The organism is Kluyvera sichuanensis (assembly GCF_014218705.1).
GTDB classification, from domain to species: Bacteria; Pseudomonadota; Gammaproteobacteria; order Enterobacterales; family Enterobacteriaceae; genus Kluyvera; species Kluyvera sichuanensis.
The window spans coordinates 1-56,384 of the sequence record NZ_JABBJF010000008.1 but is presented as its reverse complement, the minus strand read 5'-3'; the positions used below and the strand labels follow the sequence as shown (position 1 = coordinate 56,384).

Annotated in this window: 49 protein-coding genes, 3 tRNA genes, 1 pseudogene and 1 riboswitch (1 of these 54 running past the window's edge); of the genes and pseudogenes, 16 read left to right on the top strand and 37 right to left on the bottom strand. The window is 58.5% G+C overall.

Translation table 11 applies throughout. The annotated features are described in order from the left end of the window. On the bottom strand, positions 1–677 hold the 5' portion of the coding sequence (gcvA, locus tag HII27_RS11245) for a glycine cleavage system transcriptional regulator GcvA (RefSeq protein WP_185667985.1). It extends 241 nt beyond the left edge of the window; 677 of the gene's 918 nt are visible here — the first part of the coding sequence; it begins with the start codon at positions 675–677; its stop codon lies beyond the left edge, outside the window. 419 nt (positions 678–1,096) lie between these two features. On the opposite strand from gcvA, the gene csdA reads away from it, so the two are divergent. After that, positions 1,097–2,302 (top strand): cysteine desulfurase CsdA, encoded by a 1,206-nt coding sequence (gene csdA, locus HII27_RS11240; RefSeq protein WP_185667984.1) that lies wholly within the window; start codon positions 1,097–1,099, stop codon positions 2,300–2,302. Next, on the top strand, positions 2,302–2,751 hold the full coding sequence (csdE, locus tag HII27_RS11235) for a cysteine desulfurase sulfur acceptor subunit CsdE (RefSeq protein ID WP_185667983.1): 450 nt from the start codon (positions 2,302–2,304) through the stop codon (positions 2,749–2,751). The genes csdA and csdE overlap by 1 nt, the downstream gene beginning before the upstream one ends. On the opposite strand, the gene tcdA is transcribed toward csdE, so the two are convergent. Together tcdA and mltA are read right to left on the bottom strand one after the other, a co-directional pair. Then, positions 2,736–3,548 carry a tRNA cyclic N6-threonylcarbamoyladenosine(37) synthase TcdA gene (gene tcdA, locus HII27_RS11230; protein ID WP_185667982.1) on the bottom strand — a complete coding sequence of 271 codons (813 nt, stop codon included), beginning with the start codon at positions 3,546–3,548 and terminating at the stop codon, positions 2,736–2,738. The two genes, csdE and tcdA, sit on opposite strands and share 16 nt — an antisense overlap. A 64-nt stretch (positions 3,549–3,612) precedes the next feature. Beyond that, positions 3,613–4,710, bottom strand: coding sequence for a murein transglycosylase A (mltA, locus tag HII27_RS11225; protein WP_185667981.1), 1,098 nt, complete (start codon positions 4,708–4,710; stop codon positions 3,613–3,615). A gap of 207 nt (positions 4,711–4,917) precedes the next feature. Between mltA and HII27_RS11220 the strand changes: the two genes are divergently transcribed. The 3 genes from HII27_RS11220 (at position 4,918) to HII27_RS11210 (ending at position 5,240) form a co-directional block, all read left to right on the top strand. Then, positions 4,918–4,994: transfer RNA gene (locus HII27_RS11220), tRNA-Met, on the top strand. 48 nt (positions 4,995–5,042) lie between these two features. Beyond that, positions 5,043–5,119, top strand: a tRNA-Met gene (locus HII27_RS11215). 44 nt (positions 5,120–5,163) lie between these two features. Next, a tRNA-Met gene (locus tag HII27_RS11210) sits at positions 5,164–5,240 on the top strand. Positions 5,241–5,335: 95 nt separating this feature from the next. Here the strand turns inward: HII27_RS11210 and HII27_RS11205 are convergent. The 17 genes from HII27_RS11205 to HII27_RS11125 are packed head-to-tail and all read right to left on the bottom strand — an operon-like array spanning position 5,336 to position 19,483. After that, positions 5,336–6,853: a cobyric acid synthase gene (locus HII27_RS11205; protein ID WP_185667980.1), complete on the bottom strand. Its 1,518-nt coding sequence runs from the start codon at positions 6,851–6,853 to the stop codon at positions 5,336–5,338. After that, positions 6,850–7,656 (bottom strand): energy-coupling factor ABC transporter ATP-binding protein, encoded by an 807-nt coding sequence (locus HII27_RS11200; protein WP_185667979.1) that lies wholly within the window; start codon positions 7,654–7,656, stop codon positions 6,850–6,852. The genes HII27_RS11205 and HII27_RS11200 overlap by 4 nt, the downstream gene beginning before the upstream one ends. 8 nt (positions 7,657–7,664) lie before the next feature. Continuing rightward, positions 7,665–8,342, bottom strand: coding sequence for an energy-coupling factor ABC transporter transmembrane protein (locus HII27_RS11195; RefSeq protein WP_185668076.1), 678 nt, complete (start codon positions 8,340–8,342; stop codon positions 7,665–7,667). Beyond that, complete coding sequence (locus HII27_RS11190) at positions 8,329–8,610, bottom strand: energy-coupling factor ABC transporter substrate-binding protein (protein ID WP_185667978.1); 282 nt, start codon at positions 8,608–8,610, stop codon at positions 8,329–8,331. The genes HII27_RS11195 and HII27_RS11190 overlap by 14 nt, the downstream gene beginning before the upstream one ends. 1 nt (position 8,611) lies before the next feature. Continuing rightward, complete coding sequence (cbiM, locus tag HII27_RS11185) at positions 8,612–9,349, bottom strand: cobalt ECF transporter S component CbiM (protein WP_185667977.1); 738 nt, start codon at positions 9,347–9,349, stop codon at positions 8,612–8,614. Further along, complete coding sequence (locus tag HII27_RS11180) at positions 9,346–10,059, bottom strand: cobalt-factor II C(20)-methyltransferase (RefSeq protein WP_185667976.1); 714 nt, start codon at positions 10,057–10,059, stop codon at positions 9,346–9,348. The genes cbiM and HII27_RS11180 overlap by 4 nt, the downstream gene beginning before the upstream one ends. Further along, positions 10,056–10,835 carry a sirohydrochlorin cobaltochelatase gene (cbiK, locus tag HII27_RS11175; protein WP_185667975.1) on the bottom strand — a complete coding sequence of 260 codons (780 nt, stop codon included), beginning with the start codon at positions 10,833–10,835 and terminating at the stop codon, positions 10,056–10,058. The genes HII27_RS11180 and cbiK overlap by 4 nt, the downstream gene beginning before the upstream one ends. Beyond that, positions 10,832–11,632: a cobalt-precorrin-6A reductase gene (locus tag HII27_RS11170; protein ID WP_185667974.1), complete on the bottom strand. Its 801-nt coding sequence runs from the start codon at positions 11,630–11,632 to the stop codon at positions 10,832–10,834. The genes cbiK and HII27_RS11170 overlap by 4 nt, the downstream gene beginning before the upstream one ends. Next, positions 11,629–12,354: a precorrin-3B C(17)-methyltransferase gene (locus tag HII27_RS11165; RefSeq protein WP_185667973.1), complete on the bottom strand. Its 726-nt coding sequence runs from the start codon at positions 12,352–12,354 to the stop codon at positions 11,629–11,631. The genes HII27_RS11170 and HII27_RS11165 overlap by 4 nt, the downstream gene beginning before the upstream one ends. Further along, on the bottom strand, positions 12,348–13,409 hold the full coding sequence (gene cbiG / locus HII27_RS11160) for a cobalt-precorrin 5A hydrolase (protein ID WP_185667972.1): 1,062 nt from the start codon (positions 13,407–13,409) through the stop codon (positions 12,348–12,350). The genes HII27_RS11165 and cbiG overlap by 7 nt, the downstream gene beginning before the upstream one ends. An 8-nt stretch (positions 13,410–13,417) precedes the next feature. Further along, complete coding sequence (locus HII27_RS11155) at positions 13,418–14,221, bottom strand: cobalt-precorrin-4 methyltransferase (RefSeq protein ID WP_185667971.1); 804 nt, start codon at positions 14,219–14,221, stop codon at positions 13,418–13,420. Beyond that, positions 14,214–14,783, bottom strand: a complete 570-nt coding sequence (locus HII27_RS11150; RefSeq protein ID WP_185667970.1) for a decarboxylating cobalt-precorrin-6B (C(15))-methyltransferase — start codon at positions 14,781–14,783, stop codon at positions 14,214–14,216. The genes HII27_RS11155 and HII27_RS11150 overlap by 8 nt, the downstream gene beginning before the upstream one ends. Beyond that, the gene (locus HII27_RS11145; RefSeq protein ID WP_185667969.1) at positions 14,773–15,378 is read right to left on the bottom strand and encodes a cobalt-precorrin-7 (C(5))-methyltransferase; all 606 of its coding nucleotides are present in this window, start codon (positions 15,376–15,378) and stop codon (positions 14,773–14,775) included. The genes HII27_RS11150 and HII27_RS11145 overlap by 11 nt, the downstream gene beginning before the upstream one ends. After that, positions 15,372–16,511 carry a cobalt-precorrin-5B (C(1))-methyltransferase CbiD gene (cbiD, locus tag HII27_RS11140; protein WP_185667968.1) on the bottom strand — a complete coding sequence of 380 codons (1,140 nt, stop codon included), beginning with the start codon at positions 16,509–16,511 and terminating at the stop codon, positions 15,372–15,374. The genes HII27_RS11145 and cbiD overlap by 7 nt, the downstream gene beginning before the upstream one ends. Continuing rightward, the gene (locus HII27_RS11135) at positions 16,508–17,143 is read right to left on the bottom strand and encodes a cobalt-precorrin-8 methylmutase (RefSeq protein WP_185667967.1); all 636 of its coding nucleotides are present in this window, start codon (positions 17,141–17,143) and stop codon (positions 16,508–16,510) included. Before HII27_RS11135 ends, cbiD begins: the two co-directional genes overlap by 4 nt. Before the next feature lie 10 nt (positions 17,144–17,153). Further along, on the bottom strand, positions 17,154–18,113 hold the full coding sequence (gene cbiB / locus HII27_RS11130) for an adenosylcobinamide-phosphate synthase CbiB (RefSeq protein WP_185667966.1): 960 nt from the start codon (positions 18,111–18,113) through the stop codon (positions 17,154–17,156). Continuing rightward, on the bottom strand, positions 18,110–19,483 hold the full coding sequence (locus HII27_RS11125; protein WP_185667965.1) for a cobyrinate a,c-diamide synthase: 1,374 nt from the start codon (positions 19,481–19,483) through the stop codon (positions 18,110–18,112). The genes cbiB and HII27_RS11125 overlap by 4 nt, the downstream gene beginning before the upstream one ends. 96 nt (positions 19,484–19,579) lie before the next feature. Beyond that, a riboswitch (cobalamin riboswitch) is annotated at positions 19,580–19,755 on the bottom strand. Positions 19,756–19,888: 133 nt separating this feature from the next. Between HII27_RS11125 and HII27_RS11120 the strand changes: the two genes are divergently transcribed. Beyond that, a complete protein-coding gene (locus HII27_RS11120) occupies positions 19,889–20,758 on the top strand; it encodes an L-threonine kinase (RefSeq protein WP_185667964.1) in 870 nt (289 codons plus the stop codon). Here the strand turns inward: HII27_RS11120 and cobD are convergent. After that, positions 20,743–21,819 carry a threonine-phosphate decarboxylase CobD gene (cobD, locus tag HII27_RS11115; RefSeq protein WP_185667963.1) on the bottom strand — a complete coding sequence of 359 codons (1,077 nt, stop codon included), beginning with the start codon at positions 21,817–21,819 and terminating at the stop codon, positions 20,743–20,745. The two genes, HII27_RS11120 and cobD, sit on opposite strands and share 16 nt — an antisense overlap. 6 nt (positions 21,820–21,825) lie before the next feature. Next, positions 21,826–23,076 carry an N-acetylmuramoyl-L-alanine amidase AmiC gene (gene amiC / locus HII27_RS11110; RefSeq protein ID WP_185667962.1) on the bottom strand — a complete coding sequence of 417 codons (1,251 nt, stop codon included), beginning with the start codon at positions 23,074–23,076 and terminating at the stop codon, positions 21,826–21,828. A gap of 229 nt (positions 23,077–23,305) precedes the next feature. Here amiC and argA point away from each other — a divergent pair, with 229 nt between their 5' ends. Continuing rightward, complete coding sequence (gene argA, locus HII27_RS11105) at positions 23,306–24,637, top strand: amino-acid N-acetyltransferase (protein ID WP_185667961.1); 1,332 nt, start codon at positions 23,306–23,308, stop codon at positions 24,635–24,637. A gap of 89 nt (positions 24,638–24,726) precedes the next feature. Here argA and recD read toward each other — a convergent pair whose 3' ends face one another. The 8 genes from recD to HII27_RS11065 form a co-directional block, all read right to left on the bottom strand. Next, the gene (gene recD / locus HII27_RS11100) at positions 24,727–26,565 is read right to left on the bottom strand and encodes an exodeoxyribonuclease V subunit alpha (RefSeq protein ID WP_185667960.1); all 1,839 of its coding nucleotides are present in this window, start codon (positions 26,563–26,565) and stop codon (positions 24,727–24,729) included. Continuing rightward, complete coding sequence (gene recB, locus HII27_RS11095) at positions 26,562–30,101, bottom strand: exodeoxyribonuclease V subunit beta (protein ID WP_185667959.1); 3,540 nt, start codon at positions 30,099–30,101, stop codon at positions 26,562–26,564. The genes recD and recB overlap by 4 nt, the downstream gene beginning before the upstream one ends. After that, positions 30,098–32,983 carry a pitrilysin gene (ptrA, locus tag HII27_RS11090; RefSeq protein ID WP_185667958.1) on the bottom strand — a complete coding sequence of 962 codons (2,886 nt, stop codon included), beginning with the start codon at positions 32,981–32,983 and terminating at the stop codon, positions 30,098–30,100. Before ptrA ends, recB begins: the two co-directional genes overlap by 4 nt. 153 nt (positions 32,984–33,136) lie before the next feature. Beyond that, positions 33,137–36,508, bottom strand: coding sequence for an exodeoxyribonuclease V subunit gamma (gene recC / locus HII27_RS11085; RefSeq protein WP_185667957.1), 3,372 nt, complete (start codon positions 36,506–36,508; stop codon positions 33,137–33,139). A gap of 12 nt (positions 36,509–36,520) precedes the next feature. Beyond that, a complete protein-coding gene (locus HII27_RS11080; protein ID WP_185667956.1) occupies positions 36,521–36,841 on the bottom strand; it encodes a prepilin-type N-terminal cleavage/methylation domain-containing protein in 321 nt (106 codons plus the stop codon). Continuing rightward, positions 36,826–37,230: a DUF2509 family protein gene (locus HII27_RS11075; RefSeq protein WP_185667955.1), complete on the bottom strand. Its 405-nt coding sequence runs from the start codon at positions 37,228–37,230 to the stop codon at positions 36,826–36,828. The genes HII27_RS11080 and HII27_RS11075 overlap by 16 nt, the downstream gene beginning before the upstream one ends. Beyond that, a complete protein-coding gene (locus tag HII27_RS11070; RefSeq protein ID WP_223883202.1) occupies positions 37,227–37,796 on the bottom strand; it encodes a prepilin peptidase-dependent protein in 570 nt (189 codons plus the stop codon). Before HII27_RS11070 ends, HII27_RS11075 begins: the two co-directional genes overlap by 4 nt. Continuing rightward, positions 37,775–38,233: a prepilin peptidase-dependent protein gene (locus HII27_RS11065; RefSeq protein WP_185667954.1), complete on the bottom strand. Its 459-nt coding sequence runs from the start codon at positions 38,231–38,233 to the stop codon at positions 37,775–37,777. The genes HII27_RS11070 and HII27_RS11065 overlap by 22 nt, the downstream gene beginning before the upstream one ends. 353 nt (positions 38,234–38,586) lie before the next feature. On the opposite strand from HII27_RS11065, the gene HII27_RS11060 reads away from it, so the two are divergent. Both HII27_RS11060 and HII27_RS11055 read left to right on the top strand, forming a co-directional pair. Further along, positions 38,587–39,741 (top strand): mandelate racemase/muconate lactonizing enzyme family protein, encoded by a 1,155-nt coding sequence (locus HII27_RS11060; protein WP_185667953.1) that lies wholly within the window; start codon positions 38,587–38,589, stop codon positions 39,739–39,741. Further along, the gene (locus tag HII27_RS11055; protein ID WP_185667952.1) at positions 39,734–41,017 is read left to right on the top strand and encodes an MFS transporter; all 1,284 of its coding nucleotides are present in this window, start codon (positions 39,734–39,736) and stop codon (positions 41,015–41,017) included. The genes HII27_RS11060 and HII27_RS11055 overlap by 8 nt, the downstream gene beginning before the upstream one ends. Before the next feature lie 60 nt (positions 41,018–41,077). Here HII27_RS11055 and thyA read toward each other — a convergent pair whose 3' ends face one another. The 4 genes from thyA to rppH form a co-directional block, all read right to left on the bottom strand. Beyond that, positions 41,078–41,872 carry a thymidylate synthase gene (gene thyA, locus HII27_RS11050; protein ID WP_185667951.1) on the bottom strand — a complete coding sequence of 265 codons (795 nt, stop codon included), beginning with the start codon at positions 41,870–41,872 and terminating at the stop codon, positions 41,078–41,080. Between the two features lie 6 nt (positions 41,873–41,878). Then, positions 41,879–42,751, bottom strand: a complete 873-nt coding sequence (lgt, locus tag HII27_RS11045; protein WP_185667950.1) for a prolipoprotein diacylglyceryl transferase — start codon at positions 42,749–42,751, stop codon at positions 41,879–41,881. Between the two features lie 239 nt (positions 42,752–42,990). Continuing rightward, complete coding sequence (gene ptsP / locus HII27_RS11040) at positions 42,991–45,237, bottom strand: phosphoenolpyruvate--protein phosphotransferase (protein WP_185667949.1); 2,247 nt, start codon at positions 45,235–45,237, stop codon at positions 42,991–42,993. A gap of 12 nt (positions 45,238–45,249) precedes the next feature. After that, on the bottom strand, positions 45,250–45,780 hold the full coding sequence (rppH, locus tag HII27_RS11035) for an RNA pyrophosphohydrolase (RefSeq protein ID WP_035893962.1): 531 nt from the start codon (positions 45,778–45,780) through the stop codon (positions 45,250–45,252). A 441-nt stretch (positions 45,781–46,221) separates the two neighbouring features. On the opposite strand from rppH, the pseudogene HII27_RS27440 reads away from it, so the two are divergent. The 5 genes and pseudogenes from HII27_RS27440 to HII27_RS11015 all read left to right on the top strand — a co-directional run. Beyond that, positions 46,222–46,332 (top strand): annotated as a pseudogene (locus HII27_RS27440) (hypothetical protein); the annotation flags it as partial. Between the two features lie 131 nt (positions 46,333–46,463). After that, positions 46,464–47,159: a DNA mismatch repair endonuclease MutH gene (gene mutH, locus HII27_RS11030; RefSeq protein ID WP_185667948.1), complete on the top strand. Its 696-nt coding sequence runs from the start codon at positions 46,464–46,466 to the stop codon at positions 47,157–47,159. Positions 47,160–47,351: 192 nt separating this feature from the next. Then, positions 47,352–48,065, top strand: coding sequence for a TerC family protein (locus HII27_RS11025; RefSeq protein ID WP_185667947.1), 714 nt, complete (start codon positions 47,352–47,354; stop codon positions 48,063–48,065). A 123-nt stretch (positions 48,066–48,188) separates the two neighbouring features. Next, positions 48,189–48,407, top strand: a complete 219-nt coding sequence (locus HII27_RS11020; RefSeq protein ID WP_035893968.1) for a YgdI/YgdR family lipoprotein — start codon at positions 48,189–48,191, stop codon at positions 48,405–48,407. A 126-nt stretch (positions 48,408–48,533) separates the two neighbouring features. Then, positions 48,534–49,574 (top strand): NADP(H)-dependent aldo-keto reductase, encoded by a 1,041-nt coding sequence (locus HII27_RS11015; RefSeq protein WP_185667946.1) that lies wholly within the window; start codon positions 48,534–48,536, stop codon positions 49,572–49,574. Positions 49,575–49,660: 86 nt separating this feature from the next. Here HII27_RS11015 and lplT read toward each other — a convergent pair whose 3' ends face one another. Continuing rightward, the gene (gene lplT / locus HII27_RS11010; RefSeq protein WP_185667945.1) at positions 49,661–50,854 is read right to left on the bottom strand and encodes a lysophospholipid transporter LplT; all 1,194 of its coding nucleotides are present in this window, start codon (positions 50,852–50,854) and stop codon (positions 49,661–49,663) included. Beyond that, positions 50,847–53,006, bottom strand: a complete 2,160-nt coding sequence (aas, locus tag HII27_RS11005) for a bifunctional acyl-ACP--phospholipid O-acyltransferase/long-chain-fatty-acid--ACP ligase (RefSeq protein ID WP_185667944.1) — start codon at positions 53,004–53,006, stop codon at positions 50,847–50,849. The genes lplT and aas overlap by 8 nt, the downstream gene beginning before the upstream one ends. A gap of 613 nt (positions 53,007–53,619) precedes the next feature. Between aas and galR the strand changes: the two genes are divergently transcribed. Then, positions 53,620–54,636: an HTH-type transcriptional regulator GalR gene (gene galR / locus HII27_RS11000; RefSeq protein WP_185667943.1), complete on the top strand. Its 1,017-nt coding sequence runs from the start codon at positions 53,620–53,622 to the stop codon at positions 54,634–54,636. Here galR and HII27_RS10995 read toward each other — a convergent pair. After that, a complete protein-coding gene (locus tag HII27_RS10995; protein WP_185667942.1) occupies positions 54,597–55,073 on the bottom strand; it encodes a GNAT family N-acetyltransferase in 477 nt (158 codons plus the stop codon). The two genes, galR and HII27_RS10995, sit on opposite strands and share 40 nt — an antisense overlap. A gap of 194 nt (positions 55,074–55,267) precedes the next feature. On the opposite strand from HII27_RS10995, the gene HII27_RS10990 reads away from it, so the two are divergent. Continuing rightward, entirely contained in the window at positions 55,268–56,269 is a 1,002-nt protein-coding gene (locus HII27_RS10990; protein ID WP_185668074.1) for a LacI family DNA-binding transcriptional regulator, read from the top strand. Positions 56,270–56,384: the final 115 nt, after the last annotated feature.

Below are 56,384 nucleotides of genomic sequence, written 5' to 3'. Positions count from 1 at the left end.
ACCATGGCGCTATGGCTGAAGATCGGTCCCTGTTGTACGTTGATATGGGTGAGCCCCAGCTGGCGCGTATACGTTTGCCAGTCGCGGCGGGAAGCATCGTGCAGCAGCGTGTGTTTAGCGAGATCGGCAGGCGTCTTTAACGCTTTCTCGCCGGTCAGCAGCAGTGGGGAACAGACGGGGAGCAGATACTCAGCGTACAGTTTTTCCACGCGTAGCCCCGGCCAGTTGCCGCGACCATAAAAAATCGCCACATCTACGTCGTCCGCAAGCTTATCTTCCTGGCGGTCTACAGCCTGGATTCTGACATCAATTCCCGGATAAGCTGAGTTAAAGCTTGAGAGACGCGGCACCAGCCACTGAATCGCAAAACTGGGCAATAAACTGACGGTTAACGCCCCTTTCGCGCTTCGTGCCTGTAGTTTACGCGTTGCCTCTGTTAATTGCGAAAAGATCTCTTTGATATCCTGAAAATAGCTCTGCCCTTCTTCGGTCAGAAGCAGAGAACGATTGCGCCGCCGGAACAGCTTCAGCCCCAGAAAATCCTCAAGAGACTTGATTTGGTGGCTTACTGCGGCCTGCGTCACAAAAAGCTCATCGGCCGCGCGCGTGAAGCTTAAATGGCGTGCGGCTGCATCAAATACACGTAATGCATTAAGAGGTGGCAAACGCTTTGACATGGTCCCAGAACTCAATTGTTAACTGAATTTAACAAATAGGAAACAACGGTTAACCTATTAGTTTTTTTTATCTGAGCCATTATAATTTGTCCGTTGAGCTTCTACCAGCAAATACCTATCATGGCGGCACTTCCTGAGCCGGAACGAGAAGCTTTTTTTGGAATGCGTGTTCTGAAGGGCTTTTGGCTTACGGTTGTGATGTTGTGTTGTTGTGTTTGCAATTGGTCTGCAATTCAGATCACGGTAGCAAGGCTACCCTTTTTCACTTCCTGTACATTTACCCTGTCTGTCCATAGTGATTAATGTAGCACCGCCTATTTGCGGTGCTTTTTTTTGCCTCAAATTCCCCCGAACCGCTCGTCAAAGTTGAAAGCCGGGCAAAATTGCGCGACGATCTCCTTATTGATATGAGGAATTTCATGAACGCCTTCTCCCCCGCGCACTTTCGCGCCCAGTTTCCCGCCCTGCACGATGCCGGGGTGTACCTTGATAGCGCCGCCACCGCGTTAAAACCGCAGGCGGTTATCGAGGCGACAACAAATTTCTACTCGCTGAGCGCGGGTAACGTTCATCGCAGCCAGTTTGCTGAAGCACAGCGCCTGACCGCGCGCTATGAGGCCGCCCGCGACCAGGTCGCCGGTTTGCTCAACGCGCCAAGCGGCAAGGATATCGTCTGGACGCGTGGAACCACCGAAGCCATCAATATGGTAGCCCAGTGCTACGCACGCCCGCGTCTGCAACCGGGCGATGAAATCATCGTCAGCGTCGCCGAGCACCACGCCAACCTGGTGCCGTGGCTGATGGTCGCCCAACAGACCGGCGCGAACATCGTCCAGCTACCGCTAGGCGCCGATCGCCAGCCCGACGTTGAACGGCTAACCGCGCTGATTACCCCACGCAGCCGTATTCTGGCGCTGGGGCAGATGTCCAACGTCACCGGCGGCTGCCCCGATCTGGCCCGCGCTATCACCCTCGCCCATCAGGCGAATATGATAGTGATGGTCGACGGCGCACAGGGTGCCGTCCACTTTCCGGCGGACGTGCAGGCGCTGGATATCGACTTCTACGCCTTCTCCGGTCATAAACTTTACGGGCCAACCGGCATCGGTGCGCTGTATGGTAAAAGCGAACTGCTCGATGCCATGACCCCGTGGCTCGGCGGCGGCAAGATGATAAGCGAGGTGACTTTCGATGGCTTCACCACGCAGCCGGTGCCCTATCGCCTGGAAGCGGGTACGCCAAACGTCGCCGGGGTGATTGGCCTCAGCGCGGCGCTGGAGTGGCTGTCCGAAATTGACATGGCACAGGCTGAATCCTGGAGCCGGGGTCTGGCGACGCTTGCGGAAGAGGAACTGGCAAAACGACCGGGCTTTCGCTCCTTCCGCTGCCAGGACTCCAGCCTGCTGGCCTTTGATTTTGCTGGCGTTCACCACAGCGATATGGTGACGCTGCTGGCGGAATACGGCATTGCGCTGCGCGCCGGTCAGCACTGCGCTCAGCCGCTGCTCGCGGCGATGGGCGTGAGCGGTACGCTGCGCGCCTCGTTTGCCCCTTACAATACGCAGGACGACGTACAGGCGCTGGTCAGCGCCGTCGATCGTGCGCTCGAACTTCTGGTGGATTAATGACGATGCCTTTACTCGCCGAACACCCGTTCGGCACCAGCGTAACGCCTGAGACGTTGCGCCAGCAGTTTGTGGCGCTATCGCAGTGGGAAGAGAAATATCGCCAGCTGATCCTGTTAGGGAAAAAGCTTCCAGCGCTGTCGGACGAACTTAAAGCGCAGGCGCGCGAGATCCCCGGCTGCGAAAACCGCGTCTGGCTGGGCTACACTCAGACGCCAGACGGTGCGCTGCACTTCTTTGGCGATAGCGAAGGTAGGATTGTACGCGGCCTGCTGGCCGTGCTGCTGACGGCAGCGGAAGGCAAACAGCCGGCAGAGATTCTGGCAGACGATCCGCTCAACCTGTTCGATGAACTGGGGCTGCGCGGTCAACTCAGCGCCTCACGCACTCAGGGCCTGACGGCCCTAAGTGAGGCGATGATGGAAGCCGCGCGTCAGGCGCTGGCCTGACGCGCCGCTTTCGCGAGCATTTTCTTCAGCGCATGGGACACCGCTACGAAGCCAAAGGTGGCGGTAACCATGGTCGCCGCGCCAAACCCGGCGGCGCAGTCCATGCGCTTCGGCCCTTCCGCCGTGCTTTTCATGGCACAGACCGAACCGTCCGCCTGTGGGTACACCAGCGCTTCAGTTGAGAAGACGCAGTCCACGCCAAGCTTGCCTTTGCTGTTCTTCACCACGCCAAAATCGCTTTTCAGCCGCTCGCGCAACTTCGCCGCCAGCGGGTCCTGAATGGTTTTCGCGAGGTCACTCACCTGAATCTGCGTCGGGTCAATCTGCCCGCCCGCGCCGCCGGTGGTAATCAGCGGCACCTTATAACGACGACAGTAGGCAATCAGCGCCGCTTTCGGGCGAATGCTGTCGATAGCATCCACCACGTAGCTGTAGCCCGCTCCCATGTACTCAGCGACGTTATCCGGCGTGACGAAATCGTCCACCACGGTGACGCGGCACTCGGGGTTAATCTGCCGGATACGCTCGGCCATCACTTCCGCTTTCGCCAGCCCGACGTTACCGCCAAGGGCGTGAATCTGACGGTTGGTGTTGGTGACGCAGACGTCATCCATATCGATAAGCGTGATCGCACCAATGCCGGTACGCGCCAGCGCTTCCGCCGCCCAGCTACCTACGCCGCCGATACCGACCACGCACACGTGCGCATCAGCAAAAACCTGCAGCGCTTTTTCACCGTACAAACGTGCCGTGCCGCCAAAACGCTGGCGCCAGGCGTCACTGATAACCACAGACATAAAACCTCAAATTCATTGATATCGAGCATTCCCGGCGTCGCGTTGCTCGGCCGGGCTACAAGACTTAACCGCTAAACACATTCCCGCCGCTGGACGCCGTTTTCAGCACCCATACGCGGCCGTAGTGATTATACCAGCCTGCGCGATGCCCGGCATCCGGGCCGATGCCCTGGTAGATGTCGAAGTGCTGGCCCTTAATCGCGCCGCCAACATCCAACGCCACCATCAGGCGCAGCTCGTACTGACCGTTAAACTTACCGTTATTGTCGAGTTGCGGCACTTCAGCCAGCAGCGTCGTGCCCGGCGGAATGATGCTGCGGTCAGACGCCACGGAGGCGCGGCCAATCAGCGGTACGGCGCTAGCGCCTTTCACCGGGGCAAACGACTGCGGTTTAAAGAAGACAAACGACGGGTTCTGCTCCAGCAGTTCGCGGACTTCCGCTTCGCTGTGGGTTTCGCCCCAGTGGCGGATCGCCTGCATCGACATATCTTCACGCTTCACTTCACCACGGTCGATCAGCACCTTACCGATGCTTTTATATGCCCAGCCGTTTTTGCCCGCGTAGCTAAAGAAGTTCAGCGGAGAACCATCACCGAAATCAATATAACCGCTGCCCTGCACATCCATGATGAAGTTATCCATCAGCGAATTACTGTAGGCCAGTATGTAGTCATCGCTCAGCCCACCGGCATAAATGCTGGCGCGGGACGGCAGCTTGCCGCGTTTAGGAGGCATGCGGTAGATCGGGTACTGGAATTCGCCCTGCCGCGTATGGCGCGCCTGGACAACCGGGGTGTAGTAACCGGTAAACTGTACGTTGCCGTAGTTGTCGGTCCCTTCCATCTGCCAGGCATCAATGCCGTACTGACGCATGGTGCGGGTATCGCCACCGGCCAGCAGCCACTGCTGCACGGCGCTATAAAGGTTGCTCTGGTTGCCGTAGAGGCGCGGAGAGGCGTTACGAATCTCATTTAACTGCTGCGCAAAGTCGCCCGCGTTAATTGGCGCGCCGACGGCATCAGGTTGATTCACGAGTGAGAAAGGCTGGGTGAGTTTCCCGTCTTTATACTGTTGACCGCGATCGGTCGGTTTTGACGAACAGGCGGCTAGCATTGCCAGCAGTGCGCCCGTTGCCACATATTTGGCCCAACGTCCTTTCATGGTATTTTGTGTTCCGCATAGTCGAAAGTGCCCGGTGAAGATAACAAACCCCCAGGGGTATTGAAATGCGAACGCGACCCACGGTAACCAATTCGCACAAAAAAAGCGCAAATTGCGTCGTATCCGTACAACTTATAAAAAAATGAGTGATTTGCCGCAAAAATAGTTGCAACAAATGCTGAGCAGAGTATAGTGCGCATCCACGGACGCGGGGTGGAGCAGCCTGGTAGCTCGTCGGGCTCATAACCCGAAGGTCGTCAGTTCAAATCTGGCCCCCGCAACCAATTAAAATCAGAAGCAGTAACGTTACTCGATGGAAGAGTAATGACGGACGCGGGGTGGAGCAGCCTGGTAGCTCGTCGGGCTCATAACCCGAAGGTCGTCGGTTCAAATCCGGCCCCCGCAACCAATTAAAATCTGATGCAAGTTTACTCGATGAAGAGTAAAGACGGACGCGGGGTGGAGCAGCCTGGTAGCTCGTCGGGCTCATAACCCGAAGGTCGTCGGTTCAAATCCGGCCCCCGCAACCAATTAAAATGACACCCATATGGGTGTTTTTTTTTTGCCTGTCATCCAGCCTTTCGGCTACTCTGCGCCACCCTTTCGAATGGCGCATTCCCGCAAACTACGCTTCTTTATGCTCACGCATAATCGTATAAATCTTTTCGATATCAATATGCTGACGCATTGATGCTGCCAGAATATCAAACTGCTGCGTCTTATAACGCGCATAGTGAAAATCATTATCCAGCGCCGCCAGCCCTTTACGCCCACGCAGGCCGTTGACCAGCGTACGGGTAAATTCGTCGCTATCAAACAGGCCGTGAAGATACGTACCGAAAACCAATCCGTCCTCACTGACCGCGCCGTCAGCGCTGTACTGGCCGTTTTTGCAGAGCTGCATCAACGCACAGCCCGTGCCTGACGGCGTAGTCTCACCCATATGAATCTCATAGCCACGTAACGACAGACCTGACACTGGCGCCAGCCAGCCCGGCAGCGCATCGCTAAGCATCGCCGTCGCCTGAGTGGTGGTTTTCGTCGGCGCAAAACGCGTCACCACGTTCAGCAGTCCCAGGCCGGGCAAGGTCCCCAACCCCGATTCGACGTTATCGGTAAGCGTATCGCCAAGCATTTGATAGCCGCCGCAGATCCCCAGCACCGGCACGCCCTGACGTTGCGCCTGTAAAATCCCGTGCGCCAGACCGCTATCCTGCAACCACAGCAGATCGCCCAACGTATTTTTACTGCCAGGCAGGATAATCAGGTCCGCGCCGGACAAATCTTCCGCATGCCGGACGTAGCGCACCCGCACGTCCGGCTGGGCCGCCAGCGCGTTGAAGTCGGTAAAGTTGGAGATATGCGGTAGCTGTACCACCGCCACATCAATCTCATAGGCTCCGGTATGACGGTATTTGCCCTTTTGCAGCGCCACGCCGTCCTCGTCTTCCAGGTCAACGTCCAGCCACGGCATGACGCCCAATACCGGCACGTTGGTCAGCGCTTCAATCTGTTCAATGCCGGAGTGCAGCAGCGAAACATCACCGCGAAACTTATTAATAATCACCCCTTTCACCCGCGCCCTTTCGTGCTCATGCAGCAGCGCCAGGGTGCCGTAGATAGAGGCAAACACGCCGCCGCGATCGATGTCGGCTATCAGAATCACCGGGCACTGCGCCATCTCGGCCATGCCCATATTGACGATATCACGGTCGCGCAGGTTAATTTCCGCCGGGCTGCCCGCCCCTTCCAGAACCAGCACGTCAAACTCGCTCGCCAGACTCTGGTAAACCGCCATGATCTGCTCACGCAACCGCGGCTTGTAATCGTGATAGCTGACGGCATCCATGCTGGTTGCTACCTCGCCCATCAGCACAATCTGCGCTTTGCGGTCGCTGGTTGGCTTGAGCAGAATCGGGTTCATTCGCACGTCTGGCGCGATGCCCGCCGCTTCAGCCTGAAAAATCTGCGCGCGCCCCATCTCTTTGCCGTCAGGCGTAATACCGGAGTTGAGCGCCATATTCTGCGACTTAAACGGCGCGGTGCGCAGGCCATCCTGATAGAAGATGCGGCACAGCCCCGCCACCAGCATACTTTTGCCAACATCAGAGGCGGTACCTTGCAGCATTATGGCCTGGGTCATCGATTTCCTCGTTCACGCATTTGACGGAAAAACTCCGCCTCGGTTTTACACAGCGGCAGCCCCAGCTCCGCATGCAGCTTCACCAGCCACGGCTGGCTCAGCCCCGCCTGTTCAATCAGCGCGGTACGGGCAAACACCTCGCCCGGCTCCCCCTCGGCCAGCACTTCGCCGTGGCGCAGCACGTACACCGCGTCGCTGACCTCATAAATTAAATCAATATCGTGACTGGAAATCACCACATGATTGCCCTGCGCCACGATGCGCTTGATGATTTCAATCATCTGCGCGCGCCCGGAGGGGTCCTGCCCGGCGGTCGGTTCGTCCAGCAGCAGGTATCGCGCCTGCAATACCAGCGCGCTGGCAATCGCCACCCGCTTTTTCTGCCCGTGGCTCAGACACTGAATCGGCTGCTGACGGAAGTGCTGGGCATCGACCAGCGTCAGCGCATCGTCTACCCGGCGAGCAATCTCATCCTCCGCCACGCCGAGATTACGCAAGCTGAAAGCGATGTCGCTATCAATATCGGTGTAGAAAATCTGCTGGTCCGGGTCCTGAAATACGGTCGCTACCTGCTGGCGCAGCGCCAGCAGCCCGCGCTTGCTGTAGTCCAGCGGCTTGCCTTGCCACAGCACCGCGCCCTGCTGCGGGCGCAAAAGCCCGCTGAGATTCATAAACAGCGTCGATTTCCCGCAGCCGTTGGCCCCAACGAGGCCGGTGACGGCCTGGCGCGAGAAATCCAGCGTCAGCCCTTTAAGCGTCGGTTCCTGCTGGTAGCGAAACCAGAGGTCAGTGGTAGCCAGCATGACGTTCCTTAGAGGTGAAAATCACCCTGATACAGTTTGATATCCAGCACGGTACTCATCTGCTGATAGCGGATTAACACACGCGTAAACAGCAGGCTCACCAGCATCGCCAACGAGCGATAGCCCAGACGGACGTTACGATAACCAAAGCGCAGCGTCTGCGCCCGGTGAATCGCCATCGCCTCATCCAGCAGGATAAAGATAAAGCGCCAGGTCAGCAGGATCTGCTCGATCAGCAGGCGCGGCACACGGCCGCGCTTGAGCAGCACGATAAGCTGCGGGAACGGCAGGTTCAGCACCAGCCAGAAGGTCGCGGACAATGCCGCCAGGCTACGCCAGAAGGTCTCGTTGGCGGTCGCAAGCCCGGCAGCGGTAATGCCGAGCGAGAACGACCCCAGCGGCACGCTGACCAGCAGCGCGTGTGGGTCGCGGCTGACGCTAAAGATAATCGTCACCACCCCCACCAGCAGAAAACCCAGCGGCAGCGCCATCCAGCGGAGCCAGCGCCACAGCGAGATGCGCAGCAGCCAGCAGGTAAAGCCCGCCGTCAGCGCCATCAGCAGCGCCTGCCCCAGCGGCGGCAGGCTAAAGGCCAGCACCATCATCAGCAGCCAGAGCAGAAACTTACGCTCTGGGGCGACGTGAAACCAGCGGCTCTGATAGCTCAGCCGATCAAGCCCGGTCATCATTGCGCTGGCGGCCCTTGTAGTAACCAAGAATATAGAAGATCACCGCCGCGCCGAGGGAGCCTTGCAGGGTAAACAGCAGGCTCTCAATTTCGCCGCTCGCGGGTTCATACAGCGGGTGGAACCACGGCTCATAGCCAGGATCCACAGCGGTAATCACCCCTTCAGCCTGATCGTCCGAGCCGCCGTATTCGCCACCGTGGTTGATAAAGAACGGCAGGATAACCAGCGCAATCACCATCGCCAGCAGAATTAATGTCTTTTTCATCTTAGCGTCCCTCAGTGGCGATCAGCTGTCGCTTGGTTAACTGCTCGTAGATCATCACCGTCAGCAGACCTTCGGCAATGGCGATTGGAACCTGAGTCAGGCAGAAGATCCCCATAAATTTCAGGCTCGATCCCACAAAGCCCGTCTGCGGATCCGGGAAGGCCACGCCAAGCTGGAGTGAGGTGACAAAATAGGTCGCCAGATCCGCCAGCATCGCGCACAGGAACACCGACACATCGCGGCGAAACCCGGCCTTGCAGGCCATTTTCCACACCAGATAGCCGACGATTGGCCCAATTACCGCCATCGACATACCATTAGCGCCGAGCGTCGTCAGGCCACCGTGCGCCAGCAGCAGCGCCTGGAACAGCAGGACGATAGCGCCGAGAATGGCCACCACGCCCGGCCCAAACAGGATAACCGCCAGCCCAACGCCGGTTGGGTGCGAACAGCTACCGGTAACCGAGGGGATTTTCAGCGCCGAGAGCACGAAGATAAATGCCCCGCACAGCGCCAGCAGCACCTTCTGGTTGCTGTCCTCCTGCACGATGCGGCGCAGGCGTACCAGCCCGTACCACAGGCACGGTAAAAACAGCAGCCACCAGGCCAGCGCCCACATCGGCGGCAGGAACCCTTCCATGATGTGCATCGCAAAGGCTTCTTGCGGCACCACCAGCAGCAGTACCGCCGCCGCGAATCCGCTGAGCGACAGTCGCTTCAGCTGTTGTTCCAGTTTCATTGTCCTTGCTCCCACTGTTTATTCACCAGAATGGTGGAGAAATACGGCAGCGGCAGGTCGTCAGCGACCTCGCCTAAATGCCGCCAGCACTGCTCGCCGGGCAGCGTCGCCTCGGCCATCAACAGCGCGTTATCCAATAAACCTGCTTTAGCCAGCAGCGCTTTGATGCGCGGGAAACGGCCGTAGACTTTCATCAGCACCAGGCTGTCGTGCTGCGCCAGCGCGCGTTCAATCTCCTCTTCCGGCGCGGTACAGGCCACCACCGCCAGCGACTGTTGTTCCATCGCCAGCGGCGTTTTGCTGCGGGCGGCAATGGCGGCGAAGGAGGTCACGCCGGGGACAATCTCCAGCCACTCCGGGCTGCCGATGCGCTGGAGTAAAAAGACCCAGGTGCTGAACAGCATGGCATCGCCGAGGGTGATAAAGCCGACGTTTTTCCCGGCTTCCACTTCACGCACCAGCGCCGCCGAAACGTCGTCCCACACCGCCTCTTTTTCGGCGCTGTCGGCGCTCATGGGGAAGTGGCAGCAGCGCACCTCGGTCTGTTCACCGAGGTATTCACGCACGATGGAGAGCGCCAGGCTGTCGCCCCCCTTGCGCCCTGCCGGGGCGTAAAGAATATCCAGCGAGCCCAGAATGCGCGCCGCGCGAACGGTAATCAGGTCAGACGCACCCGGCCCGGTGCTCAGGGCGTACAGTTTGCCGCTCATGCTGCCTCCAGAGACTGCTGCAGATGTTCAACGAACATGGCGCGCACCACCGGGTTTTCGCCCAGCCCGCACAGCCACGGCGTGGCCGGAATGCCCGCGGCGTTAAACAGCGTTTTCCACGAGTCCTCTTCGTCGGAAGCCATGTCGTTGATGGCGTGATCGCCCGCGACCAGCATCAGCGGCATCAGGTGGACGGCGCTGACGCCCTCTTTGCTCATGCTCTCAATCAGCACCTCCACTTCCGGGTAACTCTCCACCGCGCCGACTCGCGCCGGGAAGCGCTGGGCGGTCATCATATGGTCAAGGCAGGCGTAGGCGGCAAAGGCATGGTGGCTGGCACCGTGGCCCATAAACACCACCTTTTCGTTGGCGTTCAGCGCGGGCATTTGTTGAGTCAGCGCGCCCATCAGACGCACATAGTCGTCGTGGCCGCTCAGCAGCGGCGTGCCAAGCGTCAGGCGTTTAAACCGCGGGCGCAGGCTCTGCACTTCGCGGGCAATTTTTTCATATTCGTCGCCGTTGATGATGTGCAGCGACTGCACCGCTACGTCTTCGTATCCGAGATCCGCGAGCTTTTGCAGTGCTTCCAGCGGCGTATCGGTTTCAATGCCGTCGCGCGTTTTCAGCTTGCGGATGATCATGCCAGAGGTAAAGGCGCGGAACAGGTCGCGGTCGGGGCAGCTGGCCGCCAGCTCGCGTTCGCAGGCAACAATATTCTTCTCGCAGGTATCGTGGTAGCTGGTGCCGAAGCTCACCACCAATAGGGCTTTTTTCATGCTTGATTCCTTTTGTCGTCGGCCTGCCAGCGCGCTAAGCGCTCGGCGAAGGCGGACTGACTTTCCAGTAGTTCATCGCCGGACACTAGCGGTGCCGGGCGGGTAATCACGATACAGGGAAGCCCCGCATCCAGGCAGGGCTGCACCTTTTCCAGATAGCCGCCTTCCGCGCCGGAGGCTTTGGTCACCACCACATCGGCGCGGCAATGGCGGTAAAACGCGGCGTTAAACTCGGCGCTGAACGGCGCGCAGATGGCAAAAATTTCGCCCACACCAAAGCCGAGGTCGGTGCACTGCTGCACCACGTTCGGCACCGGCAGCACGCGGGCCAGCAGCGTTTTCTCCGGCAGCCCGGCACGCCACAGCGCCAGATCTTTGCTGCCGGTGGTCAGCAGCACGCGCTGGCCCAGCGGTTTAATCCGCTCACAGGCTTCATCAATGCTGGTGACGTAGCGCAGCAGCGGGTGCGTCAGTGCGCCCTGCTGATCCGGGCGCTGGTAGCGGCTCAGCAGGACGCCCGCCTCAGTGCACGCATCCAGCACGTTGCGGCTGACCGCTTCGGCGTAAGGATGAGAAGCGTCAATCACCCAGCGCGTTCCGTGCTCGCGAAGCCAGGCCACCATTTCCGACTTTTCCAGACGACCGCAGCGCACTTGCCCCTGAATATCCCCCGCCAGCGCTTCCCCCGTGGGGGTGGCTACCGATACGGTGTAGCGCACCTGTGCGGCATCCAGCTGCAGACAAAGCGCGCGCGCATCGCTGGTACCGCCGACCACCAGCACATCACCGAAACTCACAGCACATAGCCTCGCGGTGTGATCATCAGGTCATCCTGCACGTAGGTGGTTTTGTTGCCGACGATAACCAGGCTGGTCATATCCACCGGTTCAAAATCCATCGCGCCGAGGGTCGTCAGCCATTTTTCCTGCTTTTTACGCCCGGCGGACTTCACCACGCCCACCGGCGTATCGGCGCTTTTGACGGCGGAGAGCAGTTCAAAAGCGCGCGCCAGATGCCCTTCACGGCCCCGGCTGCGCGGGTTATAGAAGCAGATAACAAAGTCGGCTTCCCCGGCGGCGATAATGCGTTTTTCAATTACCGGCCACGGGGTGAGCAGGTCGCTCAGGCTGATATGGCAGAAGTCGTGCATCAGCGGCGCGCCCAGCAGCGAGGCCGCGGCAATACTGGCGGTCATGCCTGGAATCAGGCGCACTTCCACGTCCAGCTTCTGTTTGCTCACCAGCTCCAGTACCAGCCCCGCCATGCCGTAAATGCCCGCGTCGCCGCTGCTGATTAGCGCCACGTTGTGCCCCGCCTGTGCCAGCTCAATCGCCGCCTGGCAGCGTTCAATCTCTTTGCACATGCCGGTTTTGATCACCTGCTTGTCGCCGGTAAAAGCCTTCACCAGATGGGTATAGGTTTTGTAGCCCACGACGATTTCCGCCGCCTGCAGCGCCTCGACGGCTTCCATGGTCATCATGGCCTGCGAGCCAGGGCCGATTCCGATTACGCTTAACATCTGTCTGTTACTCCCAAGGTAATGGTGATGCCCTGTTCACGCAGGGTCTCGCCTACTAGATTTCCGTTACTCATCTGCCACGCTGACGGACCAGAAACGCTGCCCACCCCGACCGTCTGCTTCACAAACAGCGAGGAGGGAAAACGGTGTTCGTGTTCGCACAGGGCAGCCACGCTAAAAATTTCAAACGGCACATCGAGGTTGCTCGCCAGCTGTATCAGCCCCAGTTCATCCTGCTTCACGACGATGCTGCCGATGGCTTTCAGCGCCAACGGGTCGAGGTGATGCGCGGCAAGCTGGCGATGGAGCAGTTCGCTTATCAACGCGCAGGGCGTTCCACGGCGACAGCCAATGCCCGCCACGATGCGCCGTGGCACCAGCTTCCAGTGCGGCAATGGCAGCGCTGGCAGCGTGTCGCGCAAGGTCACGCACACCAGCGCGTCCAGCGCAGGGAGCGCATTGAGGTCGGTCACGGTAATAAACCCGCGTCGGTCGCAGCGGCTCACCGCCTCCGTCAGCGGTTCATCCCACCACAGGCCAACACGCTGCTGACTGACCAGCATCTGGTTGACGGTTTTCACCGCCGAGCGGAAGTCGTGCATCCGCGCATTGAGCTGGCAGGCCAGCGTATCCAGCGCCGCCACGTCGTTGACGTCGGTCGCGGTGGTGATAACCGGGTCAACGCCGAGAATGCCCGCCAGATGCCGGGCGAGGTCATTCGCCCCGCCGATATGCCCGGAGAGCAGGCTAATAACGTGCTGGCCGCGCTCATCAATCACCACCACCGCCGGGTCATGGAATTTATCCACCAGCAGCGGCGCAAGCGTGCGCACCGCAATCCCGGTTGCGCCGATAAAAATCAGCGCCGTATCGCGATGAAACGCCTGACCAACGCTGGCAGCAAAGCTACCGTCAAACGGCAGAAATCCCGGCTCTACCAGCCCTTCGCGGGTGTAGCAGGCCATCGGCAGCACTGCGCTAAGCCGTTTTGCCAGCGCCACGCCGCCGGGGGTCAGGCAGAACAGCGCAATGCGCTCAGGCTTTGCGGTATTCATGGCTAAAATCAGCGGCGTAGAGGCGCGAGTAGTGGTACTCCTCGCCGAGGAAGTCGCCGACCAGAATCAGCGGCGTAGAGGCGCGAGTAGTGGTACTCCTCGCCGAGGAAGTCGCCGACCAGAATCAGCGCCGTTTTGCGGATGTCGGCGTCGCGCACTTTGTCGGCGATATCCGTCAGCGTGCCGCGTACGGTCTGGCTCTCGGGCCAGGTAGCCTTGTAAATCACCGCCACCGGTGTGGCAGCCGGGTAGCCGCCATCAATCAGCCGCTCGGCGACTTTGTTAATGCGCTGCACGGAGAGGTAAATCGCCATCGAGGTACGGTGCTGGGCAAAGGACTCCAACTGCTCGCGCTCCGGCACCGGGGTGCGCCCTTCGAGACGAGTGATGATGAGGCTCTGCGACACTTCCGGCACCGTGTACTCGACGCCCAGTTCTGCCGCCGCGCCGAGAAACGCGCTCACGCCCGGCACCACCTGCCAGTCAATGCCGCGACGGGTCAGCTCTTCCCCCTGCTCACGCACCGATCCGTACAGCGACACGTCGCCCGTTTGCAGGCGCACCACCGTTTTTCCGGCCTTCACGCCCGCTTCCATCAGGTCGAGAATTTGCTCAAGATGCAGCTCAGCGCTGTCGTGGCACTCGGCCTCTGGCGGGCAGTAGCTCAGCAGTTCGGGGTTAATCAGCGAACCGGCGTAAATCACCACCTGCGCCTGTTGCAGCAGGCGATAGCCTTTCAGGGTGATAAGCTCGCGGTCACCGGGGCCAGCGCCCACAAACCAGACGCTGCGGGGGTCAAAGGCTTCAGCCATGATGTTCTTCCTTCTGACAGGCGATAACAAAAACGGGATTATTCGGTTTGAAATAGTGGCCGCTGCCGAGGGCGGTCATGGCGGAAACGCTCAGTTGCTGGCAGTCCAGCGCCGTGACGTTGGCCTGGCGCAGGTGGTCCAGCGCCTCATGCAGGTTTTCCTGCAAAATAAAGGTCATCACCAGCCGCCCGCCGGGGCGAAGATAATGCAACGACCAGTCAATCAGCGCCCGCAAATGGCCGCCGCTGCCGCCCATAAAAATGGCGTCGGCAGGCTCGACGGCAACCTCAGGCGCTTCGGCTGCAACCAGTGTGATATTGCCGCAGGCAAAGCGTTCGCAGTTTTCCGCCAACAGGCGCAGCGCGGCCGGGTTGCGTTCAATGGCGGTGACGGTAAGCGCCGGATTTTGCAGCGCTGCCTCAATGGAGACGCTGCCGGTGCCGGCGCCGATATCAATCAGGTGGCTGGCCCGGTGCAGCTCCAGTTTGGCCAGCGCCAGCGCGCGTACTGCCTCTTTGGTCATCGGCACCTTTTCGCCGCGTAAAAACAGCTCATCTTTCATCGAGGATCACCACCGTGTTCATCTCATAGTCGCTCTCCACGGCGCTGACCGGCAGCCAGTGGATACGTTCGTTGTCCTGCGCCAGGTTCTCGCCAATCACCATCCAGCGATGCCCTTTACCCCGCGCCACCAGCGCCTCGGCGATGGCTTTCGGGCCGCAGCGTTTATCGGTGACCATCGCTACTTTGCGATGGCTCGCCAGCATGTCGAAGTCCACCTCGCGCCCGTGGCTGCTGGTCAGCCACATGTCGTTCATATCAATGCCCGCCTGCGCGCACAGGTACTGCACGGCGCTGACGCCGGGGATCACCCGCACGTTTTCACGGCCAAAGTGGGCGATAAGCCGCGTGCCGATGCCGTAAAACAGCGGGTCGCCGGAAGCCAACACCACCACGTTTTGCGTCTGTCGCGCCTCAATCCACGCCAGCACCTGAGCAATATTGGCGCCCAGCGGGCAGCGCTCGCCGCCAAACGCCGGAAACTGCGCCAGATGACGTACGCCGCCGACCAGCGCATCGGCATGTTTCACCGCATCTGCGGCCAGCGGCGTCATCAGCTGCACGCCCGCTGGGCCCATTCCGACGACGGTTAACATTGCATGTCCTTGACGATCTCGTTGACCGGGCGGTTGCTGCCGAGGATCTGATTATCAAAGGCAAACATGATGGCATCGCAGATGGGTGGGTTTTGCGTGAAGCGCAGCCGCTCCAGTACGCGCTGGCAGATGCGGGCGGCAAGGTGGTTGTAGATTTTCTGGAAGCCGTAGGCGTCGATATGCTCCATGGCGGCTTCGGTGGTGTCGCACTCGCTTACCAGGGTGAGCAGTTCAAGCGGCGCGCCGAGCAGCGCCAGATGGGCGACCAGCGTCTCCATGCGTCCGTCGGCGATATGGCTGTGGGTGTGGAAAATTCCGGCGGCGATTTTAACCAGCTTGCCTGGGTGGCCAATCAGCACAATCTGGCGGAAGCCAAGGCGCACCGACTCTTCAATCATGTAGCCGACGAAGTTGCTCATGGTAACCACCACCTGCGAGTCAATGCCCATCTGCTCGCGCACGAAGCGCTCACCGTGGTTGCCCGGCACCAGCACCACACGCTCCAGCCCAGCGGCGCGCTTCATCTCCAGCTCCAGCGCCAGCGAGCGTTTCCAGCTCTCTTCCGACATCGGCGTCACGATGCCGGTAGTGCCGATAATCGAAATGCCGCCCAGAATGCCCAGCCGCGCGTTATAGGTTTTCTTCGCCCGCTCTTCGCCTTCCGGGGCAAAAATCTCCACCTCTGCGCCGCGCGCCGGGCCGATGGCCTCACGGACGGCGGTTTCAATGGTGTGACGCGGGGTGCGATTAATCGCCGCGCTGCCGATGGGCAGCCCGATACCTTTGCGGGTGACGGTGCCCACGCCCTCGCCGCCGCGCAGGGTAATTTCACCGCTGTCGTTGACGGTCACGCGGGCGAAAATCAGCATCCCGTGGGTGGCGTCGATATCATCACCGCCGTCTTTGCGAATGGCGGCAATACCCTGCTGGCCTTCGACGTGCGGTGATTCAACGTTCAGGTTCAGCGTCACGCCCGACGGCGTGACAATCGAAACCTGGTGAATCAGGTGCTGGCGCATCACCATCAGCGCGGCCACTTTCGCCGCCGCCGTAGCGCTGGAGCCGGTGGTGTAGCCTTTGCGCAGCGCTTTGCCGTTATGCCACACCGGGGCGTCGAAGGCGGGTTCGCTCATCGCGCCCCCTGCAGGTGGTAGAGAATGGCGTTGACGATCGCCGCCGCGACGTTGCTGCCGCCTTTGCGCCCCAGCGCGGCAATGCCCGGCAGGCTGCTTTTGCTCAGCGCCTCTTTGGATTCCGCCGCGCCGACGAAGCCAACCGGCACGCCAATCACTCCGCCAACATCCAGCTCTTGATGCTCCATCAGACGGAACAGTGCGGTCGGCGCGTTGCCAAAGACAAACACTTTGTCGCCCTCTTCTTTCGCCGCAATATCCACCGCCGCCATCGAGCGGGTAATGCCCTGTGCTTTGGCCTCGCGCACTACGCGCGGGTCGCTGATATAGCAACGGCATTCGCCGCCGAAGGTCGCCAGCAGATTTTTATTAATGCCGGAGAGCGCCATGGTGGTGTCGGTGTAAAGCGTGCACGGACGGCTCAGCGCGTCGCACAGGCGGGTTAATGCATCCGGCGAGAACCACAGAATATCCAGCCACTCGAAATCGGCGGTGGTGTGGATCACCCGTTTGATAATCGCTTCGTGCAGCGGGCTGGCAAAACGATACTCCGGGCGTGTGTCGGCGATAATCTCGCTGATTATCTCGAAGCTCTTGCTCTCAATCGCTTGCGGTTGCTGGATATAGTTCATGCAGTACTCCTCAGGCCGCGCCGACAAGCCAGAACCTGACTGCCATAAACAGCAGCAGGGCAAGCGTTGACGCTACCCACATCAGTCGAATCGTTCGGAAAATATCATCAATGGCAATCGGGCGATGTTCGTCGCCAATCCACGGCTTATTCACCCGCTCGCCAAAATAGTCGTTCGGGCCGCCAAGGCGAATGCCCAGTGCCCCGGCGACGGCCGCTTCCGACCAGGCGCAGTTGGGGCTGCTGTGATTTTTACGGTCGCGCCAGCCGATACGCAGCGCACGCGCGCCGTTATCGCGGCAGAGAAAGGCGGCAAGGCCAATCAGCAGCCAACTCAGGCGAGCGGGAATAAAGTTCGCTACATCGTCGAGGCGCGCGCTCACCATGCCGATCGCCCGATATTTTTCGTGCTTGTAGCCCACCATTGAGTCGAGGGTGTTGACCGCTTTGTAGGCCATCGCCAACGGCGCACCACCAATCAGCAGGAAGAAGAGCGGCGCGATAATGCCGTCGACGGTGTTTTCCGCCACCGTCTCCACCACCGCGCGGTTGATCTGCTCGGGCTGAAGCTGTGACGTATCGCGCCCGACAATCCACGACAGCTTAATGCGGCTCTCAGAGAGGTCGCCTGCCCGCAGCGGGCGTTCGACCGCCTGCGCCGACTGTGCCAGGCAGCGCCCGGCCAGCACGGTGAAAATCATCCATACCTCAACGCCCCAGCCCAGCCACGGATGCACGCGCGCGGCGAGGTGCAGCACGCCCCAGGAAACGGCGTAGGTCAGCCCTACCACCACCAGCCACATCACCCCGCCGCCGATACGCAGCGCAAGGTCGGAATGACAAACCCGACGCACCGCGCGTTGCACGGCGTTAATCAGGTTGCCTATCCAGCGCACCGGATGCGGCCAGTGTTGTGGGTCGCCGATAATGAAATCGAGCCCCCATGCCAGACACCAGGCCAGCAGCGTCATTGGGCGCTCCTTGCGGCGGCAAACCAATGATTAAGCATCGACGGGTGCTGGGCAAAATGGAGGTGCAGATAGCTGGCAAAGGTATTCCCGCGCTGCCAACCGCCGGACCACTGCTGGAGCACCGCGCCATCGCGGGTTTTGTGGCACGCCATCACCGCTGGGGTGCTCGAGGTGAAATCGGAATAGTGGAATTCGTGGCCGCGCAGTACATCGCCGGGAGCGGCGAGCAGCGTCTGCTGCAGCGCCTGCGCTTCACAGTAGCCAAAGCGGGTCAGTCGGGTACCCATTTTGCTGTGGCCGGGCAGGATATCGGCCATCGCGTGGATATCACCGTTTTTATCTTCAAGCGTGGTGCCAAGGTACATCAGGCCGCCGCATTCGGCGTAAATCGCCACGCCGCGATCGTGCGCCGCGCGCAGTTGCGCCAGCATCGGCCTGTTGCCTGCGAGCGCCTGGGCGTGCAGTTCCGGGTAGCCGCCGCCGAGCCAGATCATCTGGCATTTGGGCAGAACCGCATCATGCAACGGGCTAAAACGCACAATCTTCACGCCAGCGCGCGCCAGCAGTGCCAGATTGTCGGGGTAGTAAAAGTTGAAGGCTTCATCGTCGGCAAGCGCAAGGGTCAGCCCCTCACCGCAAAGCGGCTCCGGCGGCCACTGACCGGCGGGCAGCGCGCTCAGTTCAGTGAGTGCCAGCAGCCTGTCGATATCCAGCGTACGGGACAGCGTCGCGGCAAAATCCTGCCATGGTTGCTTATCAATCGCAGATTCACGGGCGGTCACCAGCCCCAGATGACGTTCGGGCAGCGCCACGCCTTCTGCACGCGGCACGTAGCCCAGCACTGGCAGCGCGCAGTAGCGTTCGATGGCGCTTTTCAACAGCTGGAAATGGCTCTCGCTATTGACGCGGTTAACGATAACGCCCGCAATGTTGAGGCTCGGGTCGAAGTGCTGGAAGCCCATCACCGTGGCGGCAATGGAGGTGGAGACCGCTTTGCCGTCGACCAGCAAAATCACCGGGCAGCCTAGCTGTTTGGCCATCGCCGCGCTGCTGCAGTAGTTGGGATCGGTGCCGTAGCCGTCGTACAGCCCCATGACGCCTTCAATCACGGCGATATCGGCCTGCAGCATATGTTCGCTGAACAGCGCATTAAGGATAGAGGGGGGCAGCATGAACGCATCGAGGTTGCGGGAGGCAACGCCACACAGCGCGGTGTGCCAGCCGGTATCGAGGTAGTCCGGCCCCACTTTATAGGGCTGAACCCGCAGGCCACGCTGTTGAAGCAGCGTCAGCAGGCCGAGCGCCACCGTGGTTTTCCCACAGCCGCTACCGGTGCCGGCGAGAATGAATGCATGCTGTCTGGCTGCCATACCCTAACCCTGTTCAGGGTGGATTTTGGGTATAGCCACGCGCGCACCCGGCCTGACGACCGTGCGACGCAAAGCAACCCGCTTCCCACCGAAGCTGTTGAAATAAATCAACAGGCAGGTCTTCTGGCTTAGCGTCATCCTCACCCGGCCTTCCCGATCGGTCGATCAGTGGTCATTACGGGGTCGTCAGCATCACAGCAGCGGGGGCTGCGGAGGGTTTACACCTCCTTCCCTGGCACATAACATGCCAAACCTGTTGATTGCAGATTTATGCCGACACGATGGCCCGCATAAAATAAAAGCAGGTTACTCTAGCGCCCCGGTAAAATGATTTCGTTGCGCTGCGACAATACCGGTATATTTATTTACGGTAGTTATATTTGGAACCACAAGGCAAGGGAAATCATGAGCGTTGCGCGCTGTCCGGGCTCCTGCGGAGAGCTGATTCAGGGCTGGATTCTGGGCAGTGAAAAGCTGGTCTCCTGCCCAATAGACTGGTTCAGCACGGTGGAAGTGCGCCGGGGAACGCCGCGCCCTGATGAACGCCCGCTGACGCGCCGCATGGTCAATACCCTGCTTGTCCACTGGAATTATCCCCTCGCCCTGAGCCAGACGCTGCGCATTGAAGTGGACTCGACGTTGCCGATTGCCAAAGGGATGGCGAGCAGTACCGCCGACATTGCCGCGACCGCCGTAGCCACCGCGATGCACCTGGGCCATTCACTCAGCGAATCCGAACTCGCCACGCTCTGCGTCTCGCTTGAGCCAACGGACAGCACTCTATTCCGCGCGCTGACGCTGTTCGACCACCATCATGCCCGCACGCAGATTACCTGCGCACCTGCGCCTGATTTCGACCTGCTGATCATGGAAAGCCCGCTGATACTGCGTACCGCCGACTATCACCGCCTGCCGCGCGAGGCCGCGCTCACGGCCAGCGCCAGCACGCTGCAGCTGGCCTGGGAAAAGGTGCAGGCCGCCTGCGACAGCAACAGCGCCAGCCTGATGGGAGAAGCCGCGACGCTCAGCGCCATCGCCAGCCAGACGCTGTTACCTAAGCCGGGCTTTGACGTGCTTTTAGAGATTGTAGAGTCCTGCGGATTATACGGCCTGAACGTGGCCCATAGCGGCAGCGTGGTCGGGCTGATGCTCGACCGTCGCCGTCACGATGTGGAGTATGTGAAATGGTCGCTGGCGCAAAGCGGGCTTGCTGAAATCTGGCCGCAGCAGCACCTGCTAAAAGCGGTGGCGGGCGGGGTTCAGCCCAGCACCTGATGCAGCGCGTCCAGCAGCTGCTGGTTTTCCGCCTCGCTGCGAATCGCCACGCGGAAATAGCGCCCGTCCAGCCCCGGATAGTTGGCGCAGCTGCGGATTAAAATCCTACGCTGCAGCAGCGCATACTGCAGTTCAATCTCCGCGCATTCACAGCGCAGGAACAGATAGTTGGCCCTGCCCGGATAAACCTTCAGCCCCGGAATACTCTCCAGCGCCCGATAAAACCGCGCCCCTTCCGTATCAAGCCAACGCCATGTGGTCTGTTGATACTCATGGTCGTTCAGCACGATTTCTCCGGCAAGCGCCGCAAAAGCGTTGATCGACCACGGCATCTGATGCTGGCGCAGCCGCGCCACCGCTCGTTCATCTCTGTTGAGCAAATAGCCCAGACGCAGGCCGGGGATGGCGTAAAACTTGGTCAGCGAGCGCAGCACCCAGATATGCGGGTTTTGCGCGAGCAGCGGAATAAAGCCCTGCTCGCCGGGAATAAAATCAATAAAGGCTTCGTCGAGAATCAGCGCAATATTCAGCGCCCGACAGCGTTCGGCTACCGCCAGCAGCAGCGCACGTTCCGGCAGCAACCCGGTCGGGTTATTCGGCGTGCAGAGAAACAGGCAGTCCAGCTCGGGGGTGAGTGCATCAAGCAAACGTGAGGTTAGCTGCCAGCCGTCCTCCTCGCGAAGCGCGAAGGTTTCTATCTCGCAGTCGATGGTTTCCAGCGCCCGGCGGTACTCAGCAAAGCCCGGTGCAACCACCATCGCCCGCTTAGGCTTCAGGCCGTGCACGAGGGTGAAAATGGATTCAGTTTCGCCGTTGCCTGCCAGACACCACGCCGCAGGCACGCCGTGGTGCGACGCCAACGCCTGATGCAACTGCTGGTAGTCAACGTCCGGGTAGCGCTCCGCGCAGGCAAGCTGGGCAACGATCGCCTGCTTCAGGCTTTCGGGCATGCCCAGCGGATTGATATTGGCGCTGAAGTCCAGCAACTGGTCGGCGCGCAGGCCCATCAGCGCCGCCGCCTCGCGCGTGTTGCCGCCGTGGGCGCTTTTCAGCCGTGACATCGCCGGTTACCCGCGCCGCGCCAGCGTTGCGCCGTCGGCAAAGTAGGCTTTGATCCCGGCGAGAATAGATTCAGCGACTTCCTGCTGGAAAGTGGCGGTCTTGAGCTTGCGCTCCTCTTCAACGTTACTGATAAACGCCGTTTCGACGAGGATCGATGGAATATCCGGCGCTTTCAGTACCGCAAAGCCGGCCTGCTCCACCTGATTTTTATGCAGGTCGTTCACCTGCCCCAGCTTTTTGAGCACCGCTTTACCAAACTTCAGGCTGTCGGCGATGGTCAGCGACTGCACCATATCGAACATGGTGTGGTCGACGTAGCGGTCGCCGCTCTTGCTCACACCACCGATTAAGTCCGAGGCGTTCTGGGTCTGGGCGAGGTATTTCGCCGCGGTACTGGTGGCCCCTTTGGTCGACAGGGCAAACACCGATGAGCCGCTCGGCTGGCGGCTGGTGAACGCATCCGCGTGAATGGAGACGAACAGGTCGGCACGCTGTTTCTGCGCTTTCGCCACCCGCACCTTCAACGGAATAAAGATATCTTCGTTGCGCGTCATGTAGGCTTTCATGTTGCCTTCTTTCTCAATCAGCGCACGCAGGCGACGGGCGATTTGCAGCACCACGTCTTTCTCCCGCGTTTTGTATTTACCCACCGCGCCGGAGTCTTCGCCGCCGTGGCCGGGGTCAAGCATGATAACAATCGGACGGTCGCGACCGGCTTTGCCCGGCTGCGGGCCGCTTTGTGACGGCGGCACCTGCTTTTCGAGGTCGCCTTTGTTGTAGTCTTCCAGCAGCGCCAGCAGCGGATCCTGCTGCTCTGTGCTGCTGGCAGGGTAGAGATCCATCACCAGGCGTTCTTTAAACTCTGCCACTGGCGCAAGGGCGAACAACTGCGGCTTCACGTCCTGCTTCAGCTCAAACACCATGCGCACCGTTTGCGGATCGAACTGCCCGACACGCGCGGATTTAATGAACGGGTCATCGCTGCGGATCTGCGCCCCCATGCCTTTCAGCACCGAGTTCAGGTTCACCCCTTCGAGGTCGACCACCAGACGGTCAGGATTGCTCAACGCAAACTGTCGATACTTGAGCTCACGGCTGGACTCCACCGTTACGCGCGTGTAGCTGGACGCAGGCCATATGCGCACCGCCACCACCTGACTGACGGCAGCTAACCCGACCTGACTCACGCTTAACAACCACATGGCACCGGCACCTTGTAGCAGGCGACGACGGCTCAAAGACTGACTTCCCGACATGCTCCATCCCAGGCAAAAAAAAGTAATCAAAGAATTCGCATAATACGATTGACCGGAAACTGTAACTAAAGCCGCATAAACTGTCATCTATAAAAGGGTAAACATTCGTTGGATCAGCGAAATTTGGCCGAGGATTTTCCAATGTTTAAGCAAATTCCGGCTTGCGTTTCCGCCGAAAACAGAATAAAAATACAGTAATTACGAATAATCATGCATTGAGGGTTGTGCCGTGGTGAAGGAACGTAGAACCGAACTGGTAGAGGGGTTTCGTCATACCGTCCCCTATATTAACGCCCACCGGGGGAAGACGTTTGTCATCATGCTTGGCGGCGAAGCCATTGAGCATGAAAACTTTTCCAGCATCGTCAACGATATTGGCCTGCTGCACAGTTTAGGCATTCGTCTGGTGCTGGTCTATGGCGCCCGCCCGCAGATCGACGCGAATCTGGCCGAGCATCACCATGAGCCAACCTATCACAAACATATCCGCGTCACGGATACGAAAACCCTTGAGCTGGTGAAACAGGCCGCGGGCCTGCTGCAGCTGGATATTACTGCCCGTCTGTCGATGAGCCTGAATAACACCCCTCTGCAGGGCGCGCACATCAACGTGGTCAGCGGTAACTTTATCATCGCTCAGCCGCTGGGTGTCGATGACGGCATCGACTACTGCCACAGCGGACGTATTCGTCGTATCGATGAAGAAGCGATTCATCGTCAGCTCGACAGCGGCGCTATCGTGCTGATGGGGCCGGTGGCCGTTTCAGTTACCGGCGAGAGCTTTAACCTGACGTCGGAAGAGATTGCCACCCAACTGGCGATTAAGCTGAAGGCCGAGAAGATGATCGGCTTCTGCTCCTCTCAGGGCGTATTTAACGAAGCGGGCGACATTATCTCTGAGCTGTTCCCGAACGAAGCTCAGGCGCGCATTGAAGAGCTGGAAAAAGAGGGCGACTACCTTTCCGGCACCGCCCGTTTCCTGCGCGGCGCGGTCAAAGCCTGCCGCAGCGGCGTGCGCCGCAGCCACCTTATTAGCTATCAGGAAGACGGCACGCTGTTGCAGGAGCTGTTCTCCCGCGACGGTATCGGTACGCAGATTGTGATGGAGAGCTCCGAGCAAATTCGCCGGGCGACCATCAACGATATTGGCGGTATTCTCGACCTGATTGCGCCGCTCGAGCAGCAGGGTATTCTGGTGCGCCGCTCCCGCGAACAGCTGGAGATGGAGATCGATAAATTCACGATTATTCAGCGTGATAACACCACCATTGCCTGCGCCGCGCTCTATCCTTTCCCGGAAGAGAAAATTGGCGAAATGGCCTGCGTGGCGGTGCATCCGGATTACCGCAGCTCCTCACGTGGTGAAGTGTTACTGCAGCGGATTGCCGCCCAGGCGAAGCAGATGGGGCTTAACCACCTGTTTGTGCTGACGACGCGCAGTATTCACTGGTTCCAGGAACGCGGCTTTAAGCCGGTGGACGTGGAACTGCTGCCGGAGAGTAAGAAGCTGCTGTATAACTATCAGCGCCGGTCGAAGGTGTTGATGACGGATTTGGTGTAAGCCATATATTACGTAGCCCGGGCGAGGCGCTTGCGCCGACCCCGGGGTCGCTGGACGCTCGCCCGGGCTACACCGGGCACCGTGCCAACCTATTCCATCTCTGCAAAAATCGCCGACAGGCCGCTGCGCCGTTCGGTACGCGTGGCGATTGCCTGCATAAGCAGATTTTTATCGGCGTACATCGACAGCCGCGCTTTCGCGCGGGTAATCGCCGTATACACCAGCTCACGACTCACTACCGGGACAATCTGCGTCGGCAGCACCAGCGCGGCGTGGGTGAACTCGGAACCCTGCGATTTATGCACCGTCATCGCCCAGGCGGTGTCGTGCTCCGGCAAGCGGCTTGGCTGCACCGATTTAATGGTGCCATCCGGCATCGGGAACCAGACGCGCATACCGTCACCGCGATCCAGCGCCACGCCGATATCACCGTTAAACAGCCCCAGCGCGCTGTCGTTACGCGTAATCATCACCGGACGGCCTTCATACCAGCGAGAATGACGCTGCGGCACTATCTGCCGGTGACGCGTCAGCAGCTGTTCAAACTGTTGGTTAAGCCCGCTCACGCCCCATGGTCCTTCGCGCAACGCACACAGCAACTGATATTCGCCAAACGCCGCCAGCACGACTTCAGGGTCGGCCTGCTCGCGTAGCAGTTGAAGATAATGGCCGTAGCCCGCTCGCGCATCGTCGAGCATCGCGGCGTAGTCGTCAGTCGAGTGCTGCGGTTTCAGTTCAATATCGCTAAAGCCCCGGGCAAACACGGCATCGATCTCTTTCTTATCGCCCCGGTTCACTGCGCTGGCAAGCTGGCCGATACCGGAGTCGCTGCCAAAGCGATAGCTGGTTCGCAGCAGGCAAAGACTGTCGCGTAACGCCCCTGCTGTCTGGCCGTCACCGGCGGGAACCGTGGCCCCGACCAGGCGGCTAAGCTGCGCGGCGCGCTCTACCGTATAGCCCGCGTTCACCCAGCTACAGATATCGCCGAGTACCGCTCCTGCCTCCACCGACGCCAGCTGGTCGCGGTCGCCAAGGAAGATTATCCGCCCGTGCGGCGGCAGCGCGTCAATCAGCCGCGCCATCATCGGCAGGTCAATCATTGAGGCTTCATCCACCACCAACACATCCAGATGCAGCGGGTTTCCGGCGTGGTAGCGCATCTTCTGGCTACCGGGCTGAGCACCCAGCAGACGGTGCAGCGTGCTGGCATCGGTTGGCAGCATCGCTTTTTGCGCATCGGTTAAATCAAGTTTTCGCAGCGCCGCGCCCAGCGATTCCGTCAGGCGCGCCGCCGCTTTACCGGTTGGCGCAGCAAGGCGAATACGACACTTCTCCGTTCCCGCCATCTGTACCAGCGCCGCCAGCAGTTTAGCAACGGTGGTGGTTTTCCCGGTGCCGGGGCCGCCTGAGATAACCGAAATACGGCGCGTCAGCGCCACGGCGGCAGCCACTTTCTGCCAGTCGATCGTATCGCTTACCGGGAACAGCGCGTTGAGCGTTGCCGCAAGCTGGTCTTCATCGACGGCAAACGGCGCGTTGGTTTCGCTAAAGAAGCGCGCCACGGTGAGTTCGTTGCGCCACATGCGGTTGAGATAAAGCCTGCCACGGCTCAGGATCAGCGGCGACGGCCGTTCCCCACCGCTAACGGCCTCAGAGCTCAGCAATAGAGTCTCCCAATCCTGCGGCACGTTCACTTCGGCAAACAGCTGCTGCCAGAGTTCGCGGACGCGACCTTTCGGCTGCATAGCGGGGCTGAGATGGGAGAGCGGCAAACAGACGTGCCCTTCCCCGGCGTCGCGGCTCAGCATCGCAGCGGCGAGCATCACCGCCGGATGCTCATCTTTTGCCACCATCAGCGCAAACTGCACGTCGAGCGGGCGTAGCAGCTTCTGCTCGGCGGCTTCCAGTAAACGTTGTTCGAGCGTCATACGTTGCTCTCCTCTCCGGCAAACAACGCGTCCATTGCCGTTATCAGCGCCGGGTCGGGCCGAGTGGTAAATATTCCCTGCTGCCCTGCCTCGCCGTCCACGCCGCGCAGGAACAGATAAATCACGCCGCCGAAATGACGATCATAGTCATAGTCGGCCATGCGATGGCGCAGGTAGCGGTGCAGCGCCAGGCTGTAGAGCTGATACTGCAAGTCATAGCGGTGAGACTGCATTGCTTGCGCCATCGCCTCTTGGGTATAGGCTTCGCCGTTTTCGCCAAGCCAGTTGGACTTGTAATCCAGCAGGTAGTAGCGACCGTCGTGGCGGAACACAAGGTCGATAAAGCCCTTCAGCATGCCGCGCACCTGGCGGAAATCCAGCTCTGAGCAGCCCGCCGACAGCGGGTCATAGCGGCGAGTCACCGCATCCAGCGCACGCGCGTCCAGCGTTTGGCTAATGGGCAGATAAAACTCCATCTCCACCTGTTTTTGCCGCTCGCTAAGCTGGTTAAGCGCAATGCCGATATCCGCCAGCGGCGCGTCCAGCACCTGGGTTATCCAGCGGGTCAGCACCGGCTCCCACGCTTCATCAAAGCCGTTGTTTTGTAGCTTTTCACGCATCCATTCCGGCGACACCGGCTGGGTAAAGTCGAGGTCTTCAAACAGGCTATGCAGGAAGGTTCCCGGTGAGGCGCCGCGCGGGAAGTGGTGTGGCGTCATCTCCGGCTCAGTTGGGGAGTCCACGGTACCCGAGGCGTCAATATCGATACGTGGCAGCAGGTCTTGCGCCACGCTATGCCCGCGCTGCTGTAAACCGGAGTAGCTGGTAACACGCCAGTCATCAACCACGCGGCGTAGCACCTGACGCGCCGCCAGCTCCGGCATCTCGGGTTGGGTCGCCTGCCAGCGAGCGTCGTCCGTCGCGGTTGCCAGCGTCAGAGAGATATGTTCGTCACATACGGCCTGCAGGCAGGCGTGCAGCCCGGAGGCGTCCAGTACTTCGCCTTTTTGCAGCAGCCTTCCCGGCGCGCTGTGGTGTAATTCCGTGTCGGTTGGTTTATCGCTGCGCCGGGACGTTAGCGGGGCAATACCCAGACTGCAATGCCAGATGGCGCGCGTTAAGGCCACATACAGCAGGCGCAGGTCTTCCGCCAGACGCTCAGCCTCCGCTAGCTCCAGGCTCTCGTCGCTTTCGTTAAGATCCAGCACCGCTTTGAAGGATTCGCGGTCGTGGTAAAACGCCTGTTTCTCTTTGCGGAAACGGGCGATAAACGGCAGCCAGACCAGCGGGTACTCCAGCCCTTTTGACTTGTGAATGGTGACTATCTGCACCAGGTGTTTATCGCTCTCCAGACGCATCTGCTGACTGGAGGCATTGGTGTCCGGTTCGGCAACCTGCTGGTTCAGCCAGCGCACCAGCGCATGCTCGCTTTCAAGCTGGGTGGCCGCTTCCTGTAGCAGCTCGCTCAAGTGCAGAATATCGGTTAAGCGCCGCTCGCCGCCGTGGGTCGCCAGCAGGTTTTCTGCCATTGACCGCGCGCTCATCAGGGCGCGAATCATCGGCATCACGCCGCGCCGCTGCCAGATAAGACGGTAGTCGCTAAACTCTTCCACCAGCGCATCCCAAGCGTTTTCGTCCTGATTCAGCCGTTCAATATCCTGCGCGTTCAGGCCAAACATCGCCGTTGCCAGCGCGCTGCGCAGCGTATTTTCCCGTTCAGGCGTCAGCACCGCCTGAAGCACCCACAGCAGTTCCTGCGCTTCCGGGGTTTCAAACACGCTGTCGCGGTTGGAGAGGTAGACCGACGGGATCGCCAGCGCGTTCAGGGCATCACGGATTAACGACGCTTCCTGGCGGTTACGCACCAGCACGGTGATATCCGACGCCTGTACCGGGCGAGCGTTATCGCCCCGCCACAGCAGCGCGCTCCCCTGCTGGCCGCCGGTCAGCCAGTCGCGAATTTGCGCCGCGCACTGCTGAGCCATAAAGTTCTGATAATCCCCCGCGCTGATGCCTTCGCCGGGCATCAGCCACAGGTTCATCGCCGGCTGGTTTTCGCCGTCAACTTCGAAGCGTAGTGAGGCGTTTTTGGGTGCGGATTTTACCGGCAGGAACGGGATGTCGCGGAACATAAAGGGGTTATCAACCAACCCGAACAGGCGGTTGACGCTCTCAACCATGCCCGGCGCGGAGCGCCAGTTGGTGTCGAGGGTATAGTGAGCCGCTACATCGCTGCGCGCGCGCATATAAGTAAAAATATCCGCGCCGCGGAAGGCGTAAATCGCCTGCTTCGGGTCACCGATAAGCAGTAGTGCGGTGTCCGGTTGCTGCCGCCAGATACGGCGGAAGATGCGGTACTGCTGCGGGTCGGTATCCTGGAATTCATCGATCATCGCCACCGGGAATCGCTGACGAATAGCGGCAGCCAGCGCGTCGCCGCTGTCGCTCTCCAGCGCTTCATCAAGGCGGCTGAGCATATCGTCAAAGCCCAGCTCGCCGCGTCGGCGTTTTTCGCGGGCAACCGCTTCACGGATCTCTTTCATCGCCTGAGCGATCACCAGATCGTTAAGCGTCAGCGGCGTAGACAATAAATTCTCAATGGCGCTGAACAGCGGATGAGTAGGGACTTCACCGCCCGCTTTGGTGCGCTCGGCGAGGAACGCCTGACTGAATTTTTCCAGCGCGTCGGGCAACTGGTAGTTTTTACTCTCTTCCTGCGCCCAGGTGCTGATCTTGTCGATCCACTTACCCTGATTGCCGCGGTTGAACTTACGCCGGTCGATGCCGGAATTTTCCAGCAGCGCATCCAGCTCGCCCACGCTCGCCAGCCAGTGACGTTTGATCTCGGCGATTTGTGCGAGGATCTTCTGGTGACGTGACGCTAACGTTTCGGCGTCGCCGAGCGGTATTTTAAGCTCCGGCGCTTCACCCTGCAGGTAGCGGTCGATGGATTTAAGTAAGTCCTGCGGCCCTTTCCACGACTCGACAATCACCTGTGCAATTTCGCGATTGAGCGGGTAACAGTGGCGTCGCCAGAAGTCGGCGCAGGCCTGGTAGCGGAGCTGGGATTCGTCTTCAATCAGCTGCTGCTCAAACAGCATGCCGGACTCAAAGGCGTTGAGGCTCAGCATGCGCTGACAGAAGCCGTGGATGGTAAAGACGGCGGCATCGTCCATCTGGCGCTCCGCCAGCAGCAGCACGTTGGCCGCCTGCTGAAGGTCGTCAATTTCCGCCAGCAGGCTGGCATAGAGTGGGTTGTCGGTGGCGTTACGCAGACAGGCGACGCGCAGTTCGTGAATGTTGCTACGAATACGCCCGCGCAGCTCTTCGGTGGCGGCCTCGGTGAAGGTCACCACCAGCAATTCTTCGACGTTGACGGGCCGAGGAAAGGCGGCTTCGCCGCCCAGCCCCAGCAAAAGCCGCAGGTAGAGTGCGGCAATGGTGAAGGTTTTTCCGGTGCCCGCAGAGGCTTCAATCAGGCGCTCGCCGATAAGGGGTAAGCGCAGGGGATCAAGGGACTCGGCGGTTTCGGTCATTCGTCTTCTCGTCGTAAGGGTAAGGTTTGCTGCAACTCAGTAATGCTCTGCCACACTTTCCAGCCTTCAGGGTGCGCGTAGTCGGTTTTACCATTCTGGCTACCGGAGACCTGAGACAGCACCGTCATGCCCTGTGGAGCAACCACGGTCTGGTGGAAAAAGTCGGCCAGTTTTTGCGGCGTTAACAGCTTAATCTGGGCCACTACTTTAGCACGTGAATCAAAGGCCATATTACCGCGATCGAAATCTTTGCTCAGCTGCGAGGCTTCATCGCTCAAGGTTTGCGGTGCCTGCAGCATGTCTGCCACCACCGACTGCTGGATCTGGGCAAACTCTTCCGGCTTCATCGCGCGCAGTTTCTGCTCGGCGGTCGGGAAGAAGGCTTTGAAGCGCTCCCACAGGAACGACGGCTGCTTGTCGTTACTTTGCAGCAGGAACCCCATCCCCCACTGGCGGCCGACGTTCATCGAGAAGGCAAAGACGGCGTAGCCTAACTGTTCTTCGGTGCGCAGCTGTGTGTAGAACCACGGCTGGACGATTTGCGCCAGCATGGCACTCGCCGCCGAGCTTGAGAACTCATCGACGTTTGGCGGCACAAACACCGCGGCCAGCGCTGAGTCGGTGCTGGCACCGGCTTTCTCAAAGATGACGTTTTGCTGTTTATCGACCAGCACATCTTTGTTACGACACCATTCGCTGCCGTTGGCGCCAAGCTGGGTCTGAATGCTGCGCGCAAGGGTTGTAGACTGGTCAGCGCTCAGGTTGCCAATCACCATAAACTCTGGACGTGCCCCGGCTTTCAGCCGATCGCGGTAGTCCATCACCTCTTTGAGCGTAATTGACGGCAGCAGCGCTTTGCGGTCTTCGCGCTGGAAATAAGGCACCTGCGATACCATCTGCACCGGCATAATCGCTTGTTCGTAGGCTTTGCCTTTATCGGCAGAGTCCATCATCTGCAGGTACCAGGATTTCGCCTGTTCCAGTTGCTCTTCGGTTGGCGTGTAGCTGAAATAGCCCTGCAGCAGGGCGTCAAACAGCTGCGGCAGACGCTGGGTGTAGCCGTTAGCGTTGAGCATCAAGCCGTTATTAGCACCGGTTGAGAAGCTGATCCCGCCGACGGCAGCCTGGTTGCTCAACTGGTCAAGCGCAATACCGGCCAGGTAGTCATTCAGCGCAAACATCACCTGGTTACGGGCGCTATCCATCGCTTTCGGGTTACGCAGAATCAGCGTGATATCAGCCTTCGGTTCGCTGGCAAAATAGCGGCTCGGCATATAGACCAGACGCAGGTTTTGCTCATCAACAATCAGCTCCGGATGCGTGTACTTTTTCTCGCTTTTAATCAGCGTGAAGTCGTCCGGAATGTACGGGTTGAGCTGCGGCAGATTCAGCGTAATGCCGTTAGAAGCCTTCTGCCATTTGGCGAAGGTGTCCGCGCTAATTTTATCCACCTGATACGGCGCATCAACAAAGTAAGCGGTCTTGTTATGCGGCTCGTTCGGGCTGATATACCAGATGCGCGCGTTCTGTGGCGTCATCATCGCCAGACGGTCTTTTACTGCCTGCGGGTCGTACTGGTCGGCAATGTTCACCGCATCGAGGGTATGCGCGACCGGCACACGAATCATGGTGTCCGCCAGCCATTCGACGTAGCCCATATCACGGGTGATGGACGGGTAGCGGAAATCGAGGTTCAGCACATGCGCCAGCTCGTCAAAGTCGCTTTTGTCGATGCCTTTCTGGCGCAGCGTATCAAGATAGCTAAAGATAGCGGCGACCACTTCATCGCGGTGCGCCAGTCCTTTATCGGTTAAGGTGGCGGAAATCGCCAGCACGCCACTGTTGCCGTTCACCACCGGATCGGAGTCTGCGCGAATGCCCTCTACCAGCCCCTGCTTTTGCAGCCAGTCGGACAAGGTGCCCGGCGTGCGGTTGCCGATAAGATAGGTGATCAGCTCGTCGGTTTTGCTGCGGAACTGCGCGGAGTTGTTATCGATGCGGAATTCCACGCGCAGCACTTTACGCGGCAGCGCTGGCACGTAGTGAATGATGATGCCTTTCTGCGCATCGGTGACCACCGGGACGGTGATTTCCGGGCGTTCGATAGATTTGTTCGGCACACGGCCGTAGGTTTGCGCCGCAATCTGCGCCAGCTCAGGCAGCGGTTTGTTGCTGTAAATGACCGCCTTCATCAGGTTCGCGGAGTAGTACTTATTGCGAAACGCCAGTAGCGCTTCATACACCGGGCTGTCGGGCTTGTCGCTCAGCGTTTCGAGGTTACCGCCAGAGAAGCGCGCGCCGGGGTGAGCCGGGTTGATGGTTTCAGCACTCACCTGCGCCATGCGCATACCGTCGCGAGTACGCGCCATAGTCAACTCAGCATTGACAGCGTTACGCTCGCGGTCGGCGTATTTCTTTTCCAGCAGTGGTGCAGCAATGGCGTCCGCCAGGCGGTCTACCGCCCCCTGCAGCGCATCGTTTTCCACTTCCAGATAGAACGCGGTGCGATACGGCGCGGTACTGGCGTTGTGGCTGCCGCCGTGCATTTTTAAGAATTCAGCGAGGTTGTCAGGCTGCGGGTAGTTTTTCGAGCCCATCAGCGTCATGTGTTCGAGGAAATGTGCAAGGCCCGGATGCGAGTCAGGATCTTCCAGCGAGCCGACGGGCACCACCAGCGCCGACAGCGATTTCACCGCCTGCGGATCGGAAACCAGCAGGACGACCATCTTGTTGTCGAGCGTAATCGCTTGATACTGACGGGTGTCTTTTTCGCTTTTGCGGATGGTTTCCTGAATCGGTTGCCATCCGGTTTCTGCCTGACCTACGGTCGCCCAAAAGGCGGTGACGAAAACAACAATACTCAACCAGATACTGCGGGGCATTCACGGACCTCACCATTAACAGATACTTCAAAAATCAGCATGCTCTTGTGGGCAGTTTCAGCCTCAGCTTACCGCTTCGTCTGCTGCCACTCATCAGTCCGTGACTTGTGCGCATAGTAAATGAACCGATTAACTTGCGCAATTTTTATACAGTCACGATGACTGGTTGAAACGGAATACGGGCAGCAGATACGGTGTCGTCCGCGCGATAATCGCTTCATACTGCGCAGGTTCCAGGGTACGCCATAAACGCTGATACCAGACGTCGGCCCCTTCGCCGCTCACCACCATGTTGCCTTCGTAAGCCTGTAAAAACTTGCTGCGCGCTTTCTGCAGCGAGTCTTCGTCTTCTAAGATGGCATCATTTTCGGCATCGTAACAGGCTTTTATCCATGCGCCGCCGCTCTCCGGCAGGAACAGCAACGGCTGACACATCCCCTCACGATAACCTGCAATCAGCTGTGACAGATAGGCTTTGGCCTCCTCGGCCGCCAGCGGCGGGAAGCACCACTCCCCGTCTTTGCGCAGCAGCAGGCGGCTTTCGCCCGTACCACCACTTGCACAGTAGACAAGGTGTTCCAGCCAAAGTTGCATCCCCTGTGAAACGCTGAGCAGCGAAGGCCGCCATCGCAGCAGGCCATTTTCCTGAACCTGCGGCAGCCAGCCGGTGATATTCACCCCGTCGCAGTCGAGATCGATCTCCATACTCTGCCCGCTACGACGATACTCAATCACCCGGCTCGCCAGCGCGCTCATCTCCTGGTGCTGCGCTTCCCAGGCAATCTCACCGAACGGGCCGTAAGGCAGTTCACCGGCGGCACGATAGCGGCGGTACATCATGCTGGCATCCTGTTGCTCTATCAGAGAATTCAGCAGCTGCTGGTTGAGCTGGTAGCGCGTCAGCCCTTCCAGGGTGAACGGCTCGGTATCGGGAATATCGCTCTCTTCATTACGGAAATTAACCTGCAGGCGCATCTGGAAAAAGGCGCGCACCGGGTGCGCCCAGAAGCGCTGAAGTTGTTCGAGCGGCAGCGTGGTCAATGCGAGTGGTTCCAGCGGCTGGATAAAGTCGGAATGCGCTTCGCCCTGCTGGCTTGCCGCCGCCAGCCACTCCTGGGCATAGCTTTGCTGCTCACCGGCTTTGTAGTTGTCGGCATCAAACGGCATGCGCGGGTGCAGATGCATCACGTGACGCTTCACGCGCTGCTCGCTTTCGTCACAGTTGAGCGCTTCATCGCCCTCCAGGCAGTGGCTCTGGCCGATATAGTCCATCAGTTCCTGTACCAGCACCGACGGGTAGCGTTCGCTGTTATCCTGAATGGAACGGCCGATATAGCTGATATAGAGCGCTTTCTCCGCCGACATCATTGCTTCAAGGAACAGATAGCGGTCATCGTCGCGACGGCTTCGGTCGCCACGTACCGGTTTCTGGCTCATCAGGTCAAAGCCGAGCGGCGCCAATGCGCGTGGGTAAATACCGTCGTTCATGCCCAGCAGGCACACCACTTTGAACGGGATGGAGCGCATTGGCATCAGGGTACAAATGTTAATTGGGCCTGCCAGGAAGCGCTGGCTGATGCGTTCCTGATCGAGGCGCTGCGCCAGTTCGTCACGCAGCAGCGTCAGCGGCACCTCACCGGCGTACTGCGACTGCACGCCCTGGGCGATAATCGCCTGCCACTGCTGCTCAATCAGCGCCAGAGCGGCTTCGGTGTCCTGATCCGGCAGGAAGAAGTCGTTCAGCATCTCACGGCATACCGGCAGCCATTCCTCCAGCGAACGCGCCTGCGTTAGCACCTGCCGCCAGCGATTAAGCTGCATCAGCAGCGAGGCCAGATGCCCCACCAGTTCGGCAATCAGGCCGCTAGACTCGTCATACGGCAGCACCTCCTGCCATTCGCCCTGCTCGCTTTCCATCGCGTAGCCCAGCAGCATACGCGTGAGGCCAAAGCGCCAGGTATGCTGCCCGGTAGCCGGCAGGTCCATTTCGCGGACGTTATCGTCGTCCATACCCCAGCGTACGCCGGATTCGCTAACCCACTGACGCAGATGAAGCAGGCCCGCCTCATCAATGTTGAACCGCGCCGCCAGTACAGGCACATCCAGCAGCGCCAGCACGTCTTCGCAGGTATTGCGGCTATCAGGGAGTGACAACAGAGTGATAAACGCCTGCATCGCCGGGTGAGCCTGACGGGCGCGACGGTCCGAAATAGCGTACGGCAGATAGCGTTCACCGGTGGCGCTGCCAAACACGGCCTGAATGAACGGACTGTAACTGTCGATATCCGCCACCATGACGATAATGTCGCGCGGCGTCAGCGTCGGGTCGGCCTCCAGCATCGCCAGCAGGCGGTCATGCAGCACTTCAACTTCGCGCTGCGGGCTATGGCAAACGTGGACGGTGAGGCTGCGGTCATCTCGCGCCAGCGGGCGCTTATTGCCGCTGTGGGCAAACTCTTCGGCGGTACGCCCGGCAACGGCGGCGTTTTTCAGCTCCAGTACGTCGTACTGAAGGTTGTGTAATAGGTTGTCGGGTTCGATATCGACAAACGCATCTAGATCCTCAAAACGCTCAAGTTCCGCCAGCAGATAAACATAATCACGCCCTAGCTTGCCCCAGGAGGCTAACATCGGGTTACCGACGTCCTGTTCGCCATCGTCGTTAAACAACCCTGGCGCGTGGCTGGCATCCTGGAACAGCGGTAGTTCACGCTGTTCACGGTAGTGGCGACGCTGGCGCGCCATTAACCGCGCCAGGAACGCCGGGTCTTTAATATCGCCCCAGTAGTAGCGGCACGGGTTGGTGAACAGCACGTAGATATCGACGTGTTTGCCCAGCGCCTGTAGCGCGTGCAGGTAAACTGGCGGCAACGCGGAGATACCACAGATAAAGACGCGTGCCGGCAGGCCTGCGGGCGGCTCGTTGCTCTTTTCCAGGGTGTCGATAAAACGCTGATAGAGGTTGGCACGATGCCACAGCGGCTGACCCAGCGCGGCGGTATGCTCCACCAGCGCTTTCCACAGCGGTGCTTGCCATACCTGCGCCTCGCCCACGCCGTCGACTAACCGTCCTGCTTCCCACTCCGTCAGCCATTGGGGGCGGTACACCAGGTATTGGTCATAGAGGTCAGCGACGCGGGAGGCCAGCTGGAACAGCTTGCGCTTGTCGGCATCGTCAGTCAGATAGTGGCGCAGCGGCGTAAAGGCTTCATCATCCAGCATGCCCGGCAGCAGGGTCATCAGCTTCCAGCTCATGCTCTGTTTGTTAAAGGCGCTCTCGCCGGGGATTTCGGGCAGGACGCGGGTGAACATGTCCCAGATAAAGCTCGCGGGCAGCGGGAAGTCGATATTCGCGGCAATGCCAAAGCGCTGGGACAGCGTCATCTGCAGCCACTGCGCCATCCCGGTACTTTGTACGAGGATCATTTCAGGCTCGAAAGGGTCCGCCAGGCGGTCCTGCTCAACGATGAACTCCATCAATGCTTCCAGCACGTCCAGACGGTTGGAGTGGTAGACCCTTAACATATTCGCTCCTGACTACTGACTGACCGGGCAATGCAGGCGGGACATGCGCCCCTGCTTACCCATTGGGGTGGTAATAGTAGCATTGATGCTGACACAACGTTGTGACGATGTCTGTCCCCGCTGACTCGCCCAGCCCACAGGCAGTACCAGTGCCTGCTGCTGCGTTTGCCCCCAGGCATAGCGCCACATCTGCCGGTACTGATTAAGCTCAAGACTGCTGGTTGCCAGCACGCGATAATAGCCGCCGAGCGCCGTGACAACGCTGACCATCAGGAACATCGCCAGCACCACTTCCGGCAAGCTAAAGCCTCGCATTTTCAGGGAATCTGGCATCGCGTCGCCTCCTTTAATGGGCAAAAATCGCTCCAGCCATGCGCGGAAAACCGAATATTTCCCGCCGCCCAACTTCCCGATTGCCAGAGCATGAACGCCTCGTTTTTGGCCACCAGAAGCAGCGTGCCGTCATCAAAGAGCCGCAGGCAAACCCGCGTTATGCCTCCATACACCAGGCATTGCGCTCCGGCCTCTGCCATCCAGTTCTGGCCTTTTCCCCACTGCAACGCCGTATGTACCTCCGCGGTACGCTGAAGCGCCCGACTTTCTGCACTGACGCTCGCAGTCTGCTGCCGCAGTGCCTGGTTCAGCCCTTGCAGCATCAGGCTGCCGGTAACCAGCAGCATCAGCACCATCGCCAGCGACGACACCCCGCGCTGGCGATTCACAGGTTGTACCCCGTCACCCCATACTGCGCGCTGGCGGCAACTCCGCCCGTCGCCGTGGCCGATAAGCTAATCAACAGTTCCGGCGGAAACCCGCTGATGGTCTGACGCGATACCTGAAAAGCTGTAACGGTCGCCGTCGCCGGGTCGGTCATCTTATCCCAGCCGCTGCCGCTACAGGCTTTCGCCCCACGCAGCGTCTCCAGCACGCCGGAATTCAGGCGAAAGCCAATGCTATCGGCGTTCTCCGTCGGCGACGTTTCCCAGATACCGTTGCTGTTGCCATCCCAGCGGGCGATAACACACTGCCCCTGATCCGCGATGTGCAGCGCTTCTCCCTGGCAGCTTTCGCCACTACAGTAGCCCGCGCGCTGAAGATGCTTTGCCACCGTATAGACGCTCTGCCAGAGATCATCCTCCAGCGTTTGCTGGCGCATTTGCAGGAATATTCCCCGCTGCAGCGCGGGCTGGAAGCGAGAAGCCCCCAGCAGCAACACGCTGCTAATCGCCATCGCAATGAGCACTTCCAGTAGCGAAAACCCGCGCATCAGCATGTTCCCCCTTCGCATAGCCGCACTCGTCCTCCGTTTGAGATAACCACCGTCCAGCTACCCGCGTCACTAATCAGCGTCACGTTGCCCGCCCACGCAGTATTGCGCAGGCCAAAAAAAGCCAGATTGGGCGTGATATGACTAATGCTCACCTCCGTCCACATCGGGCGAAATACGGCGGGATTACCCGTTGGGCAGCCTGCCAGAACCGCCTCATCGGCCACCACGCACCAGCCGCTTTCGTGGCGGTGTAGTCGGAAGAGACGATCGCGGTTATGCCAGTTGGCATCGCTGCGCATCGCCATCAGGTAGCCGCGCAGTTCGCTGGCGGTTTGCCATAGCCGCTGCGACTGCTGCCAGCGGTGCCAGCCGTACAGGCCCGTTGCGCTGAGGATAAGTACCAGCGTCAGTGCTACCAGGGTTTCAATGAGGGTATAGCCCCGTTCTCTGTTCATGGCGGGCAGTATGCCGCGCGGGAAATCAGGTCACGAGAGCGATATTTGGATTTTACGAGCCTCCTTCAGCGGAATTTTCACGCTTACTAACATGCCCCTCGAAAAATGGATATCGCCGCGCAAAACGGCGACTGATACGCAAAATACGTTCCTTTCGCTTATCCATACATGCCGCGAATGGTCAATCTGCTTAATGCAAAAGCTGTGATAACTCGCACACAAATCCCAGCTATCGCCCAATTCTTGGCGAAATTTCACGCAAATCTATTGGCATCTGCATAAAACACATTAACGCCGTTTACGTGATAATAATTTTGCTAAGTCTTACCTCTACGAAAACACCCGGAATAAAAATGAAAATAGAAAAAATTGAAATCATCCGGCTCGCCATTCCTTTCGATTCCGGCAGGGAAAAGAATGGCCCGGAGCAACAGGATTATAATGCGGCCTCATCAAGGGTGACGAAGATGGAAACCCTGCTCGTTGCCGTCTATAGCGATACGGGGCTCTGCGGCTGGGGTGAAGCGTTCGGCCATCTGATTAACCCCGTCACCTTTACCGCGCTGGAAAGCGCCGTTGCCCCCTTCTTCATCAACCGGCACGTTGATTCCATTACGGGAATAGCAGCGCTAATGAAAGAAGCTGAGCAGGCCTTCCACGGTTTCGGACGCACTGGCCCCGTGCGCTATGCGCTGTCGGCTATCGATATTGCGCTGTGGGATCTGTTCGGCAAGCAGGAACAAAAACCGCTGTGGCAGATACTTGGCGGCAGCCGCAACCACATTGGGCTTTACCCTAGTCTGGTGAGCTATGACAACAAACCGGAGGCAGTCGCCCGTCAGGTCTCTCAGGTTTTCGCCCGGGGCTATCGCGAAATTAAGCTCCATGAAACAACTCGTGAAGCGGTTGCCGCCGCGCGTGAAGCGGTAGGAAACCAGGCTGAGATCATGGTTGATGTGAACTGTCCGTGGAGCGCCGAAGAGGCTTTCCGCCAGGCAGAATCATGGGCAGGGCTGAACCTGAAATGGCTGGAAGAACCTGTCTGGCCGCCGGAAGATACCGATGCGCTGACGTATGTCCGCACGGCGGGCATCCCGCTTTCTGCCGGGGAAAACGCCGCCGGAGATGGCGACCTTTATCATCTGATGGCTTCCGGCGCCGTCGATATTATCCAGCCAAGCGTCACCAAAGTGGGCGGTATTACCGCCATGCTGCGAGTGTTTGAACAGGCGAAACGCTACCCGGTAACGGTGATTCCACACTGCTTCTACTACGGCGCGGGCATGATGGCGGCCGCGCAGCTTGTGGCGCTGCTGCCCGAAACGACCCGTCTGGAGGTGCCCTGGTTACAGTGGACGCCACAGCTTCATCCCTTCCTGAATTTCCAGCCTGAGATGGTGCTGCCGGATGCGCCGGGTATTGGTTTTACGCCGGATGCCCAGGTGCTGAAAGATTACCGTATTGGCTTCGCCGTTTGCTCCACCGCGAAAGGAGAACATCATGTTTAAAAATCGCTATCGCGTGATTGTCGCCCTGCTGCTGTTCTTTGCCGGTATGCTGAACTATATGGACCGGGCCGCACTGTCGGTCATGGCGCCGCTGGTCAAAGCAGACCTGCATATTAACGATGCACAGCTTGGTTTTTTATTCAGCTGCTTCTTCGTCGGCTACTGCCTGTTCTGCTTTATCGGCGGCTGGGGGGCTGATAAATTTGGTCCGCGTAAGGTTTACGCCTGGGCGGCCACCATCTGGTCTATTTTCTGCGGTATCACTGCGCTGGTCACTGGTTTCTGGCAGCTGCTGATTGCCCGTGTGCTGTTCGGTATTGGCGAAGGGCCAATGGGCACCACCACCAATAAATCGATTTCTAACTGGTTCCCACGTAAAGAAATTGGCCGGGCAGTTGGTTTCACTAATGCCGGACAACCGCTGGGAGCCGCCATTGCTGCACCGGTAGTTGGATTAGTCGGGTTAGCATTTGGCTGGCGGGTGGCGTTTGTGGTCATCGCCCTGATGGGTATTCTGTGGGTTTGCGCCTGGCTGTGGCTGTTCCGCGATAAGCCTGAAATGCACCCTTCAGTCAGCCCGGAAGAGGCGCTGCTTATTAGCAGTCAGCGTCCTGCTACCACCGTGGTAACTGGAACCAACGTACAGTCGGAACACACCTTCTGGCATTATATCCTCTCGCCTGCGGTACTGGGTGTGGCGGCGGCGTTCTTCTGCTTTAACTACATTCAGTACTTTTTCCTCTCCTGGCTGCCGAGCTACCTGACCGACTTCCAGCATCTTGATATTAAGAGCATGAGCATCATCGGTGTTCTGCCGTGGCTCGGCGCGACGCTTGGCTTCCTCGGCGGCGGGATGGTCTGCGATGCGCTGTATCGTAAGAGCGGGAATTTCCTGCTCTCTCGTAAGCTGGTGATTTTTATCGGGCTGGCCGTGGCTGCGGTTGCCGTGCTGGCCACCGCATATACCCAGAGTCTGTTTAGCGCGGTGGCCTGCATTACCGTTGCCACTGTTTTCGCCTATATGACACCGCAGGCCTGTTGGTCTCTGCTGCAGGATATTGTTCCAGCCGACCGCATTGGCACTACAGGTGGCTTCGTGCACTTACTGGCAAACCTGGCGGGGATTATGTCTCCGGCGATTACCGGTCTGCTGATTCAGTACGGCGGTGGGTATCATTCGGCCTTTATTCTGGCGAGTGTGCTGGCGGTGGTGGGGATTGTGGCACTGGTTGCGCTGGTGCGTCAGCCGCGACGTGAAGCGTTAACAACAGCCTAATCCGTCACGTTAACGTAAAAAAAAACGGCGCAGAGTGCGCCGTTTTTTATTGGGGCGCGATTAAATCGCCACTGGCGCTTTGATACCCAGGTGCGGGTCGTAGCCTTCGATTTCGAAGTCATCAAAGCGGTAGTCGAAGATAGACTCCGGCTTACGTTTAATCACCAGCTTTGGCAGCGCGCGCGGTTCGCGGGTCAGTTGCAGGGCGGTCTGTTCCATGTGGTTGCTATACAGGTGGGTATCCCCGCCGGTCCAGACAAAGTCACCCACTTCCAGGTCGCACTGCTGCGCCATCATATGCACCAGCAGCGCATAGCTGGCGATGTTGAACGGCAGGCCGAGGAACACGTCGCAGGAGCGCTGATAGAGCTGACACGAGAGCTTGCCGTCAGCCACGTAGAACTGGAAGAACGCATGGCACGGCGCCAGCGCCATCTTGTCCAGTTCACCGACGTTCCACGCGGAAACGATAATACGGCGCGAGTCCGGATCGTTTTTCAGCTGGTTCATCACGGTGGTGATCTGGTCAATATGGCGGCCGTCAGGCGTAGGCCAGGCGCGCCACTGTTTGCCGTAAACCGGGCCCAGATTGCCGTTCTCATCGGCCCATTCATCCCAGATGCTGACGTTGTTTTCGTGCAGATAGGCAACGTTGGTGTCGCCCTGCAGGAACCACAGCAGTTCGTGGATGATAGAACGCAAATGGCAGCGCTTGGTCGTCACCAGCGGGAAACCTTCTTGCAGGTTAAAGCGCATCTGGTGGCCGAAAATGGAGACGGTGCCGGTACCGGTACGGTCGTTTTTCTGGGTGCCCTCATCGAGCACCTTCTGCATCAGTTCAAGATACTGTTTCATGCTTCCTCAGGAGATCTGTTGCTGCGGACGGCGAAACGCCCAGACCATCATAATGATACCCGCAAGCACCATCGGAATCGAAAGAATCTGCCCCATGCTGATGTACTGCACCCACTCGCCGGTGAACTGCGCGTCCGGCTGGCGGAAGAATTCAGAAATGATACGGAACAGACCGTAGCCAATCAGGAACAGGCCGGAGACCGAGCCCGCCGGGCGTGGTTTACGGATAAAGAAGTTCAGGATCAGGAACAGCACCACGCCTTCCAGCGCCAGTTCATACAGCTGGGACGCATGGCGCGGCAGCGAGCCGTAGGTATCAAACAGCGTTTGCCATTCCGGGTGAGACGGCAGCAGCGCCAGGTCTTCCGCACGGGAACCTGGGAACAACATGGTGTAGTGGAAGCTCGGGTCGACGCGGCCCCACAGTTCGCCGTTGATAAAGTTCCCCAGACGACCGCAGCCCAGACCGAACGGGATCAGCGGCGCGATGAAGTCAGAGACCTGGAAGAAGGTACGCTTGGTGCGTTTGGCGAAGATAATCATCACCACGATCACGCCAATCAGGCCACCGTGGAAGGACATCCCACCGTCCCAGACGCGGAACAGATAGAGCGGGTCCTGCAGGAAGGAGTCAAAGTTGTAGAACATCACGTAGCCGATGCGCCCGCCGAGGAAAACCCCGAGGAAGCCCGCATACAGCAGGTTTTCCACTTCGTTTTTGGTCCAGCCGCTGTTTGGGCGGTTCGCACGACGCGTCGCCAGCCACATAGCGAAGATAAAGCCCACAAGGTACATCATGCCGTACCAATGCAGGGAAACCGGTCCGATGGAGAAAATTACCGGATCAAAGTCCGGGAAACGCAGATAACCACTATTCATCTGTCACCACAAATGCTTGTTATTCCGCCGAAAGTGGACAGCGGTAGAGTCGCGCGCCGGAAGCTTCAGGCGCTCCAAAGGTGCGAATGATAGCACAGGGGAGATGAGAGATGATGCGGAGAAGATGTAAAAGATATGTATAAGCTGGCGTAGCCCGGCGAGGCGTTAAGCCGACCCCGGGGCAGCATGGTGCCAATCCCGGCGTCGCATACGCTCGGCCGGGCTACCAGGAAGAAGGCCTACAGGCCGCCGCGAATCAGGCCGCCGAGGCCACGACGTTCCATAAAGGCCGCCACCTGATGGCGCACTTCAGTCGCCATCTGCGCCTCAAGACTGCGGCGCGCCAGAGTTTCGGCATCTTCGAGATCGATATTGCGCAGCAGATACTTCACGCGCGGCACCGAGCGGCCGTTCATCGACAGATGACGGAAGCCGAGGCCCACCAGAATGGTGACGCACATTGGGTCGCCCGCCATTTCGCCGCACAGGCGTAAATCAATGCCGTAGCGCTCCGCTTCCTGGACAATCATCGACAGCACCCGAATCATGCCAGGGTGCAGGCTGTCATACATGCTGGCAACGCGCGTGTTGTTGCGGTCAACCGCCAGCACGTACTGAGTCAGGTCGTTGGTGCCCACCGAGATGAAATCGACGCGGTTTGCCAGATTCGGCAGCATAAAGATCATCGACGGCACTTCCAGCATGATCCCGATACGCGGTTTAGGGATCGCATAGCCGATCATCTCTTCCACTTCGCGTCCGGCACGGTCGATCAGGCGGCGGGCTTCGTCCACTTCTTCAAGATTGGTGATCATCGGCAGCAGAATGCTTAGATTGCCGGTTGCCGCATTGGCGCGCAGCATCGCACGAACCTGGATCAGGAAGATCTCTGGCTGATCGAGCGTGATGCGGATCCCACGCCAGCCAAGGCATGGGTTCTCTTCGCTGATCGGCATGTACGGCAGCTGTTTATCCGCGCCAACGTCAAGCGTACGCAGCGTCACCGGCTTGTCGTTGAACATCTGCAACATGCCCTGATACTGCGCCACCTGCTCTTCCTCCGACGGGAAGCCGCTTTGCAGCATAAACGGAATTTCGGTGCGATAGAGGCCAATGCCGTCGATGCGACGCCCCAGCTTCTGCTCATGTTCCGGGCTAAGGCCAGCATTGAGCATCACCTTCACGCGCTCGCCGCTTTTCAGCTCTGCCGGGCGTTCAACGTCCCCTTCCGCCAGGCGGCTAAGTTCGTTCTCTTCGCTAATAAGGCGCTGGTATTCCTGCACCAGGATCGGTTCGGGATCGACCAGCAGTTCGCCGCGATAGCCATCCACCACCAGCGTGCGCCCATGAAGGATCGCCGGCTGAATGTCTGCCCCCATCACCGTTGGAATGCCCAGCGCGCGTACCATGATTGCCGCGTGGGAGTTGGCCGCACCGTCGCGAACGACCACGCCCGCTAAACGATCCTGTGGCACTTCCGCAAGCGTCGCGGCAGAAAGTTCGTCAGCCACCAGCACAAACCGCGCGGGCCAGCCGTTTGCGCCCTGCGTGGTGTCATCGAGGTGGAACAGCAGACGCTGCCCGAGCGTACGCAGATCGCCCGCCCGTTCTTTCAGATAGCCGTCGCTCAGGGCGGCAAACTGTTCGGCGAACTTCTCGATAATTTTTTTCACCGCCCATTCGGCGACCGAGCCTTTATCGACTTCCGCGAACAGTTCGCGGCGCAGGCTGGCGTCAGAGAGCAGGTGTGAATAGAGGTCGAAAATCGCCGCCGTCTCTTTTTGCGCCCCGGCGGCATAGCGTTTGCTGTAGCGACGAAACTCATTCGCCGCCTCTTCCAGCGCCGCAGTTAAGCGCTCGCGCTCAAGGGCGGTATCCAGCGATGAGGCTTCGTAAACCTGCTCCATCAGCGGCAGGGTGGCGTCCATCCAGCCTTCGGCAATCGCCACGCCCGGCGAAGCGGGCAGCGCGCGGATGCGCGTCTGGCGGTACTGACCAAACAGCGCCGTCAGCTGAGATTGAGAGAGGATCGCCGCCATCTGGGTAGCGAGCGTCACCAGGAATGACTCTTCGCTTTCGTCGAACTGACGCAGCTCGCGCTGCTGCACCACCAGCACGCCTAGCAGCTGGCGGCGCTGAATAATCGGCACGCCGAGAAAAGCGCGGAAGCGCTCTTCTTTTACAGAGGGGATGTATTTGTAGCTGGGGTGTTTTTGCGCGTCGGCAAGGTTGATGGGTTCAGCCAGTCGGCCAACCAGGCCAACGATGCCTTCATCAAAGGCGAGCGTGATGGTACGACCGCGTGGCTTCTTCAGCCCGCGGGTCGCCATCAGGTAAAAGCAGCGTCGATCGTTGTCGGCGAGATAGACCGAGCAAACCTCTGTCTCCATCGCCTGGCAGACATCGGTAACCAGAATATCCAGCGCCTCGTTCAGACGAGGCGCACTCGCGACCTTCTCAACAATTTCGCGTAGACGCGTGAGCATAATGTGCGTGGCTTAACCTCTTTTGCGTCGATAAGCAGGCGCGCTTTGTGGCTTTGGCGCGCTCTCCGCAAGCGCCATCACTACACTGGCGAACTCTTTCATTACCCGGCGGTAGACGTCGCGTTTAAACGAGACGACCTGACGCACCGGATACCAGTAACTCACCCAGCGCCAGCCATCGAACTCCGGCGTGCTGCTGGTCTGCATATTGATATCCGCGTCATTGCCGATCAACTGCAAGAGAAACCACTTTTGTTTCTGGCCGATACACACCGGCTTAGTGTCCCAACGCACCAAACGTTTTGGCAACTTGTAACGCAACCAGTTTCGGGTCGAAGCGAGGATCCGCACATCCTTGCGGCTTAATCCAACTTCTTCGAACAGTTCCCGATACATCGCCTGTTCTGCCGTCTCACCGGGGTTTATGCCCCCTTGGGGAAATTGCCAGGAGTGCTGACCATAGCGTCGGGCCCACATTACCTGACCCTGACGATTGCAAATTACAATACCAACGTTCGGGCGGTAGCCATCGTCATCAATCACCGGACTACCTCAAAATAAGCTTCAATGTGAACGATTGTTTCACACTCGCTGGAAACGGTAAACCACTCTATTACGCCTCTACCAACGAATAACATTTGAATAACTCACAGTAATCATCAGAGTTATAAACAGAGAACCGCTCGGGTCAGCGATTTTATTCACTTTTTCTGTGGATAGAGTTGTGAAGAAGTACGGAATTACCCAGGGAAAACCCAGAGTACTCTGAATAATCGCATGCCGACCACGCTCAGTAAAATGATATTTTTCATTATGTTATTATAGTTAATCTTGATGTATTAGCGCATAACGTGACGATCATCACATGGGCGATCCTTCAATTGATGAAAGATCGAACAACGTTGGTTTTATCCACAGATTGTGCAAACATCTTAGGCATCTTTTGTGCGAAAATTCGATTTTCGTCGCACGTCAAGGCTGTAAATTGAAACAGTAGTCAGGCTTTTCCCCAGTTATCCCACTTTTCTGTGGATAACATGGTGTAAGATCCTGTTCATTGTCAGTGACCAGATTTGGAAAACCTTTTTTCAGCGGATTTTTTTATGTAATTTCTGCGTAAAAAAACGATGATAATCATCACCTTGGTTTATTTACTCAGAAAAAGTTAAACTCTATCCACACCCGGTAAAACTGTCGTTCATTTTTTCACCAAAAGGCGCATTGTTATGTCCACCCTCGCACCGCTTCCCGAATCGCCTAAAACCCAGGCTGAGCTGCTTGCTCAGGCGCAGCGTTTGGCGGGCTATTCGTTGGGAGAGCTGGCGGCGATGGCCGGTATCGTGGCGCCGAAGGATTTAAAGCGTGATAAAGGCTGGATTGGCGTACTGCTGGAGATCTGGCTAGGAGCCAGCGCCGGCAGCAAGCCCGAGCAGGATTTTGCTGCGTTGGGGGTGGAGCTGAAAACCATTCCTATCGATGCGCAGGGCCGCCCGCTGGAGACCACCTTCGTCTGCGTCGCGCCGCTGACCGGCAATTCAGGCGTCACCTGGGAGAACAGCCACGTGCGCCACAAGCTCAAACGCGTGCTGTGGATCCCAGTCGAAGGCGATCGTGCTATTCCGCTGGCCGAACGTCGGGTAGGCGCACCGCTGCTATGGACGCCAAGCGCCGAAGAAGAGCATCAGCTGCAGATGGACTGGGAAGAGCTGATGGATCTGATCGTACTCGGCCAGGTGGAGCGAATTACCGCCCGCCACGGCGAGGTGCTCCAGCTCAGGCCGAAGGCGGCCAACAGTAAAGCGCTGACCGAAGCTATCGGCGCGCAGGGGGAGCCCATCATGACGCTGCCGCGCGGTTTTTATCTCAAAAAGAACTTCACCGCCGCCCTGCTGGCCCGCCATTTTATGTTACGTACTGATTAATTTTTTTGTCCTGCCGCGCTGCGGGCTTATACTCCTCCCTGCTGCACGCAACGTGCTCGCTGGTACGCCTTTGCTCCGTCTCTGAGCGATAGCATTCGTTTCAAAGGATGAGCCGGTGCCAGCGGCGGTTGCGGGGAAGCACATCAACGTACATCGATTAACGCTTTTGTTCTATTTGGCAGGACTTATCTAATGTTATTTGCATGGATCACCGATCCCAATGCCTGGCTTGCGCTCGGCACGCTGACGATTCTGGAAATCGTCCTGGGCATCGACAATATTATTTTCCTCTCTCTGGTTGTGGCTAAGCTTCCTACTGCTCAACGTGCTCATGCCCGTCGTCTGGGGTTGATGGGGGCGATGGTGATGCGTCTGGCGCTGCTGGCCTCCATTGCCTGGGTGGTGAAGTTGACCCAGCCGCTGTTTACGCTGTTCGGCCAGGACATTTCGATTCGCGATCTGATTTTACTGGTTGGCGGGCTGTTCCTTATCTGGAAAGCCAGTATGGAGATCCACGAGACTATCGAAGGCGATGAAGAGAGCATGAAAACGAACGTCCATTCGTTTTTGGGCGCCATCGTGCAGATTATGATGCTGGATATCATCTTCAGCCTCGACTCGGTTATTACCGCCGTGGGCCTCTCTGACCATCTGTTCATTATGATGGCTGCCGTGGTGATTGCCGTGTGTGTGATGATGTTTGCCGCACGTTCAATTGGCGAGTTCGTCGAACGCCATCCATCGGTGAAGATGCTGGCGCTGTCGTTCCTGATTCTGGTTGGCTTTACGCTGATCCTCGAGAGCTTCGATGTGCATGTGCCAAAAGGCTACATTTACTTTGCGATGTTCTTCTCTATGGCGGTCGAGAGCCTCAATCTGCTGCGAAGCAAGAAAAATCCCCTTTAATCGTTCATCAACAGCCCTCAATTGAGGGCTGCATCCGGTTTTTTTAAGATTTTCCTGCTTTATGCTGTGCCTTAGGTCGGTTATTACTAGACTATTAAGAGTGCGGCGATGAAGGGGATAACGATGACAAAATGGGCAGTGTTGATTTCCGCAGTAGGTTTAGCTTTTGCAGTTTCCGGCTGTAGCAGCGATTACGTGATGGCGACAAAAGACGGTCGGATGATCCTGACCGACGGTAAGCCGGAAGTCGATGACGACACCGGGCTTATCAGCTATGAAGATCAGCAAGGTAATAAAATGCAGATCAACCGCGACGACGTGTCGCAAATTATCAAACGATAATCAGAGAGGTCAGCCGCCTGCTGGCCTTTTTTCATTTTCTGCTTTCCCTTTTTCTCCCCCTCTGCCATTTTTATATTCCTTTGTCGGGACTCTCTCCTGACGCTGTTGATAAAAGGAAGCCGGCTTATGCAGTACCACCGTATCCCCCACAGCTCGCTTGAGATAAGCACCCTCGGGCTGGGCACTATGACGTTTGGTGAACAAAATAGCGAAGCCGACGCCCACGCACAGCTCGATTATGCCGTTAGTCAGGGCATCAATCTTATCGATGTTGCCGAGATGTACCCCGTTCCTCCGCGCCCGGAAACCCAAGGGCTGACCGAGACCTATGTCGGTAACTGGCTGGCGAAGCATGGCAACCGCGAGAAACTGGTGATCGCCTCGAAGGTGAGCGGCCCTTCGCGCAACAACGACAGCGGCATTCGCCCAAATCAGGCGCTGGACCGCAAAAACATTCGCGATGCGCTGCACAACTCGCTGACGCGCCTGCAGACCGATTATCTCGATCTCTACCAGGTGCACTGGCCGCAGCGCCCGACTAACTGCTTTGGCAAACTGGGCTATACCTGGGCTGATTCAGCACCGGTCGTGTCGCTGCTGGAGACGCTGGAAGCGCTCACCGAATATCAGCGCGCCGGGAAAATTCGCTATATTGGCGTGTCGAACGAAACGGCGTTTGGCGTGATGCGCTACCTGCATCTGGCGGATAAACACGACCTGCCGCGCATCGTGACCATCCAGAACCCGTACAGCCTGGTGAACCGCAGCTACGAAGTGGCGCTGGCAGAAGTAAGCCAGTTTGAAGGCGTTGAGCTACTGGCTTACTCCTGTCTGGCCTTCGGAACGCTCACCGGTAAATACCTGAACGGCGCGAAGCCTGCGGGCGCACGTAATACGCTGTTCAGCCGGTTCACGCGCTACAGCGGCGAGCAGACGCAGAAAGCCGTGGCGGCGTACGTCGATATCGCCAAACGTCATAACCTCGACCCGGCACAAATGGCGCTGGCGTTCGTTCGCCGTCAGCCATTCGTGGCCAGCACGCTGTTAGGCGCGACGACGATGGAGCAGTTGAAAACCAACGTTGAAAGTCTGCATCTGGAGCTAAGCGCAGAAGTGTTGGCGGAGATTGAAGCGGTGCATCAGGTTTATACCTACCCGGCACCTTAAGTTCGAGCAGTCCCAGGGCGCTTGCGCTCGCCCGGGCTACATTGATAGTGGTAGCCCGGCCAAGCGTCAGCGCCGCCGGGTTTACATCAACGGCGCTTACCCCACAGCCACAGCGCGAGAATCGCCAGCGCAAACAACACGCCAAAACCAATCCCCACGCCGACCACCGGAATATTAACCGCCACCGCCAATGAATAGAGCCCCAGCATAATCAGCATGGCGCTGTTTTCACCGAGATTTTGTACCGCGATCGCATTGCCGGAACCCACGGTCTTTTTACCGCGATCCTGCAGCAGCGCATTGAGCGGCACCACGAAGAAACCGCCGCAGATACCGATGATAAACAGCAGCACGTAAGCTGGCAGCAGCGCATGCTGGAACGCGAAAATAGCGACAACCACGCCAATCAACACCCCGGCAGGCATACAGCGTGCCACGGTCTCAAGCGTCACCAGTTTTGCCGCCGCCCCCGCGCCAACCACAATCCCGACGGCGACCATCGCGTTCAGATAGGTTGGCGTCGCGTTATCGGTAATCCCCAATGCCACCGGTACCCACAGTACCAACAGGAAACGCAGCGTCACCCCAGCGCCCCAGAACATGCTGGTGCCTAGCAGGGAAAAGCGCGTTTCGCCGTTGTGCCACAGCACGTTGCAGGCATTAAAAAAGCTGTGGGTCATTGGACGAAAACGCCAGGATTGGCCCGGACGCGCTGCAGGTAATTTCGGAATAAAAAGGTTGGCCGCCACCGCGACGCCGTACACCACCGCACAAAGCACCAGCGCCCCTACCACGCTCCAGTCGGCCACTACGCCACCGGCGACGGAGCCAATCAGAATGGCGGCAATGGTCGAGGCTTCCATTAAACCGTTGGCTTTCACCAGCTTATCGCCGGTAGTAATTTCACCGAGAATGCCGTACTTCGCCGGAGAGTAAGATGCCGCGCCAATGCCCACCAGCGTATAGCCGATAAACGGGTTCAGGCCCGCGCAAATCGTCGCCGCACCGACAAGCTTCAGGCCGTTGGCGAACATCATCACTCGGCCTTTGCCGAAGCTGTCCGCCACCTGGCCGACAAACGGGGCAAAAATGATGTAAGCGCCCACAAACACCATCTGCAGAACCGGCTGGCTCCACTCCGGGTAGAACTGCTGCTTCATCAACGCCAGCACGGCAAACAGCAGCGCGTTATCGCCGAACGCCGAAAAGAACTGGGCCACAATCACTGCCATCATACCTTTCGACAGCAGGGAGTTGTTAGTGTGTACTGACTCACTCATTCGGATGTTCCGTCTCTGCGACCATGCTCTTAAGGGTGACGAAATCCGGTTTACCGCTGCCAAGCAGCGGCAGCTGTTTGAGCCAGCGAATATCTCGCGGCACCGCCAGCTCCGGTACGCCGTGGGCCCGCGCATACTGCAGCAGTTTGTCGCGGGTGAGTTCATTATCGGTGGTAAACAGCACCAGCGCCTCGCCTTTGCTGGCGTCGGTTTTCACCGAGGTGGCATGCATCTTCTCAGGCGATACCCCAAGCGCCAGTTGCTCGACTATCTCCAGCGATACCATTTCGCCGGCAATTTTGGCAAAACGCTTCGCTCGTCCCTGAATTTGTACAAAGCCCTGCGCATCAAAGGCCACGATATCACCGGTGTCATACCAGCCGGTTTCCAGCTCGCCGTGTTGGTTTTCCGCCGTCGGCACTTCCAGCACGCCCGGATTCTCAACGCGCAGATAGCCCGCCATGATGTTCGGCCCCTTCAGCTGCAGGCGGCCGCCCTGTTCAATGCCCGGCACCTCCAGCAAACGTGCATCCATGCCCGGCAGAATACGCCCCACCGTACCCGGCTTCGCCGCCATCGGTACGTTGATGGAGACCACCGGCGCACATTCGGTCACACCGTAACCTTCGAGAATGCGCAGGCCAAATTTGTCCTGCCACAGTTCTTTGGTGCTCTGCTGCAGCTTTTCCGCCCCCGCCACGACATAGCGTAGACGATAGAAATCGTACGGGTTGGCGAAGCGCGCGTAGTTGGCTAAGAAGGTGGAGGTTCCAAACAGCACGGTGCAGTTGCGGTCATAGACCAGCTCCGGCACCACGCGATAGTGCAGCGGGCTTGGGTAGAGGAACACTTCTGCGCCGGTCAACAGCGGTGTGAATAGCCCCACCGTCAGGCCAAAAGAGTGGAACAGCGGCAGCGCCGACATAAATCGGTCGTTGGCGGTGAAGTCAGCGATGGTTTTAATCTGCTCCACGTTAGCCAGGATACTTTTGTGGCTGTGCACCACCCCTTTCGGATGGCCTTCCGAACCGGAGGTAAAGAGGATAATCGCCGGGTCTTCCGGCTTCTGCGGCACCTGTGCGAGGCGCGGCATCAGCACGCGGGAGAAGATCCACAGCTTATCGGTAGTCGTGACATCACCTTTTAAATCTTCAAGGAACACCCAGCGCACCTGGGTGAGCTGCTCGGTCAGATGCCAGAGTTTGCCTTTATCCAGGAAGGTTCGAGAGGTAAAGATGGTGCCGATCTGTGCGGCGGTAATGGCGCTGGTCAGCCCTTTTACGCCGGCGGTGTAGTTCATCATTGCCGGGATACGCCCACGGGCAATGGCACCAAAAATCACCGCCGCGCTGATGCCCGCGTTAGGCAGCATCAGGCCAATTTTCTCACCCTGCTTACTGTATTTTTCCAGAATACGCGCCACAAACAGCGTTTTGGTCAACAGCTTGCGGTAGCTATCCGGCTGGAAGTTAATGTCTTCCACGCACGGTTTTTTCTCGCCGTAGCGGTGCATGGCCGTCAGTAAAGATTCATACAGGGTTTCGCGCGGTCGTACCGCCATGCGCGCTTCCATCATAATCTGGTGCAGCATTTCACCGGCAATTTTACGGCGATCGCGCGCGCGCGGCGCTTCCGGCATCGGCAGCGTGGTTGGCGGCAGCAGATGCAGCGAGATACGCGGGAACAGACGCTGCTTTACCAGCCCTTTCAGGCGGCTGAAGTGGGTCAACTCCGCGCCTTCAATGCGCACCGGAATAATCGTCGCCCCAGACTTGGCCGCCACAAAGGCCGCGCCGTCGTAAATCTTCATCAACGAGCCGGATACCGAAATACGCCCTTCCGGGAAGATCACTACCGGGCGGCCCTGTTCAATCAGGCGCACCAGGTGCTTGATTGACATCGGTTTGGTGGGATCTAACGGGACGAAATCGATAATGGGCGTCAGCCACCGCATAAACCATTTTTGGGAAATTGAGGTATAGACGGCAAAAACCGGACGAACGGGGAGAAACAGCGCCAATAATATGCCGTCGAGGAATGAGACGTGGTTCGGGGTAATCAGCACCTTCGGCTGGTTCAGCGCGTCGGTGTTCCCCGTCATCCTGACCCGAAAGAGCACCTTAAATAGCTGTCGGAAAAAACGCAGAAGCATACCAACTCCTTTTGCCATAGTTTTGTTCATGAAGGTTACACGAGAAAACTGAGGAAAAGCAGTCCGGGAAGGAAACAGGCAAAAAAAAACCTGCGCATCTGCGCAGGTCGGTGTAAGTGATGAGTACGCAAAGCGCACAATAAAACATTCACCAATCAATACCTCTGGGACCGCTATTGTCGCGCCCTCCCCACTCTGCAACCAGCGGAAAAGCGCAAGAGAGTAAGCGGAAATGAAACGAGGTATTGCGATTGTCGGGAACTGTAACAGGCAGGCTCAAGGCAAAAAAAAACCTGCGCATCTGCGCAGGTTGGTGTAATCAAGTGGTCAACCTTGTGGGGCGACTTCACCTATCAATACCTCTGGGATAATCAGATTAGCAAGTCGCCTAACGCCTTCTCCAGCAGACATTCGCAACAGCGTTTCGCAAAGTGTAAGCAAACGTTTGAATTCTCGCGTTTCGTTGCAGGGCGGGAGTAACTTTTCCACAGAATGTCACGTTTGCATCATCATTGTGCAATTCGCCGTTCCGCCCTCCTTGAATAGCAGGGGAATTTCCGTAACACTGTTATGGTGTAAGCGTTTACCCCCTGAATTTTGATTAAGGCATATTATGGCGACAATTAAAGATGTGGCCCGGCTTGCAGGCGTCTCCGTCGCCACCGTATCCCGTGTCATCAATAACTCCCCAAAAGCCAGCGATGCCTCACGTCAGGCCGTTTTTTCCGCGATGGAGTCACTCAGCTATCACCCTAACGCCAACGCCCGCGCGCTGGCGCAGCAGTCGACCGAAACCGTCGGCCTGGTGGTCGGCGATGTCTCCGACCCGTTCTTCGGCGCGATGGTAAAAGCCGTGGAGCAGGTGGCCTACAACACCGGCAATTTTTTGCTGATCGGTAACGGTTACCACAATGAAACCAAAGAGCGTCAGGCGATTGAGCAGCTTATTCGCCACCGCTGTGCGGCGTTGGTCGTGCATGCCAAGCTGATTCCCGACGCCGAACTGGCGGGGCTAATGAAGCAGATCCCCGGCATGGTGTTAATAAACCGCATTCTGCCCGGCTTTGAGAAGCGCTGCGTGGCGCTGGACGACCGCTACGGTGCCTGGCTTGCCACCCGCCATCTGATTCAGCAGGGCCATACTCGTATCGGCTATATTTGCTCGAACCATACGATTTCGGATGCAGAAGATCGTCTGCAGGGCTACTACGATGCTCTGAAAGAGAGCGGCCTGCCGTGCAATGAGCGGCTGGTCACCTTCGCCGAGCCGGACGAGAGCGGCGGCGAACAGGCGATGACCGAACTGTTAGGCCGCGGTAAGCAGTTTACCGCCGTCGCCTGCTACAACGATTCAATGGCTGCAGGCGCGATGGGCGTGCTCAACGATAACGGTATCGATGTGCCGCAGGAGATTTCGCTGATTGGTTTTGATGATGTGCTGGTTTCCCGCTACGTGCGTCCGCGTCTGACCACCATCCGCTACCCGATTGTCACCATGGCAACCCAGGCGGCGGAGCTAGCGCTGGCGCTGGCGGATAACCGCCCTCTGCCGGATATTACCCACCTATTCAGCCCGACGCTGGTGCGCCGTCATTCGGTGATTGCACCGGGTGAAGAGGTAAGGTCGTAGCGATATAAATGCACGGTGGTGTCCGGATAGTCCAGCGCATCACCGATGTACCGCCAGCCAAAGCGTTCATAAAAATCCCGGCAGGCGGAATAGAGGAAAAGCTGGTCAAAGCCCTGCTGACGGGCGTAGTCGATGACATACTGCTGAAGTTTCCCCGCCAGCCCACAGCCACGCGCCGATTCATCTACGTACAGCGCCGCCATCCACGGCCAGAGATCCTGGCGGCTTATCAGGTCGCATCGCCACAGCCCGACCGTGCCGAGCAGCGTCTCCCCTTCGGTCGCGATAAACGTTATCGGCAGCGCGGCGGGCGTCTGGCTATGCGCAATAATGCTGGCAAAAAAGTCGCGAGATAGCCCATCACCAAATGCCTCCCAGAGCCAGTCGGTAACCTGTAGGGCATGCTGCGGCGCAGCGTAGAGCGGTTGAATATTCATATCACTGTCTCGTTGTCGGCCATCAGGCATCGTCGATTATGGATTATTCGCTTATGCAAGGTGGATATTCTACCCGGCAGCGCTAAAAAGCGTGATCCCGGTGGTTATTTGCCGCTTTCATAGAGCTTATGCCGCTGAATGTCTGTGATAAACTGCGGAACAAAATGAAGTCTCAGGAAATAATAATGGCAACAATGCTGGATGTCTCAATACGTGCTGGGGTCTCAAAAGCAACGGTTTCTCGCGTGCTGAATGGTACGGGCCAGGTGAAAGAGAGCACGCGTCAGCAGGTTTTCAAAGCAATGGAAGAGTTAGGCTATCGCCCCAACTTCCTGGCGCGATCGCTGGCTAACCGCACCAGCAACAGCATTGGCCTTGTGGTTTCCACCTTCGACGGCTTCTACTTTGGTCGACTGCTTCAGCAGGCGTCACGCCAGACGGAAGCCTGGGGCAAGCAGCTGATTGTCACCGACGGTCACGATACCCCGGAGCGCGAAGAACAGGCGGTGCAGATGCTCGCCGACCGTCAGTGCGACGCCATCGTGCTGTATACCCGTCATATGAGCGAAAAGGCGATCATGTCGCTGGTCAACAGCACGCCGATGCCGCTGGTCGTCATCAACCGTGACGTCAGCCAGGCGCGCGAACGCTGCGTCTTCTTCGAACAGCAGGATGCCGCGTTTCAGGCCGTCGAATACCTGATTACCCAGGGTCACCGCGATATCGCCTGTATTACCGTTCCTATCCACACGCCAACCGGTAAAGCGCGTTTGCAGGGTTATCGCCGGGCGCTGGAGCAAAACGGTATCAAGTGGGACCCGGCAAAGGTGAAGCACGGTGATTCCACCATGAACTGCGGCTATGACATGTGCAATGCGCTGCTGGAGGAGAAGGTGAAGTTCAGCGCGCTGTTCGCCTGTAACGACGATATGGCGCTCGGTGCGTCAAAAGCGCTGCATCAGGCGGGGCTTAAGATCCCGCAGGATATTTCACTATTCGGTTTCGATGATGCGCCTAGCGCCAAATGGCTGGAGCCGGGGCTCTCTACCGTTTACTTGCCGATCGATAATATGATCGTTACCGCTATCGATCAGGCGATTAAGCTGGCAAGCGGGGAAGAGATCGAAACGATCCCGCCGTTTACCGGTACGCTGGTATTGCGTGATTCGGTGACGACGGGGCCGTATTACAAATAGTGCCAGTCCCGGGGTCGTTTCTGTACGACCGGATACATAGGTAACACTTCAGACCGGGAACATAGGTAACACTTTCCTAGTCTATCCGGATAATACTACGGCTTTTCCGGTCATA

What these genes read in the sequence shown, in the direction of transcription:
- csdA (WP_185667984.1), top strand. Translation starts at nt 1,097, where the DNA reads ATGAACGCCTTCTCCCCCGCGCACTTTCGCGCCCAGTTTCCCGCCCTG.
- csdE (WP_185667983.1), top strand. Translation starts at nt 2,302, where the DNA reads ATGACGATGCCTTTACTCGCCGAACACCCGTTCGGCACCAGCGTAACG.
- tcdA (WP_185667982.1), bottom strand. Translation starts at nt 3,548, where the DNA reads ATGTCTGTGGTTATCAGTGACGCCTGGCGCCAGCGTTTTGGCGGCACG.
- mltA (WP_185667981.1), bottom strand. Translation starts at nt 4,710, where the DNA reads ATGAAAGGACGTTGGGCCAAATATGTGGCAACGGGCGCACTGCTGGCA.
- HII27_RS11205 (WP_185667980.1), bottom strand. Translation starts at nt 6,853, where the DNA reads ATGACCCAGGCCATAATGCTGCAAGGTACCGCCTCTGATGTTGGCAAA.
- HII27_RS11200 (WP_185667979.1), bottom strand. Translation starts at nt 7,656, where the DNA reads ATGCTGGCTACCACTGACCTCTGGTTTCGCTACCAGCAGGAACCGACG.
- HII27_RS11195 (WP_185668076.1), bottom strand. Translation starts at nt 8,342, where the DNA reads ATGACCGGGCTTGATCGGCTGAGCTATCAGAGCCGCTGGTTTCACGTC.
- HII27_RS11190 (WP_185667978.1), bottom strand. Translation starts at nt 8,610, where the DNA reads ATGAAAAAGACATTAATTCTGCTGGCGATGGTGATTGCGCTGGTTATC.
- cbiM (WP_185667977.1), bottom strand. Translation starts at nt 9,349, where the DNA reads ATGAAACTGGAACAACAGCTGAAGCGACTGTCGCTCAGCGGATTCGCG.
- HII27_RS11180 (WP_185667976.1), bottom strand. Translation starts at nt 10,059, where the DNA reads ATGAGCGGCAAACTGTACGCCCTGAGCACCGGGCCGGGTGCGTCTGAC.
- cbiK (WP_185667975.1), bottom strand. Translation starts at nt 10,835, where the DNA reads ATGAAAAAAGCCCTATTGGTGGTGAGCTTCGGCACCAGCTACCACGAT.
- HII27_RS11165 (WP_185667973.1), bottom strand. Translation starts at nt 12,354, where the DNA reads ATGTTAAGCGTAATCGGAATCGGCCCTGGCTCGCAGGCCATGATGACC.
- cbiG (WP_185667972.1), bottom strand. Translation starts at nt 13,409, where the DNA reads ATGAATACCGCAAAGCCTGAGCGCATTGCGCTGTTCTGCCTGACCCCC.
- HII27_RS11155 (WP_185667971.1), bottom strand. Translation starts at nt 14,221, where the DNA reads ATGGCTGAAGCCTTTGACCCCCGCAGCGTCTGGTTTGTGGGCGCTGGC.
- HII27_RS11150 (WP_185667970.1), bottom strand. Translation starts at nt 14,783, where the DNA reads ATGAAAGATGAGCTGTTTTTACGCGGCGAAAAGGTGCCGATGACCAAA.
- HII27_RS11145 (WP_185667969.1), bottom strand. Translation starts at nt 15,378, where the DNA reads ATGTTAACCGTCGTCGGAATGGGCCCAGCGGGCGTGCAGCTGATGACG.
- cbiD (WP_185667968.1), bottom strand. Translation starts at nt 16,511, where the DNA reads ATGAGCGAACCCGCCTTCGACGCCCCGGTGTGGCATAACGGCAAAGCG.
- HII27_RS11135 (WP_185667967.1), bottom strand. Translation starts at nt 17,143, where the DNA reads ATGAACTATATCCAGCAACCGCAAGCGATTGAGAGCAAGAGCTTCGAG.
- cbiB (WP_185667966.1), bottom strand. Translation starts at nt 18,113, where the DNA reads ATGACGCTGCTGGCCTGGTGTCTGGCATGGGGGCTCGATTTCATTATC.
- HII27_RS11125 (WP_185667965.1), bottom strand. Translation starts at nt 19,483, where the DNA reads ATGGCAGCCAGACAGCATGCATTCATTCTCGCCGGCACCGGTAGCGGC.
- HII27_RS11120 (WP_185667964.1), top strand. Translation starts at nt 19,889, where the DNA reads ATGAGCGTTGCGCGCTGTCCGGGCTCCTGCGGAGAGCTGATTCAGGGC.
- cobD (WP_185667963.1), bottom strand. Translation starts at nt 21,819, where the DNA reads ATGTCACGGCTGAAAAGCGCCCACGGCGGCAACACGCGCGAGGCGGCG.
- amiC (WP_185667962.1), bottom strand. Translation starts at nt 23,076, where the DNA reads ATGTCGGGAAGTCAGTCTTTGAGCCGTCGTCGCCTGCTACAAGGTGCC.
- recD (WP_185667960.1), bottom strand. Translation starts at nt 26,565, where the DNA reads ATGACGCTCGAACAACGTTTACTGGAAGCCGCCGAGCAGAAGCTGCTA.
- recB (WP_185667959.1), bottom strand. Translation starts at nt 30,101, where the DNA reads ATGACCGAAACCGCCGAGTCCCTTGATCCCCTGCGCTTACCCCTTATC.
- ptrA (WP_185667958.1), bottom strand. Translation starts at nt 32,983, where the DNA reads ATGCCCCGCAGTATCTGGTTGAGTATTGTTGTTTTCGTCACCGCCTTT.
- recC (WP_185667957.1), bottom strand. Translation starts at nt 36,508, where the DNA reads ATGTTAAGGGTCTACCACTCCAACCGTCTGGACGTGCTGGAAGCATTG.
- HII27_RS11080 (WP_185667956.1), bottom strand. Translation starts at nt 36,841, where the DNA reads ATGCCAGATTCCCTGAAAATGCGAGGCTTTAGCTTGCCGGAAGTGGTG.
- HII27_RS11070 (WP_223883202.1), bottom strand. Translation starts at nt 37,796, where the DNA reads ATGCGAAGGGGGAACATGCTGATGCGCGGGTTTTCGCTACTGGAAGTG.
- HII27_RS11065 (WP_185667954.1), bottom strand. Translation starts at nt 38,233, where the DNA reads ATGAACAGAGAACGGGGCTATACCCTCATTGAAACCCTGGTAGCACTG.
- HII27_RS11060 (WP_185667953.1), top strand. Translation starts at nt 38,587, where the DNA reads ATGAAAATAGAAAAAATTGAAATCATCCGGCTCGCCATTCCTTTCGAT.
- HII27_RS11055 (WP_185667952.1), top strand. Translation starts at nt 39,734, where the DNA reads ATGTTTAAAAATCGCTATCGCGTGATTGTCGCCCTGCTGCTGTTCTTT.
- thyA (WP_185667951.1), bottom strand. Translation starts at nt 41,872, where the DNA reads ATGAAACAGTATCTTGAACTGATGCAGAAGGTGCTCGATGAGGGCACC.
- lgt (WP_185667950.1), bottom strand. Translation starts at nt 42,751, where the DNA reads ATGAATAGTGGTTATCTGCGTTTCCCGGACTTTGATCCGGTAATTTTC.
- ptsP (WP_185667949.1), bottom strand. Translation starts at nt 45,237, where the DNA reads ATGCTCACGCGTCTACGCGAAATTGTTGAGAAGGTCGCGAGTGCGCCT.
- mutH (WP_185667948.1), top strand. Translation starts at nt 46,464, where the DNA reads ATGTCCACCCTCGCACCGCTTCCCGAATCGCCTAAAACCCAGGCTGAG.
- HII27_RS11025 (WP_185667947.1), top strand. Translation starts at nt 47,352, where the DNA reads ATGTTATTTGCATGGATCACCGATCCCAATGCCTGGCTTGCGCTCGGC.
- HII27_RS11020 (WP_035893968.1), top strand. Translation starts at nt 48,189, where the DNA reads ATGACAAAATGGGCAGTGTTGATTTCCGCAGTAGGTTTAGCTTTTGCA.
- HII27_RS11015 (WP_185667946.1), top strand. Translation starts at nt 48,534, where the DNA reads ATGCAGTACCACCGTATCCCCCACAGCTCGCTTGAGATAAGCACCCTC.
- lplT (WP_185667945.1), bottom strand. Translation starts at nt 50,854, where the DNA reads ATGAGTGAGTCAGTACACACTAACAACTCCCTGCTGTCGAAAGGTATG.
- aas (WP_185667944.1), bottom strand. Translation starts at nt 53,006, where the DNA reads ATGCTTCTGCGTTTTTTCCGACAGCTATTTAAGGTGCTCTTTCGGGTC.
- galR (WP_185667943.1), top strand. Translation starts at nt 53,620, where the DNA reads ATGGCGACAATTAAAGATGTGGCCCGGCTTGCAGGCGTCTCCGTCGCC.
- HII27_RS10995 (WP_185667942.1), bottom strand. Translation starts at nt 55,073, where the DNA reads ATGAATATTCAACCGCTCTACGCTGCGCCGCAGCATGCCCTACAGGTT.
- HII27_RS10990 (WP_185668074.1), top strand. Translation starts at nt 55,268, where the DNA reads ATGCTGGATGTCTCAATACGTGCTGGGGTCTCAAAAGCAACGGTTTCT.